The following is a 57,671-nucleotide window of genomic DNA, read 5'->3' on the forward strand; positions in this document are numbered from 1 at the left end:
ACGATGCCATTGCCACCGCCGAAGGGCTGGATCTCTCCAGCTTCCACGCCATGGAGGCCCAGCTGGCCCAAGTCTGCCGCCGCGACAAGAAGAGCGTGAAGGATTACCAGGAGAACTACTTCAAGGAGCTGGGTTTCTCCAACATCGTCATCGAACGGGACAATCTCGAAGACAAGCAGGAGTAAGCATGCGCACTCTGACTCTGATGGCCGCCTCCCTGCTGCTGGCGGCTTGCAGTACCCCGACCCAGCATATGGTCGGCAATGATCAGGATATCCACGGCTGTCGTGCCAGCGCCGGTTATCAATGGTCCGCGCTGACCAACCAGTGCGTGCGCCTGTTCGAGCAGGCGGTGAGACTGCAATCCCTCCAATCGGATGAGACCGGCAGCGCCTTCGTGCTGTTCAACGCCGACCAGAGCAAGGCCGAATTGACTCTGCCAAACGGTGAGCAGACCTTGCTGACCCGACAAGGGGATGAGGGCAACTGGTCCTGGCAGGGAGGTGCCTACCAGCTCTTCCCCTGGAAAGGCTATGTGCTCAAATCCGGCGAGCAGGCTCTCTTTCACGGTGACAGCGCCCTCTAGTCGCCAGCCAGTCGTGCTGACGCTCCGAACGCCCCCGGCCCCTGCCGGGGGCGTTTTTCTTTATGTCTGGCGGCAACACAGGGGCACCCGGGTGTCAGAACCTGAAATGCGCTGACGGCGGCATATACCCTCTATTCAGGGCATGCTGACCGCCCAAAAACAAACACCCCGCTGCAAGCAAGGGGGTGTTTGATGCTGGCCACCATACAAGCAGGCGGCTGACAGAGGCGGATCAGTTGCCCAGAGTGGCAAACAGACTCTGTTCCAGGCGCCCCTGGGAGACACAGACAGGCGTGATGGAGGGGGCCGCAACACGCTCGCCGGACGACTCAACGAAGTAGAGCTGGGTATTGCCCTTGACGTTGACGGTCGCCACGCTGTTGTTGCCGCTCTGGGTGATGATCAGATTGATCTGCAGATTGGGGTTGCCCAGCGCCACTTTGGAACCCATGGTGCCGCAATCCAGCCACTCCAGACCATCGGCGGAGTTTTCGACGTTGGCCGTCATCAGACCTGAGCCACGCTGGCTGTTCTCGATGTTGAGACCATGATCGGCAAACCACTTCTCGGCACGGGCCCACACCAGATCCACAGGGATCTGCATCTCCTGGGTGTTGTTGGTCGCCTTGGCAACCGGCGGGTTATAGCGGTACTGCTCACCACCATTGTTGTCGCTGGCACACCCGACCATCAGCAGGGCCAGGGCGATCCCCAATATCTTTTTCATGCTGCTTCTCTCATCCATATTATTCGGCCATCGGCCAACCGGCGGCTATTATGGCGTTGACGACACAGACTGTCAGCAGAGATCGGCAGAAATGCATCCTCGTTAACCCAAGCTTTACAAAACCCGTCTGCTATCATAGATTTGCTCGAAATTACCCCCGTGAGTGCCTGCGTGAATTCCTTGCTCACCCTGACGCTGTTACAGCAGATCATCGATCAGTTGCCCATGAATATCTTCTGTCGGGATACGGACGGGTGCTACCTGTTTGCCAACCGCACGTTTGTGGAGCAGGCCGGTCTGCAGCAAACAGAAGAGCTCATCGGCAAGACGGACATAGAGATGCCATGGGGCAACATCTTTCGGGAAGAGGATGATCGCCTGCTGGCAGAGGGCAATCCTCTGCTCTATCAGCAGCTGCACTGCAACAGTGGCGACAGCACCCGTTGGATGGAGATCCACAAGATCCCCCTCTATGACGAGCAGGGCAAGCCGGTGGCGCTGTTTGGCATGGTCAACGAGATTGGCCAGCGCAAGGAGCTGGAGCAGACCTTTCGCCAGCAGCAGCTGCTGCAGCGCCGGCTGCTTGACGCCATCCCGGATCCCATCCGGCTGGAAGACCATCAGGGACTGCTCATCGACTGCAACCAGGCCTTTCTCGACTTCATGGGCATGGCGGCGAGCGAGGCGCTCGGCCAGCGTGTCGCACACAGACTCTCAACCGAGTTGCCCATGGGGCGGGGCGAATACTGCCTGGTGGATGCCAACGGTCAGGGCCGCCACCTGGAGATAACCCGGGTCGATGTGCCGGACGACGAGGGCAACTCCCTCGGCATCCTGACCTTGAGCCGTGACATCACGGGACTGCGGACCACCCAGGCCCAGTTGCAGCAGGAGCAACACTACGACAGCCTGACCGGCCTGCTCAAACTCTCCCATTTTCTGCAGACCAGTCGCCACCTCGGGGCCCGCAAGGCCAGCCTGCTGCTGGTCGACCTGCAACACTTTCGCGAGATCAATGACCGCTTCGGCATCCGGGTCGCCGATCGCCTGCTGAGCCAGGTGGCCCGTCGTCTGCAACAGCTGGCGCCGCCCCAGTCACTGGTGTGCCGGGTCGCCGCCGACGACTTCGCCATGCTGCTGCCCGAGTTGAGTGAACCGCTGGCGGACTGGAGTCGCCGCCTGCAAAACGAGCTGATGGTGCCCTACCAGATCGAAGAACACAGGATCCAGATCCCTGTGTTCCTTGGCATTGCCCACGGCAGGGCCAACGACGCCGAACGGCTGTTGAGCCATGCCGAAGCCGCGCTGGCCCAGGGCAAGCGTCAGCAGCAGCACTGTACCCTTTTCGATCCCGAGCTAGACGCCAAACTCAAACGCCGTCAGCTGATCGCGGCCCAGCTGCCGCTGGCCATCAAGTCGGGGCAACTCACCGCCGTCTATCAGCCCATCATCAGCACCCGCAACAACCAGTTGCACGGGGCTGAACTGCTCTGCCGCTGGCCCCACCCCGAACTCGGCATGATCTCGCCAGATGAATTCATCCCGCTTGCAGAGGAGCTGGGGCTCATCGGCCAGCTCGGTCAGCGCATGCTGGAACAAGGCTGTGCCCAGCTGGCCCGCTGGCAGGGTGCGGCACCGGATCTGGTGCTCTCAATCAATCTGTCACCGCTGCAATTTCGTGACCCCGACCTCTGCCCGCAGATCTTCGCCTGCATAGAGCGTCACGGGCTCGCCCCCTGGCAACTGGAGCTGGAGATCACCGAAGGGGTGCTGATGGAGAACGCCGACGAGATTGAGAGCAACCTCGCCAACCTGATTGAGGCGGGTTTCCAGCTCGCCATCGATGACTTCGGCACAGGTTACTGCTCGCTCGCCTACCTGCCACGGCTGCAGGTGGCTACCCTCAAGCTGGACCGCAGCTTCACCCAGGGGCTGGCCACCAACCAGGCCACCACCGCCATAGTGCGCTCCGTCATCGGCTTGGGCCACGAGCTTGGGATCAGGATCACAGCCGAAGGGGTTGAAACCCCCGAGCAGCAAGCCTGGCTGGTACAAGCCGGTTGCGATCGGCTGCAAGGCTACCTGTTCAGCCGCCCACTGCCACCCGACGAATTTGCCCGCAACTATCAGTTGCCCGGCAGCTGATCGCAGACAACAAAAAGGCCACTCGAAAGTGGCCTTTTTGTTGTCCGGCACAGCGCAGACACCCGCGGTTGTCCTTACTCCTGGAAGTAAGTGCCCCAGCCGTCGTAATCCACGCCGTACTTTTTGAGGATCGGCAACATTTTCTCGATGTCGGCCACTATGGTCTCTATGTCCAGCTTGCGCTCTATGGTGGCATCGAAACAGAAGATGGGGGCGCCGTCATCCAGCTCCATCTCTTCCGCGTCAGTCACTTCAAAACCGGCCTTGAACAGGTCGACGGCCGCTTTCTCCAGCTGATCGAAATCCTGACAGGCGAAGTGGTGCTCAATGTCATATTCCAGATCCGGGTTGCTGCCATCGGCCAGCAACTCGTTGACGATGGCGGTGGTCTCTGCACGCCACTCTTGCAAATCAAGACTCATATTAACCCCAGCTACTACTTTGTTAGTGTCACATGCCGTCGGCAATCGGGTGCCTGCTTCGGCTCACATTCACCCGGAGCGGCATAGTTGCGGCAAAGCATACCCGCAGAGCGCATCCGGCTCAATGCGCAAGCCAAGATAGCGGCTCGCCCGGGGCCACCCCAAATGGGGTGCCATCATAAAAGGTTAATAAAGTGTAATCTGCCGCTTCTCGTGAAATGTCCCATACGGAACTTCACATCTGGATTGACGATACGCACAACCCCATCGAAAAGCACTGTGAAATCAGCACTATCAATCAGTTTTCGCTCAGTGACAAGGGTCACTCAAGGGGTGTATCAAGGGACGCGGGCGCAACAGGGTCCGTACGGAAAGAGGAGCCAGCAAGGCTCCCTTTTATCATGTGAAGGAGCACATAGAATGCCTAAAAAAACAATAATGAGCCTGATCATCGGCTCAACCCTTATGATTGGAAACCACGCCATGGCCGCCCCGGTACATGGCCCGTTCGATGCCCCCCTGGCCGACGAGGTGAAGGTGCTGGATATGCTGAAGAAAAGCGGTCGCATCCCCACCCTGGCCTCCCCCGAGATGGAGCAGGCCGCCCTCGCCCGTTTTTATCGCGAGAAGTCGCGAGCCTACCAGGGCCACAGCGGCACCCTGGCGGTGAAAGAGGGCAAGATGCGGGAGACCATCCTCAAGAAGATCCGCCTGAACGGCACGGCCCGTCCCGGCGACCGGGTGCCCACCCTGCTGCTCAAGTCCATCGAGAAGGAGCACTACAACGGCAAGATGCGCAAGGACAAGATCCTCGCCATCCTGGTGGACTTTCCCGACTACCCGAAGAACAGCGTCACCCCGGATCTCACCAAGATGTACTACCCGGACTACACACCCGAGCACTACAACGACCTGCTGTTCTCCGGCAAAGGCTACAAGGGCCCGAACGGTGAAACATTCATCTCCATGCGCCAGTTCTACGAGCAGCAATCCGGCAAGAGCTACAGCGTGCGCGGTCAGGTGGCGGGCTGGTATACCGCCGACAAGAATGCCGCCTACTACGGCGCCAATGCCACCCCCAACACCATTCGGGACCTGGTGAAGGAGGCGTTGATCCAGGTGGCCAATGACCCCTCCATCGATCTGGCCCAGTTTGACCAGGAGGATCGTTACGATCTCAACGGCAACGGCAACCGGAACGAGCCGGACGGTCTCATCGACCACCTGATGATCTTCCACTCCAGCGTGGGGGAAGAGGCCGGTGGTGGCGATCTTGGCGAGGATGCCATCTGGGCCCATCGCTGGAACCTGGGTGCCCCCTTCCCCATCCCCGGCACCAGCAGCCCGAACGGCAACTTCGGCGGCCAGTTTGCCGCCTACGACTACACCATCCAGCCCATCGATGCGGCGGCCGGGGTCTGTGCCCATGAATATGGCCACGATCTGGGACTGCCGGACGAGTACGACACCAAGTACACCGGCAAGGGTGAACCTGTGGCCACCTGGTCCATCATGTCATCCGGCTCCTGGGCCGGGGTGATAGGCGGCACAGAGCCGACCGGTTTCTCCGCCTGGGCCAAGGAGTTCCTGCAGGCCTCCCTCGGCGGCAACTGGTTGCACGGCAGCAATGTGCAGCTCGCCGACCTCAGCCCCCGCGGCAACGTCTACATGCTGGATCAAGCCAACGACAAGGGCCGCAACGACGACGTGGTACGCATCAATCTGCCCGCCAAGCAGATCCCGCTCAATCCGCCTTATGCCGGCCAATACGAATACCACGGTGGCAAGGCCAACAACCTCGACAACCGCATGAACCTGACCCTGGACTTGACCGGCAAGCAGAGCGCCAATCTGGCGTTCAAGGCCTGGTACCAGATTGAAGAGGGGTTTGACTATGGGCGGGTGCTGGTCAACGGTCAGCCCATCCCCGGCAACCTGACCACCAGCGACGATCCGAACGGGATCGGCTTTGGCGTCGGCATCACGGGCAACTCCAATGGCTGGACCGATGCCGAATTTGACCTGAGCCCCTGGGCCGGTCAGAAGATAACCCTGACCCTGCAATACCTGAGCGATGGCGGCGTGGCCGAGAACGGCCTGTTCGTGGATGAACTCCAGGTGGCCGCCGACGGCGAGGTACTGCTGAGCGACGGGGCCGAGGGCAGTTCTGCCTTTACCCTGGCAGGCTTCGTGAAGAGCAACGGCAACGAGGCAAAGGATCACTACTACCTGGCCGAGTGGCGTAACCACGCAGGGGTCGACAAGGGGCTGGCCCACATCAATGTGTCTGACCAGCTGATGCGCTACGAGCCGGGCATGTTGCTCTGGTACGTGGACAACAGCCAGGACAACAACTGGGTAGGCGTTCACCCGGGTGAGGGCTTCCTCGGCGTCGTTGATGCAGACCAACGCACTCTGAAGTGGAGTGACGGCGCCGTCGCCGGCACCCGCTACCAGATCCACGATGCCACCTTCAGCCTGGGCTTCCAGCAACCGCTCAACCTCAAGCACCCGAGCGGCTCCCTGCTGCGCGATTTCTGGGTCACCCCGAACCGGGTGTTCAAGGATTCCCGCAGCTACCAGAGCAAGGAGATCCCGGATGCGGGTCGCCTGCTGCCCGAGCATGGCCTCAAGATCAGCGTCACCGGTCAGGCCCGCGACATGAGCACGGGACGGATCATCGTCAGCCGTCACTGAGTCATCCAATGCACCCAGGGGGCTCTGGCCCCCTTTTTCATTGCCCACAACGAAAAAACAGCACAACAAGGCAGGATTGAGGGTAAAAACCGCTGACAGGAGGGGAAATTGCTCGGTTATCGAGCGAACGGTACCTCAATCTGCCCCCTGTGGTTGACACATCTGCGTATAAAGGGTTTAATGCGCGCCGTTGCCCAGATAGCTCAGTCGGTAGAGCAGGGGATTGAAAATCCCCGTGTCGGCGGTTCGATTCCGTCTCTGGGCACCAATAATTCCTCCTTAGTTCAGTCGGTAGAACGGCGGACTGTTAATCCGTATGTCGCTGGTTCAAGTCCAGCAGGAGGAGCCAAATTTGAAGAGCCCGCTCATCGAGCGGGCTTTTTTTATGCCTGTTTCAGCTGCCGTTACAGGCTGCCAACAGCAGGGTAGCCCCACAGGCGGCGCTAAACAGCAAGAGCCCTGTCTGCAGCACGCCTTCCGGGTTTACCCCTTTCTCTTTTTTCCGACGTCGTGTCCACTCAGGCTTCATCAAGCCCACCTCACCCTGTTCCAGCACTGATCCCTGCGCACATCGGCAGGCGAGCCATCTTTGTATCAGCCCCCCTTTATCGTCAATCTTCACCTCGCTAATAAATTCATCAATGATGCCTTCCTCACTCCGGCTCATGACACTGTTAACAATTTGGAAAACCGGCGTGACCGGGCCGGGGGCCATGGTTATGATATGGCTCCCACCAAAAAATCACCTCGTTCAGGGAGAACGTCAGATGAGCAGCCCCTTGCGTTACGTGCTGGACGGCATCCATTGCGAGCCACACTTCTTCACCGTGCCCCTTGATCACCAGCAGCCGGACGATGAGGAGACGCTCATCCTGTTTGGTCGCACCCTCTGCCGCCAGGACAGGCTGCACGAGGAGCTGCCCTGGCTGCTGTTCCTGCAAGGGGGCCCCGGTTTTGGTGCCCCGCGTCCGACCGCCAATAGCGGCTGGCTCAAGCGGGCCCTGCAGGAGTTTCGGGTATTGCTGCTCGATCAGCGCGGCACCGGCCACTCAACCCCCATCAGTGCCGATGCGCTGGCCCAACGCAGCGCCCAGGAGCAGGCCGACTACCTCAGCCTGTTTCGCGCCGACAGCATAGTGCGGGATGCGGAATATGTTCGCGCCATCCTGAGTCCTGCTCGCCCCTGGAGCCTGCTCGGCCAGAGTTTTGGTGGCTTTTGCAGCCTCACCTACCTTTCCCTGTTCCCGGACAGTCTGCACGAGGTCTACCTCACAGGCGGTGTGGCCCCCATAGGTCGCAGTGCAGACGAGGTCTATCGCGCCACCTATCAGCGGGTGGCGGACAAGAACCGCGCCTTCTTCGTCCGTTTCCCCCATGCCCAGGGCATCGCCAACCGGCTGGCAAACCACCTGCACAGCCACGAGGTGCGCCTGCCCAACGGCCAGCGCCTGACGGTGGAGCAGTTGCAGCAGCAGGGGCTGGATCTCGGCGCCAGCGGTGCCTTCGAGGAGCTCTACTACCTGCTGGAAGATGCCTTCATCGGCGAGCGGCTCAACCCCGCCTTCCTCTATCAGCTGCAAGCCATGCAGCCGTTCAACACCAACCCTGTGTTCGCCATACTGCATGAGTCCATCTACGCCGAAGGGGTCGCCAGCAACTGGGCGGCCGAGCGGGTCAGAGCCGAATATCCGGCCCTGGCCTGGGCACCCGGCAAGGATTTCGCCTTCACCGGCGAGATGATCTTCCCCTGGATGTTAGAGCAGTTCCGTGAGCTGATACCACTCAAGGAAGCGGCCCACCTGCTGGCCAAAAAGGCCGATTGGGGCCCCCTCTATGATCCCGCGCAGCTGGCCCGCAACACTGTGCCCGTGGCCTGCGCCGTCTATGCCGAAGACATGTATGTGGAATTTGACTACAGTCGCGAGACCCTCAAGGGCCTCGGCAACAGCCGCGCCTGGATCACCAATGAATATGAACACAACGGCTTGCGAGTCGATGGCGAGCTGATACTGGACCGCCTCATCCGACTGAACCGGGATCGCTGATCCCGGCCGGGCGACGAGCCCGTCGCGATACACATAATATCGAGGGCGACCCATGAGTCGCCCCACCCTTTGGAAGCAGCACAATAATAAGGACACCCATTGGATCACCCGGAAATCTCGGCCGGCTGGCTGAGCCGCCTCTTCTATCACTGGACGGGCCCGCTGCAACGCAAGGGGCTGACCGAACCCCAGGTCGGCCTCGACGATCTCTATCCCCTGCTGCCGGAAGACAGACGGGATGGCAGGGCCGATGCCTTCCTTCAGCTCACCGCCACCCAGCCGGTACGCCCTTGGCCCATCACCGCCTTTATCTGGCGCCATTACAAGGGGCGGATTGGCCTGCTCACCCTGTTGCAGCTGCTCGGCATGCTGGCGACCCTGGCCAGCCCCTGGCTGCTCAACCACAGCATGACCCAGCTCGGTGCGGGCGCTCCCACGGAGCAAAAATTGCTGCTGGCTTTCGCCCTGTTTGCCTCTGTGCTCGCCGCCGGCATGCTGGCGGAGCACTCGTTGCAGCTGGCGCTCAAGATGCACGTCCCCATTCGCCGCCTGCTGGCCGAAGCCCTGCTGGCCAAGGTGATGAAGCTGGGGGGCAAGAGCTTCGACGACAGGGCCGGCGGTCGGGTGCAGAACCTCATCAACCGGGATGTGTGGGACATTACCTGGATCCTGGCCGACCCCGCCATGCCGCTTACCATGGCACTGCAGCTGCTCGGCACCATAGCCCTGCTGGTGTGGCAGGTGGGCAGCGCCGGTCTGGTGGGTTTTGCGGTACTCACCCTGCTGCTGCTCATCTCCACCAGGGTGGTGCGGCGGATGAACCAGCAGGAGCAGCAGCTCAAGCGCCAGCAGGACGAGCGCAACGGCATACTGGCGGAATACATCAAGAAGCTGCGGCTGGTGCGCCAGAACGGGCTAGGCGCCTTCTTCACCCGGGCGGCCAACGCCAAGCGCCAGCAGGAGCTGGGGGTACTCGGTCGGGTGCTCAAGCTCGATGCCATCAACGACAGCCTGATGCTGAGCACGCCGCTGCTGGTGACCCTGGCCACCTTCACCACCTATCTGGTATCAGGCCAGAGCCTGACCCTGCCCCAGGTGTTCACCACCATAGCCCTGTTCGCCGTGCTGCGGATCCCCATGATGCGGCTGCCCTATCTCATCCGCACCCTGATCAACTTCAACACCGGCTTCAACCGGCTGTGCGAGTTCCTCAACAGCCCGGAGCAGCACAGGGACCTCACCGATGCCAGCCTGCCCGTCGGCAGCCTGCGGGTCGATGCGGTCACTGCCCTGCACCAGCAAAAACCGGTACTGCAAGGGGCCAGTCTCATCATACAGCCGGGGGAACTGGTGGGGATCACGGGCCCCACCGGCGCGGGCAAGAGCTGCCTGCTGCACCTCATCGCCGGCTTCGATGACAGCTTCGAGGGGGAGATCCGCCGTCACGGCCGGGTCGCCCACCTGGGCCACAAGCCCTGGTTGATGAACGACACCATTCGCAACAACATACTGTTCGGTCAGCCCTGGCACGGTGAACGCTATCGCTGGGTGCTGGGAGCCTGCGCCCTCGGCGCCGACCTCGGCCTGCTCAGCCACGGCGATCAGACCCTGGTGGGGGAGCTGGGTACCCGCCTCTCCGGCGGTCAGCAGCAGCGAGTCGCTCTGGCCCGCGCCCTCTATGCCCAGGCCGATATTCTGCTGCTGGACAACCCCCTCTCGGCGCTGGACCCCATCGTCTCGGCCCAGGTGCTCGAGCAAGGGCTCGCCTTCAAGCCGGGGCCGACCCGACTGCTGGTGAGCCACGACCCGGACGTGCTGGCCCACTGCGATCGGGTGATCCGCATCGAGCAGGGCCGATTGATTGAGCTCGACGCCCGCCAGCTGGCGGATCTCATCCAGCACCCGCTTCCCGCCCCCATGGTGGCACCGCAGGAGGCTGAACAGTTCAGCGAAGAGAAGGTGGTGGAAGGCAAGGTGGACTGGGGGCTGTTTGGCTTCATGTGGCAGCGTCTCGCCGCCCCGGGCGCTATCCTGATCGCCCTGCTGCTCACCCTGGGGCAGGAGGGGCTGCGCATCGCCTCGGATCTCTGGCTCGGCGGCAAGGCCGGCCTCACAGAGGTGAGTTCACTGCTCGGCATCTATGTGCTGCTGGGGGCAGGATCGCTGGTCTGCATCATGGTGGTGCGGGTCATCAACTACAAACTGGGGCTCAAGCTGGCCTGGACCCTGTTCGACGGCATGCTGAGTCGCATCAGCCGCGCCCCCATGGCCTTCTTCGACAAGGTGCCACAGGGGCGCATCCTCAACCGCTTCGACCGGGATCTGGGGGAGGCGCAGGAGATACTGCTGTCCATGCTGATGGGACTGTTCGGCATGCTCATTTCGGTGCTGCTGCAGGTGGTGGTGATAGGCGTCAACATGCCGCTGCTGCTGCTCATCGCCCCCCTGGTGGGCTGGGCGCTCTATGTGCTGCAACGGCGCTACCGGGCGGTGCAGCTCAAGCTGCGGCGTCAGGCATCCGTGCTGCGCTCGCCGCTCTACATCAGCATCAGCGAGACCATTCGCGGAGCCCCCGCCCTGCGTCTGGCCGGAGCCGAGCGCTTCGCGCTGGATCAGGTGCTGCTGCACTATGACAACAACCTGCGCAGCTGGTACACCACCACCTCCATCAACCGCTGGCTCGGCATGCACCAGACCCTGCTCTCCGCCGTGCTGGTAGGCGCCGTGGCGCTGATGGTGGCCTTTGGCAACAGCTCGCTGCTGGGGGCCGTCGCCATCACCTACGCCTTTACCGCCTCGGCCATGCTCAACTCCCTCATTCGCACCTTCGCCGAAGTGGAGCAGGTGATGAATGCGGTGGAGCGGGTGCGCGAATACAGCGAAATCGAGAGCGAGCGCCAGCAGGGGGAGGCGCTGGTGACGGCCCATCCCGGGGTGCGCTTCGACAACCTGGGATTGCGCTATCCGGAGGCTAGCCAGTGGGCCCTGCACAAGGTGAACTTCGAGTTGGCCCCCGGCGAGAAGGTGGGGGTCTGCGGTCGTACAGGTGCGGGCAAGAGCTCGCTGCTCGGTGTGCTGCAAGCCATGTACCCGGCCTCACAGGGAGAGATTTACTACGGCGATCAGCCTCTGTCCCGGCTTGCACCGGAGGCGGTACGGGATCTCTACGACACCGTCTCCCAGACGCCCCTCACCTTCTTCGGATCCTTGCGCGCCAACCTGGCGCCGCTCACCGAGCAGGATGACGAGGCGCTGGAGCAGGCGCTGGCCCGGGTCGGTCTAGCCGAGCGCTGCGCTGGCCGGCTGGACGAGGACCTCGACAAGCTGCAACTCTCGGCTGGCGAGACCCAACTGCTGGTGATCGCCCGCATACTGCTGTCACGTCGCCCGCTCATAGTGCTGGACGAGGCCACCTCGGATCTCGATCACGGCGGCATGCGCAAGATGGCGGAGCTGCTCTATCGCTATCGGCCGGAGGCCAGTTATCTGGTCATCGCCCACCATCTGGAGCCGCTGCTGTCGGTGGACAAGGTGGTGGTAATGGAAGCGGGAACCGTGGTGGAACAGGGCTCGCCAGTCAGCCTGCTGGCCAACTCCCACTCCCGCTTCCATCAGCTGTTTGTCGGTCAGGTCAACCGCCAGGTTGCCGAGATCAACTGACACGAGAAACAACAAGGGCTGCCCGCAGGCAGCCCTTGTTCTTTGGTGGAGCCTCAACGCTCCATGATTTGGGTGACATCATCCTGCTTGATCATCACCTCCCGCCCTTCGGCATCGTAATAGCGGTACATGCCGGTGCTCTCATCCAGCTTGGGCTTGCTGTCGGTGGTGATCATCTTCCCATCCTTGGTACTCATGATGTATTGGGAACTGCACGCCGCCAGCCCCAGTGCACATACCAGGATCATCATCAGTTGTTTCATCGCTGCTTGTATCCCCTCTTCATCCTCACCACGAGGACGCTGACTGAAGCCTAGCCCAACCTCACCGCCCCCACAGAGTGGATTGACAGAACGGGATCTACATCAAAAATCAGTGACTTGGCGTCGGCGTTGAACGTGATGCCAACAGCGCATATGAAAAAGGCCGGACATCTGTCCGGCCTCTTGTTACTGCCTGTTCATGACTTGGCGGGCTGACGCTCACCGGTCACTGTGGGGTTAGCAGGGTCTGCACTCCACTCGTACCAGCCACCGTCGTAGACGCTGATCCGCTTCCAGTCCATCAACCAGGCGTAGAAGAAGGCTTCGGAGGCGCGCCAGCCGGTACCGCAGTAGAAGGCGGCCTGCTGGGTCGGCTCGATATTCCACTCATCCCACATGGTGAGGATCTCGCGGGCCGGTTTCATGGTGCCGTCCGGGTTGTGGAAGTCGCTCATGCTGTTGGCATCCACGCCACCACGACCCCACTTGGCCCCCGGAATGTCGCCTTTCGGCTTGATGTAGCTGTAACCTGAGGTATTGCCGACAAACTCGTCCCAGGTGCGCACGCTGACCAGGGCACTGTCGGGCTGCTTGAGCAACGCCTTGGCCTGATCGAGTGTGGTGTAGTACTCGGGGTGGGCCGGAATGGCCACGCCAAACTCTTTCACCGGCTCGAACTTGTTGGGCAGGCCGGTTTCGGTGCGCAGGTGCTGCACGAACCAGGCATCGAGGCCGCCATCCAGCAGGCGCACATCGGCCACGCCGGCATACATCATCAGGTGCGCCGCGCGGGCTGCCGCCATTGTGTTGCGACCATAGAGGATGACGGTAGTGTCGTGACGGATGCCATTTTCCAGCAGCAGCGCCTTGAGCGCCTCGTCAGAGACCTTGTTCCACAACGGCTCCTCTTCCAGGCGGTTGGTATCGATATAGCCAGCCCCGGGTATGTGACTGATGAGATAGGCCTTGGGTGAACCCCAATCCACTTCGAACAGCTTCCACTCCCCTTTGGGGGCGGCAACCACGGGTTTGCCTTCCTGCAGGTCCGCCAGCCAGCGCGGATAGACCAGCTGCTGCCAGCGCGCCAGATACTCGCGTGGAGCGGCTTTCCACGCTTGCAGCTCGAACAGCTGCTTGATGCCCTGCTTGCGCAGCAGACGGGCCACCTCGGCCACTTCCCGCGGCTCGCCATAGAGCGCCACCGGACGATCGGCTTTCAAGCCCTTGATCTCCAGCGCCTTGGGCCATTCGTCATCACTGTATTTCCAGTCGGCCGAGAGATTTTCGGCGCCAGCAACGTGGCCACCCTGCTTCTCCCCTTCCATGGGCCAGCCCTGATAGAAGTGGCTGGCACGGGTATCCAGAATCACGGCCTGTTTGGCCTTGGCATCCGCCAGCGAGAGGGGTGGCAGTTCGGCTGCAAAGGCGGGCAGCGCGCACCAGAGCAACAGGGCCGTCAGACTGGTCCGCAACAGACCAATATATGCTTTCATGATGTTTTCTCGATTCATGGTAAACAAGGTTAAAAAATGGAGCGGCCCAGACGCTCGGCCAGCTGCTCCAGTGCCGCCGTGCCCGCCAGCGAGTTGCCAGCCTTGTTGAGCTCGGGCGACCAGACACACACACAGAGCTCACCGGGGATCAGCGCCATGATACCCCCTCCGACACCGGATTTGCCCGGCATACCGACCCGATAGGCAAAATCACCGGCCTCGTCGTAGAGACCACAGGTGGCGAGCAGGGCATTGACCTGCTTGGTGGTACGGGCCGGCAGCAGCGGCTCACCGGCCCCCAGCGGCACGCCGCGGTTGGCCAGATAGATGAATGCCCGCGCCAGATCGACACAGCTCATGCGGATGGCGCAGGCATTGAAGTAGCTTTGCAGCACCTTGTCCACTTCGTTTTCGAAGTTGCCATAAGCCTTCATCAGATAGGCGATGGCGGCGTTGCGGGCGGAGTGCTGATATTCGGAGCGGGCCACCACCTGATCCGCCATGATGGCCGGGTTGCCACTGAGGCGCCGCACCAGCTCCAGAGTACGTTGGCGCGGGGCCGTGAGCCGGGTCTCAAGCAGATCGCTCACCACCAGGGCACCGGCGTTGATAAAGGGGTTGCGAGGTATGCCCTGCTCGAACTCCAGCTGCACCAGCGAGTTGAACGGCTGGCCGGAGGGCTCCTTGCCCACCCGGGCCCAAATCTCCTCCTCCTGATAAAGGGTGAGCGCCAGCGTCAGGCTCAGGGCCTTGGAGATACTCTGGATGGAGAAGGGCTCGAAGGCGTCACCGGCGGTGAACAGCTCCCCCTCCACGGTACAGACCGCCATGCCGAGCCGATCGGCCGGCACCTGGGCCAGGGCCGGAATATAGTCGGCCACCTTGCCTTGCCCGAGCAGCGGGCGCACCTCGGCCAGAATGCTGGCCAGTAATTCGGATGACAACACCATAAGCGATTCCATAACTAGGGGCTGTGGAGATCCCATCCCCACTGACAAAAATCCCGCCAATGGCGGGATTTGTCTATGTACCCGACACAGGGTACCCGTAACAGGTCGCCCACAACAGGCAAGCGGTTATCAGGCCGGTTCACCGTACCAGAGGTCAAACAGTTCGGTGACCACCACGGCTTCCATCCCCTTGCCTTCCAGCCAGGATTTGAGAACGGCGCGGTCTTCTTCGGTACATTTGCCCAGTTGCTGAGTGCAGATCATCCCTTCCCAGGCCAGGTGGCCTGAACCGGCGAACGCCAGTCTACGGGGTTCAACAACCTCATCGATCATCGCATCGACTACCGCATCGATGGTCTCTTCGGCAGTGCCGACCGGGAAATTGAAACTGATGTCGAATCCCATTTCCTGGAATTCGTCGACTCGCAGTTTCTTACGCAGACGGCGGCTACGATTGGCCATGATAGCTCCTTAGGTTAGTTGACTCGTTAAATTAGTTAACGCGTTTGAAAATCAGATCCCAAACCCCGTGGCCCAGACGATGGCCCCGTTGTTCGAATTTGGTCAGCGGACGCCAGTCGGGACGAGGCACCCAGTTGCCGGTGGTGGAGGTATTCTCGTAACCCTCGGCGACGCTCATCACTTCCAGCATGTGTTCGGCATAGTTTTCCCAGTCAGTGGCCATGTGGAACACGCCACCTATGGCCAGCTTCTGGCGGATATCCTGGGCAAATGCCGGCTGCACGATACGGCGTTTGTGGTGACGGCTCTTGTGCCAGGGATCCGGGAAGAAGAGTTGCAGGCAGGCCAGCGAACCGTTCGGGATCATGTGCTCCAGCACTTCTACCGCATCGTGGCAGATGACCTTGAGATTGGTGACGCCCGCTTCCTGGGCGGTGCCGAGGCAGGCACCCACACCCGGCGAGTGTACCTCTATGCCGATGAAGTTTTTCTCGGGGGCATTCTTGGCCATCTCCACCAGGGAGGCGCCCATGCCAAAGCCGATTTCCAGCACCACAAGGGCCTCGCGGCCAAACAGGGCGACCAGATCGAGCGGTGCTGGCGCGAAATCGATACCCATGACCGGCCAGAGTTCTTCCAGGGCCTTCTCCTGCCCTTTGGTCAGGCGGCCTTCGCGACGGACAAAGCTGCGGATTTTGCGCATGAACTTGCCGTCTTCGTTAAATACATCTTGGGTCACAGACATAATCAAATTGCTCGTTATTGCATCGGTCTGGGTCACAGACGACATGAATGGATTACTCGTTATTTCATTGCCCGGAGTCACGGATCACATGGATGAATGGCGCGTTATTTCATCAATCCGCGAAACAGGGTAGCGAATTATCCCAAGATAGGCCCAAGGCGCAAGTGTTTCGCGAAACAAATCCCCCATCGCTGACCAATTCCGCCACCACGATTGACAAATGCCACCCCCTTCACAGAATCTGCGTGGGGTCGGGCGCATGCTTGCCTGCGAAAATAAAACCATACACAACAAAGGATTGCAGTATGAAACACACAGCATTGGCGTTTGCCATCGCAGCCCTGCTGGCCGGGTGCAACACCTCCAGCAATGATTCACAGGCGCCCAGCGCCGCCGAGCAAGCCTATGAGTATCTGGTGCAACTGAGCTCGAGCGCCGAGGGGATAGGGGCCAGACCCACGGGCACGGAGGCCGAGACCCGCGCCGCAGCCTGGATCCAGGATCATCTGACAGGCTGGGGTTACGATGTGCAGAAGCAGCCGTTCACCTACACCAAGAGTGGGGCCAGCAAGGCCTCCCAGAATCTTGTCGCCGAGCTGAAGGGCCAGAGCGACAAGGTGATCCTGATCGGCGCCCACTACGACAGCACGGGTGACAAGCATGGCTCTGAAGGCGCCACCGACAACGGCGCCGGTGTCGCGGCGCTGCTGGCGGTCGCCGAGGCACTCAAGGGGCAGACCCTGCCCTACACGGTACGCTTCGCCTTCTTCGGCGCGGAAGAGAACGGCCTCAACGGCTCCAAAGCCTATGTCGCCAGCCTCGACAGCGCCGCCATCGCCCAATTGGTGGCCATGGTGAACTACGACACCATAGCCGGCGGCGACATCGTCTATGTTCACTCTGCTCACTCGGATGTGGCCGAATACAACTGTGCCGAGCCAAGCCGCTACAGCTTCGATCCCAAGATCCGTGACCGTCTGCTGGCCATCTCCAAACAGACTGACACCCCGTTCGCCATCCACCCCAGCTACGCCGGCTATCCGGAAGGGGAGACAGGCAGCTGGTCGGATCACGCCCCCTTCGCCTGCCTGGGGGTGCCCATCGCCTACGTGGAGGCCACCAACTTCACCATCAACGGGGCGGATGGCTATGACGGCTACTCCCAGACCACCAATCCGGCGCTGTGGGACTGCTACGACGATGCCACCAAGAGCGCCTGCGACCGGGACAGCGAGACCCAGTGGGGCAAGATCTGGCATACCCAGTACGACCGTCTCGACAAGATGGCCGAGCTGTTCCCGGGCCGGGTGGAGCAGCAGCTCAGCGCCAACACGGACCTGATGATCCGCTTCCTCAAGGAGCCGGGTCTGTAACGCCAACAAGCCGTCAATGACGCGCGCTGGCCAGGGACCAATTCAGGGCTTTTTACGCTCAACGGCTGCCCCCGGCCGATAAAATTCGGGCAGGTGCCAAACCTGCCCTTTTTTATCGATTTTTGTTGCAGCCATTGCCTCATTTTTTAAATCTGATACAAACGGATAACTTGGCGGTCGAATGGAGCGACCGCTCACCATGCCAGAGAGAACCCTATGCAACCGTTTTTTGCCCAGCGCTTCGAGAAGGTAGAGCCTTCATTTATCCGCGAGATCCTCAAGGTCGCGGCCAATCCCGAGATCATCTCCTTTGCCGGTGGCCTGCCCAATCCGCACCTGTTTCCGGTCAAGGCCATCGATCAGGCCTGCCAGGACGTGCTGCGCGAGCAAGGCGCCGCCGCCCTGCAATATGCCGCCACCGAGGGCTTCGCCCCGCTGCGCCAGTACATTGCAGACCGCTATCTGGCGCGCCATGGCATGAGCGTCAACCCGGACAATATCCTCATCACCAGCGGCTCCCAGCAGGCGCTGGATCTGCTGGGCAAGGTGCTGATCGACGAGGGGCAGGATCTCATCATTGAAGAGCCGGGCTACCTTGGCGCCATTCAGGCATTCTCCGTCTATCAACCGGCATTCCAGCCCATTACGCTGGGGGAAGAGGGTCTGGACCTGGTGGCGCTGGATGCGCTGCTGGCCAGCGGCTCCAACGCAAAACTGCTCTACGGCGTGCCCAACTTCCAGAACCCGAGCGGTGTCTCCTACAGCCGCGCCAACCGTGAGGCACTGGCCGAGCGACTGGTCAGCCACGAGCTGCTGATGGTGGAAGACGACCCCTATGGCGAACTGCGCTTCGAAGGGGAGCACCTGCCACCCATCGCCAAGCTGGCTCCGAACAATACTGTGCTGCTCGGCTCCTTCTCCAAGACGGTGGTGCCCGCCTTCCGTCTGGGCTGGATGCTGGTGCCGGACTGGCTGCGCCAGAAGGTCACCATCGCCAAGCAGGCCACCGACCTGCACAGCAACGCCTTCAGCCAGCAGGTGCTGCACCGCTTCCTGATCGACAACTCGCTGGATGCCCATCTGGAGAAGATCAAGGAGGTCTATGGCCGCCAGCGCGCCGCCATGGAGGCCGCACTGGCTCGTCACTGCCCGCCAGGCGTCAGCTATACCAGACCGGAAGGGGGCATGTTCCTCTGGCTGACCCTGCCTGCCAGTGTAAGTGCCATGGCACTGTTCGACGAGGCCATCAAGGAGAAGGTCGCCTTCGTACCCGGTGCCCCCTTCTATGTGCGCCCCGAGATCAAGAACACCTTGCGGCTGAGCTTCTCCTGCGTGGATGAAGCCACCATAGAGGAAGGGGTCAAACGCTTGACCCGCGCCCTGGCCCGCATGCTCTGACAGCGCTGCCGTCTGAATAAAGAAAAACCAGCGATCTGTCCAGATCGCTGGTTTTTTTATTTCTCACGCAGGAGAAACCGGGCCTGTCAGGCTGCCAGCTGCTTGGCAAACTCCTTCATCGGCATGGGCCTGCCATAGAAATAGCCCTGCAGGAAGGTCACCTGACGCGCCCTCAGGTAGGCGGCCTGAACCTCGTTTTCCACCCCTTCGGCAACCAGCATCAGGCCGAGCCGGGTCGCCAGATCGATGACGTTCTCGACGATATGACTGGAGAGCGCATCCGAGCCGATCATGCCGACGAAGCTCTGATCAATCTTGAGAAAATCCACCTGGAACTGCTGCAAGTAGGTCAGGCTGGAGTGGCCGGTACCAAAATCGTCGATGGCGATGAAGACCCCGAGCTGGTGCAGCTCGGCGAACAAGCGGTCGGTTACCTCATCCGCCACTATCAGCTCCCGCTCGGTCAGCTCCAGCACCAGCTTGATGGGGTTGGCCTTGAACCCATCGATGAAGTCACGACAATCCTCCACCAGGCTCAGATCCTTGCAGTGGCTGGCACAGATGTTGAAGCCAAAGTGAAATCCCCTCGGCAGGGTATGGGCCTTGCCGGCAAACTGATCCCGCACCTGTGCCATCAGCAGACGGGTCATGGGGACTATGAGGCCGCTGTCTTCCGCCAGCGGAATGAAGCGATCCGGCGATATCATACCCTGACGGGGATGCTGCCAGCGCATCAGCACCTCGCAGCCACACCAGTGTCCATCGTCCCCCGTCACCACGGGTTGCAGATAGGGTATGAATTCCCGCTGGGCCAGCGCCCGCCGCAATTCTTGTGAAGGAGAGGTAGAGCGGCCGGTCAGCCAGAACACGCCAACCCCCACCAATATGCCCAGCAAGGGATAGATGATGAGGCTGGCCCTGGAGTAACTCCAGACATGGCTGCCGTACTCATTGTGGGACAGATCGGTGACCACCCTGAATGGATACTTCGAGGACACTTGTTCCAGATAGCCGCCCGTGCGGGATGGCACCGCCTCGCTGACCTGGCCGTTGGCCTGCATGGTCCGGCTGCCGATGACCAGCGCCAGCGGCGAGTTGCGGCTCAGCATGTCGAGAATGTTATGCAGATAGTAGCCGTCTACCCCGACCAGCACGCTGTTATCGCCCACCGCCTGCCGATAAACGACAAGGGGGCGATCCGGCGTCACAGGGTTGCCTCTCAGCAGGTCGAGCTGACCCTCTGCGTAATCGGCCAGAGAGAAGAGACCGCTGTAGGAACCGTAGAGGGAGGTGCAGTAAATATGCTCCCCCCTGGCCAGGTTGACGGTACGTATGTCCGGCACGGTCGCCACCTGGTCCCTCAGCCCCTGTACCACTTCGTCGCAAGGCCGATCCATGCTGCTGCGCACCATGGACGCCGCCTGCTGGGCATTGTCCAGGGTGCGATCAAACATGTGTCGTGCATGCAAGAGACGCTCCTCGGCATCCTGCTTCACCCCCGAAAACGTCTGCCATGAGATGATCAACACCCCCAGCAACACAGACAGAAAGCCTGCCAGCAGGGACACTCCCAGCCTCGTATAGAACTGGCGCAACCTCAAACGACGAAAAGGCATAATCATCCTCACGGCAACGACAAAAAAGCGGGCAAGTCTACTGGTGTCCGCTCACCTAGCAAGCCCTTCTGATACGATTGGCTGCAATCAGGTTTGGCCTGATTGACACCATACGCCATCAAAACAGGGCTCGCAGCCACATAGAGCAAGGCATCCGGGCCGGAACGAACCCAATCCCCCCAATCTGGCCCTGGCTCATATCGAGCCAGGTGATGCCTCGGCAACCAGAGCGGGTGTGACGATTATAATCTTTGCAAAAACAGTTGCTTGTTCATGTTGTGCTGGCCCACTAGAGTAGAGCCAACAGAGTCAGGGAGTATGGATATGAAAATATTGATCACGGGAGGAACCGGTTTTATCGGCCGCCGCCTGGTGGCACATCTCAAGGTGCAGCACGAGGTAGTGGTGTTGACCCGTCAGGGGAGCCGCGCCTACGACCTGCTCGGCCATGACATCAAGCTGCTCGACAATCTGGATCGGCTCGACGACCTCAACGACGTGGATGCGGTTATCAATCTGGCGGGGGAGCCCATCGCCGCCGGACGCTGGAGCGAGCAACGCAAACAGCTGCTGTGTGACAGCCGCTGGCTGCTGACCGAACAGCTGGTCGACCTCATCAAGCTCTCCAGCACGCCGCCCAAGGTGTTGATCAATGCCTCCGCCATCGGCTGGTATGGGCGGCAGGGGGAGACGCCGTTGGACGAAGAGTGCAAGACTCCCCACGACGAATTTACCCATCAACTCTGTCAGCAATGGGAAACCCTGGCGCAAGAGGCTCGCAGCGCCCATACCCGGGTCTGCATAGTGCGTATCGGCCTGGTGCTCGGCGCCGATGGTGGCGCCCTGCCCAAGATGCTGCCCCCCTATCAGCTCGGCCTCGGCGGCCCCATGGGATCAGGCCAGCAGATCATGAGCTGGATCCACATTCAGGATCTGGTGCGCGCCATGCTGTTCCTGCTGGAGCACGACGAGTATGACGGCATCTTCAACGGTACGGCCCCCCACCCCGTCAGCAATCGCGAGTTCAGCCAAACCCTTGCAACTACTCTGCACCGACCGCATCTTTTCTTCGTCCCCGCACTGGCGTTGCGACTGCTGATGGGAGAGGCGGCCGACCTGCTGCTCACCGGCCAGAAAGTGCTGCCGGCCCGCCTGCTAGAAGCCGGTTTTCACTTCACCTTTCCCGAACTGCCCCAGGCCCTCACCAACCTGCTGCACCGGCCACGCTGAACCTGTTCCGGCAAGATGATTGCCGAAAATAACAAGCCCGGCCATGTGGCCGGGCTTGTTGCATTTGCGCAAAGAGCAAGAGACTAGAGCAGCCCCTGACCGAGCCCGCGCAGACGATCGCTCAGGGTACCCGCCAGCAATTGACGCTGCATTCCCTGCCCCGCCAGCGTCACCAGCAGGGCGCCCAGCAAGGGCAAGCCGCCCCAGATGGCCCAGTGGAACTGCCACTGCCCCTCAAACCACCACCATTGCAGACCGAAGGAACATAGCTCGACCACCATGGCGGCGCACAGCCCCGCCAGCAGGCCACTGGCAACAAGCTCCCAGCGCAGCATCTTCTTGAGCAGGTCGCTGCTGGCCCCCAGGGTGCGCATCAGCAACAGCTCGCGACGGCGGTGGGCCATGCTGGCCTGGGTCTGGGTCAGCAACACCAGCAGGGCAGCCACCGTCACCAGACCCAGCATCAGACCGAGTGCCCGGCTCACCTGATCAGACACAGCCGTCAGCCGCACTATCAGATCGTCTACATCGATGAGACTCACGGTGGGATGACGACGGATGATCTCCACCTCTGCCGCTCGGCCCTGCTCCGGCAGGCGATAGCTGCCAAGCCAGGTCTGGGAGAAAGAGGCCAGCATGTCAGGGGAGAAGATCATGTAGAAATTGGGCCGCATGTTGTCCCACTTGATGGCCCGCAAACTGGTGACCTGCGCCTTGAAGCTGCGCCCCTCTATGGTGAAGCCCAGAGTATCGCCGAGCGCTATGTCGAGTCGCTTGGCCAGGTCCTGGTCCACCGACACCTGGCCGGGCCCATCCAGCCAGCGTCCATCGGTCAGACGATTGTCTGGCGGCAGGCTGGCCGTGGTGGTGAAGTTGAGTTCGCGGTTCACCCCTTCCCGCCCATCCTCGTCGTTGTCTCGCACCGCCTCGCTGGCGATGCTGACCAGCCGGCCCCGTACCATGGGATAGAAATCCGAGGTCAGGGCACCCGCCTGGCGCAACTCGGCGAGGATCCCCTCCCGCTCGTGATCGGCCACGTTGACCAGGAAGCGGTTGGGTGCATCCACCGGCAAGCGGGCGGAAAACTCGTCGAGCAGGTCAACCCGTGCCGCCCACAGCAGGCCAAACAGCATGAGCGCGAGCGCAAAGCCAGCCAGCTGGAACAAGCCGCTGCCACGCTCGCGGGAGAGGTGATTGATGGCAAGGCGCAGCGCATGGGGCCCCTTGACCCGACGACCAAGCCGCAGCAGCAGGGAAGCGATCAGCGCCAGCAGCCCCATCAGCAGGCCCATGCCACCGATCAGCCCCAACGCCAGGGTCGCATCCGCGGTAAAGCCCCACACCAGACCAAACAGCCCCAGCAAACCGACCGGCAACGCCAGCCAGGGTGGGATCCCAGCCTCCAGCTCACGACGCAGCACCCGCAGTGGCGGTACCTTCAGCAGACGCAGGAAGGGCACGAAGGCCAGCAGCAGTGTGATGAAGAAGGCGACCGCCAGACCGAGGGCAAAGGGTCGCCAGGACGGCGGTGGCAAATCGGCCGGCAACAGATTGCCCAGCAGATGCAGGGTCAGCCACTGCATGGCGCTGCCCGCCACAAGACCGAGCAGGGCACCGACCAGGGTCAGCGCCAGCAGCAGCGAGCCCATCAGTTGCCAGAGCGTACGACGGGACGCCCCCAGCGTCTTGAGCAGTGCCACCATATTGGTCTGCCGCTCGGCGAAGTGGCGCACCGCTATGCCCATGGCCAGCGCCCCAAGCAGCACGCCAGCCAGGGAGGCTAGCCGGAAAAAGCGCTCGGCATTGGCCAGCGAGCGACCCACCTGGGAACCCTGATCGTCCGGCTTGATCAGTTTCTGTCCCGCTTTTAGTTTGGGTTTGAGCCAGCGCTCATAGCTGGCTACGTCCTCGCGCGCCCCTTTGAACAGGTAACGCCACTGCTGGCGGCTGCCCGGCAGCAGGGCGCCGGTCGCCTCGATATCATCACTGTGGATCAGCGCCCTTGGCGCCAGCAGGAAGGGGCTGAAGCCCTGATCCGGCTCCTGACCCAGCACTCCTGCCACCTTGAGGAGGGTATTGCCCACCTCCAGCTCATCTCCAATTTTTGCCTCCAGCAATTGCATCACCCGGGCCGAGAGCCAGATCTCGCCCGGGGCCGGTGCACGCTGGGGAGTCAGCTCCAGCTTGCCATAGAAGGGAAACTCGCTCGGCACGGCGCGGATGGAGGCCAGCTGCAGCGCATCGCCATGAAACAGCATGCTGTTGAAGCTGACCGTCGTCTGCACGGAGAGGCCCGCTTTTTCTGCCTGCTTGAGCCAGTCAGCTGGCGCAGGTGTGGCCGAGCGCAGCGCCCGGTCGGCACCGATAAAGTCGCGCCCCGATGCCTTGAGTCCGGCATCCAGTCTGTCCGCCACCAGAGCCACGCTCAGCACGCAGGCCACACTCAGCGCCAGCGCCAGCACGAACCAGCGCAACTCGCCGTTGAAGCCTTCTCGCCGCAACAGGCGCAATCCCAATCGCCACTGCATCATGCGTCACCACTCCCGTTCAATCGGCCAACCTTGCAGTCATATCCAGGCATTCTCTTATGCACGCTGCACCTCATGTTGTTCGACCTCCAGTCGTCCTGCCGCCATCACCAGTTGCCGCTGGCAACGCTGGGCCAAGTCGTGATCATGGGTGACCACCACGAGGGTGGTGCCATATTCACGATTGAGCTGGAACAAGAGTTCGATCACTGTCTCGCCGGTCTTGCTGTCGAGATTGCCGGTCGGTTCATCAGCCAGCAGCAGGCTGGGACGGGTCATGAAGGCGCGCGCTATGGCAACCCGCTGCTGCTCACCGCCGGAAAGGCGCGGTGGCAGATGGTGGAGACGCTCGCTGAGCCCCACCGCCGCCAGCAGCTCGCGGGCTCTGGGCTCGCAGCGGGTCTCGCCACGCAGTTCGGCTGGCAACATCACATTCTCAAGCGCACTCAGGGTAGGCAACAACAGGAAGGACTGGAAGATGAAGCCGACCTGTTCGGCTCGCAGGCGGGCACGGCCCTCCTCGTCCAGTTGCACCAGCGACTGCCCGAGGATCTCGATATCCCCCTCGCTCGGCAGATCCAGTCCTGCCAGCAGCCCCAGCAGGGTAGACTTGCCCGAGCCTGAGGCGCCGACCAGCGCCAGTGTCTCGCCGGTATTGACTTGCAGGTCGATCCCTTCAAGGATGGTGAGGCTTTCCTGGCCCAGGCTAACGGTTTTGCCCAGGCCCTTGACGACAATAATGGGAGTTGAATTCATGACGCGTTTCCTGTTCGCCTTATGTTGCCTGGTTTCATCGGTACAGGCACAAACCCTGATGGTATTGGGTGACAGCCTGAGTGCAGGTTATCAGATGCCGGCGGAGCAGAGCTGGCCTGCCCTGCTCAACCAGAAATGGCAGCAGCAAGGGGGCGAGCATCAGCTTATCAATGCCAGCATCAGTGGTGAAACAACGCAAGGGGCCCTGGCCCGCCTGCCCGCTCTGCTCAAGGAGCATCAACCGGACTGGGTACTGATTGAGCTGGGTGGCAACGACGGTTTGCGAGGGTTCGCCCCCGCCATCACCCGTGACAATCTGGCCAGGATGGTGGCGTTGACCAGGGAGCTGAAGGTCAAGACAGTGCTGACCCAAATCCAGCTGCCCCGCAATTACGGGGCTCGCTACCTACGCCAGTTCGAGCAGATCTTTCCGGAGCTGGCCGCCGCCAATGCGCTGCCACTGATGCCCTTCTTCATGGATGATATTGCGTTGCGCCCTGAACTCATGATGAACGATGGCATCCACCCCACGGCGGCGGCGCAGCCGCTGATCCGCGACCGTGTGGCCAGCTTTATCGAGCCCCTCTTGACCCAATAATGCCCCCAGTATCCCCCTATACGCACTATCGGGCCCTGTCGGCCCAAAACAAAGATCCCGCCGAAGCGGGATCTTTGTTTCCATGACCATCAGCGTTCCAGTATCTGGCGCAGCCGCTCCTGTGCCACCCCGACCAGCAGGTCCGGCTGGAATTTGGAGATGAAGCGGTCACACCCCACCTTCTTGACCATGGCCTCGTTGAAGTTGCCGCTCAGGGAGGTATTGAGCGTGATGAAGAGGTCCGACATGCGGGCATCACTGCGGATCTCGTGGGTCAGGCGATAGCCATCCATCTCCGGCATCTCGGCATCCGTGATCATCAGCAAGATTTCGTCGGTCACCTTCTTGCCCGCATCGCACCAGCCCTTGAGCAGATTGAGCGCCTCCAGGCCATCCTGGCATTCGATTACCTCAAGGCCCAGCTGGGCCAAGGTTTCACGCACCAGATTGCGGGCCGTGCTGGAGTCATCGACGATGAGCACCTTGCGACCATTCATCTGCGGCAATATGGCCAGGTCCAGCACCTCTTCCGAGATTCGGATGTCGTAGGTGATGATCTCGGCCAGCACCTTCTCCACGTCGATGATCTCGACAATCTGGTCAACGCCATCTTCGGGAACCCGGGTAATGGCGGTCAGATAGTTCGCCCGCCCGGCGGAGCGGGGGGGGGGCAAAATATCCTTCCAGGTCATGTTGACGATGTGGGCTACCTGCCCCACCAGAAAGCCCTGAATGGTGCGGTTGTATTCGGTGATGATGAGGTTGGACTCGCTGTCGATGGGCATGGCGCGCATGCCAATGGCGCTGCGCAGGTTGATCACGGGGATAGAGGTGCCACGGATGTTGGCCACCCCGCTGATGTTGTGGTGCGCCCCCGGCATTTTGTTGAGATGGGGCAGCTTGACCACTTCCCTCACCTTGAAGACGTTGATAGCAAACAGTTGTCGGGATCCCAAACGGAACATCAACAACTCCAGACGGTTCTCCCCTACCAGCTGGGTACGTTGATCCACTGAATCCAATATGCTCGCCATATAAAGCCCTTACGTCCGTTGCCCGAGTCTCGCCATAGTATAGAAGGGTCAGAATCCCAACACGACCCGTATTCTTATCCTATGTCGGCCAGATGATGACGGAACTTGATGAAAAAAATCGAGAATCGGCTCAAAGCCGGTCTCTCCCCACACTTGTCAGCAGCCAAATGGCTGACCCCCAGCCCTTTCGGCCTCGGGTGTGGGCCAGACTTTTGCGATGCGCAGCCAAATCCCCTGCCATCACCGCCAGTGGATGCACTTTCCGTTGGCCAGACATAAAAAAAGCGGCAGATTGCTCTGCCGCTTTTTACTGACTTCAAACCGGATTACTTGTCGATATCCAGCATGTTGTTGCTCAGCATGTAGTCGATCACCTGGGAAGAGGTGGACGCCGCGCTGCCGGTGAGGCTGTCGAACGTGTGGTTCATCAGCACTATCTCCTGAGTCACTGACGCCGAACTGCTCTCCTTGACCTGCAAGTGAACCCCTTCGCTGTCCTGGAACACAGAGAGCAAGCCCTTCAGATCGTTCTGGTTGTGAGAACCATCGTGATCCAGCAGATCGCTCAGATCCAGCTTGTCACCTTCAGCCCTGGAGAAGTCGACCACATAATCCTTGGCAATGGTGCCGCCAGTGGTGTCGCCCTGCAGCCAGGTAAAGGTATCGGCCCCGGCATCCCCCTTGAGGATATCGTTGCCCAGGCCACCGACCAGAATGTCATTGCCCAGACCGCCGCTCAGGGTGTCGTTGCCGGCACCGCCATACAGGGTATCGTTGCCGCTACCGCCGTACAGGGTGTCGTTGCCGCTCTCGCCATACAGGGTATCGTTGCCACTCCCGCCGAACAGGATGTCGTTGCCGGCACCACCGAACAGGAAGTCGTCACCACCCTGACCGAACAGTATGTCGTTGCCTTCTCCGCCGATCAGCACATCGCCCTTGTCGTTGGCTGAGGATTGATCGAACTCGCTGGCATGACTGCTGATGTAGTCATGGACCTGGGCATCCGTCACCGAACCTGCACTCAACTTACCGGCTACATACTGCTTGACGGCCGCGTAGCCTTCCCCGTTGATACCGGCAAAGTGAACCGCATCGCCGAACAGAATATCGTCGCCGGCACCGCCATCAATCCGGTCACTGCCCGGCTTGTTGTTGATGGAGGTTCCCAGAATGGCGCCGGCCAGATCGTTGGCATTGACGCCCGTCATGATCACACCGTCAGAGTCATAGGACTTGAGATCGTTGTAGGAGATGTTGGATCCCAGGCCGATCGCCTCCACCTTCACGCCCATGCCGGTCAGCAAGGCAAAACCTGCCACCGCATTACTGATGGTTGTAGACGTGGAGTCCTGTCCGTTACCTGCCAAGGTGGAATAGGTATAACCACCCAGACCATCAGGACGCATGTAGCCAATCTTGGAGGAATCCCCCTTTGTATCAACTTTATAAACCGCACCCTGAGCATCGATAATGGTATATCCGCTGCTCTTGTAAACCTGACCAGGCACATAGCCGTTCTGCAACAGCTGATTGAGATAGACATCACGAGAATCGTTCGGATAGTCATCAATCAGTGGGTTGCTACCTTCACTGCCCAGATAGTAAGTCGGCTTACCATCAGTGATGAAGTAGGTCAGGTTCTGGGCATTGGTGTTGCCCTGAGCGGTCGAACCGTTGAACCAGTTGGCCGTGGTCTTGAACACGTCTTCGTAGTTGGTGCCGCCGCCGCTGTTCGAGCTGCCATCCATGCTGTCGAGAATCGCCTGCAACTGGCTAAGGGCATTGCTGTCTTTGAGGTTCACGCTGACCGACTTGTTGGCCAGGGTATCGAAGTCCACCAGGAAGACATTCACCTTGCCGGCTCCATCGGTGCCAGCGCTGGTCTTGAGGCTGTCAAAGACCTGTGCCAATTGGGCTTTGATGGTATTCATGGCCGTTGTACCGATACTGCCAGAGCTGTCGACCATAAAGGCAAGGTTATAGTTCTGGCCCGGCAATACCACGCTGCCGTCGAGATCGCCCACCACTATATTGTGCTCGCTGCCGTAGGTACGGTTCTGGTCGCCCGGCTCCCCTTCGGTGGAGAGGAAGTAGCTCATGCGGATCGAATCCTGATCCGATGCGCTACTGGTCTGGTCGGTCACCACCTCCTTGGCGATGGCCTCCACCTTGAGGTCGAACTGACCCGCATTGCTGCCCGGCACCCGCAGGGTCAGACCGGTCAGCTTGACGTCCAGCGCGCCCTGGTTCCAGAGACCACTGAGGGTCAGCTTGCCATCGGCACCTGCGGTTCCCAGCACTGTGCCGCCCTGATACAGGGTCGCACCACTCGGCATGCCGCTCAGCTCCAGGCTGTCGAGCTGTTCACTGCCATCCCTATCGGTAAGGGAGGCACTGATCTCGAGGGGGTAGTCCACCACACTGGGCTGTACCGCCGTCAAGGTTCCGTCAGTCTGATTGAACTGGTAGATGCCGTCATCAAACTGAACCAGTTCAATGTCATAGAGCGACTTGCTGATGGTGGTGCCGTTCTCCTTCACCAGGAAGTTGAAGCCGCCATCACTTCTGCGCTCGATGACATAGTTGGCGCGCGACCCCATCAGCACGGCAAGGTCTGTACCTGCGCCACCATACAGGGTGTCACCACCCAGTCCGGCAACCAGAATGTCGTTACCCACGCCGCCGTCGAGGGTATCGCCCGAGACAGAGTTGCCACCGACCAGTACGTCATTGCCCAGACCGCCGACGAAATAGTCGCCGCCGCCCTTCACGCTGACGATGTAGTCGTTGCCATTACCGCCCACCACAGAGTCCTGACTGTTAGTGCTATCGGTCAGGCTGTTGGTGATCCCGAAGCTGCCCTTGTTGAAGTTGCCGCTCTGGAACGCGCCGGTCGAAATGCCGGACGACGGGTACTGGGTATAAAGCGGTACGCCATTGCCGGTCAGGCTGATATCCACCACCGGCTTGTCAGCCACGGCAGCAATGTCGATCACCAGCTTGCCTGAGTTGCTCAGGTTGGCACCGTCGCTGATCTGGTAGCCGAAGCTGGCGTAGTCCCCTTGCTGGTTGCCCATGGACGTGCCGTTGCCATTGGCGGCACTGGTGCTGGACTCGTTGAGTCCTGGCACAAAGCGCAGATGGCCAGTATTGATGTCACCGTAAGAGACGAGGTCACCAACCTTGACGGCAATCCACTGACCCGCAGCATTGAGATACTCCAGCGTGCCATTTTGCGGCAATGTGCCGATCACGACGCCCAGATCAGACGCAGCCTGATCATCGCTGGCACCAAACTGGGACCACTTCAGTACCAGTGGCGTATCTTCCGTCCCGACACCGTGCCCCCCCGTGGTCACAGGCGCGCGGTCGTTGTCGATGATGGTGCCCGTGCCGTTCTGACCGCCCACTGTCACCGTCAGCGTCTCGGTAGTTTCAACCAGTCGATCGTTCACGGTCGGCAGCGTCACGGTAAAGCCGGATACCCCGGCCGGCACAGTGAGCTTGCCTGTGGCGCTGTTGTAGGTCACCCCATTGCTGAATTGTGCAATTCCCCAATCAGAGCTGGATGCCGGATTGGCACCGCTGCCCTGAATAGCGAAGTCATACTGGGTCGCCTCATGGGTCTGGTCAGACAGGGTCACCGTATGAGAGAGATTGCCGCCTTCCTCCGCGTTGCCGCTCGAGACAGATTGTACGACTGGCGTCACCAGTGGTTTGGTTGCAAAGGATCCCAGGCTGGAATCACCATCCCCATCCACTACCTTGATCTGGAAGTCGATATCACCGTCGCCAAGCGGTCTGGACATGTTCTGGTACTGGAAGAACTCCCACTTGCCGGTGGCCGGGGTAAATTCCAGACGGAACACCAGGGAGCCATCGCTGGCTTTACCTATCAAGGTATTGGCCGATTCCATGGAGGTGGTGATCAGCTTGCCGGTTGCCGTGGTCAGGCCGGTTTCGTTGGAGCCGAGCAGCTGCATATGGCCCTTGCCATCAGCCCCCCACTGCGGTGTTACCGTGCCTGAGCCGTAAGCGATAGCCTGGGCGGTAGAGGAGCCGATGAACTCTATGCTCTTCACCGTCAGGTCGCTGTTGTCCGAGGTATTGGTGTTGCCGTTATTGGTAGCCTTGATCACCATGGTGTCGAAGCCGCCTTGCTGTACCTGGAAGTTCTCGGCGTAATCGCCACTGGTCGCATTGGAGCTGAAGGTCTGGGTACCGATCAGCACGCCAGCACGGTAGAACTCGACCACGCCACTTTCCAGCTCACCACCGAACATCTGGCTGAACTTGATGTTGGCACCATAGGCAACCGTGCCCGGATCAAGCTTCACAATCAACTGCTCGGAGGCAGAGGTTCCGTTTGCGAAGTGACGGAAGTCTATCTCGTTGGCAATGTTGTGGTACGGCCCGGCCACGCTGGACACCCCCAGCCCTGCATTGGAACCATTGACACTGGCATCAATCAGAGTTGAGTTGGTTGCAGAGGTGAACCCCTTGGCAGTAATGGTAAAGCCAGCCAAATCCACCAGGGCCTTGTTGCCACTGACCTTGGTCAGATCAAATACCCCGGTCAACACATCTGGAATATTTGTCTTGGTAACGGAGACGGCAGCAGCATCACCCGCGACTGGCGCGTCATCCTCAACGGTGACATCCAGTTTGCCAGTGGTTGTGCTCTTGCCATCGGAGACCTTGACATCCAACTGGAACGACAGGGAATCCTCCTGGCCCTTGACCGGGTGGTCAAGCGGCGCCTTGAGGGTCAGATCATAGGCCCAATCACCTTTGCCGCTGGCGTTCGGTGCGGTCAGTTTGACCTCGACCACCGCCTTGTAGCCGTCGCTTCCCAGAGTGCCGGTATAACCAACCAGCGTCTTGCTGCCGGCATCCCAGCTCCACTGGACTGCGGACCCACCGGAGGTCAGGCCTGCCGGTCCACCCAGTGAAACAGCCACGCTGCTGCTGTCCACATCACCCACTGAAATGGTACCGGACATGCTCTTGGCATCCGTGGTATCCGGGTTGCCGTTGGTGTCGATGATCCCGTTGGGCAAGCCCTCTTCGGAAACAGTTGCGCCATTGGAGATAGACAGGGTTGGCAAGTCATTGGTGCCGTTGATCACCACTGTCACTGTGTGCGTGGTGCCATCCACCGACTGCACGGTGAAGTTCTCGACACGGGTCTCACCCAGGCCCAGGTACTGCACCTTGCTGTTGTCGACGTTGTAGCTCCAGGTGCCGTTTTCGGCGATGGACAGGTTGCCCAGCGCACCATTGCTGGCCACGCCCGCCCCGACCACAAACTTGGCCTGACCCTGATCTGCATCGCTCACGGTCAGCACGCCAGTGTCGGTCAGCTTGCCACTCACCACGTTCAGATCTTCGGTCACCGCACCCCGGTCATCGCCCGCCACCACGGCACCGTCATTGACGCCGGTGATGGTGATGGTCACTGTGTGCGTGGTGCCATCCACCGACTGCACGGTGAAGTTCTCGACACGGGTCTCACCCAGGCCCAGGTACTGCACCTTGCTGTTGTCGACGTTGTAGCTCCAGGTGCCGTTTTCGGCGATGGACAGGTTGCCCAGCGCACCATTGCTGGCCACGCCCGCCCCGACCACAAACTTGGCCTGACCCTGATCTGCATCGCTCACGGTCAGCACGCCAGTGTCGGTCAGCTTGCCGCTTACCACGTTCAGATCTTCGGTCACCGCCCCCCGGTCATCACCCGCCACCACGGCACCGTCATTGACGCCGGTGATGGTGATGGTCACGGTGTGCGTGGTGCCGTCCACCGACTGCACGGTGAAGTTCTCGACACGGGTTTCACCCAGGCCCAGGTACTGCACCTTGCTGTTGTCGACGTTGTAGCTCCAGGTGCCGTTTTCGGCGATGGACAGGTTGCCCAAGGCGCCCGCACTGGCCACGCCCGCCCCGACCACAAACTTGGCCTGACCCTGATCCGCATCGCTCACGGTCAGCACGCCAGTGTCGGTCAGCTTGCCACTCACCACGTTCAGATCTTCGGTCACCGCACCCCGGTCATCGCCCGCCACCACGGCACCGTCATTGACGCCGGTGATGGTGATGGTCACTGTGTGCGTGGTGCCATCCACCGACTGCACGGTGAAGTTCTCGACACGGGTCTCACCCAGGCCCAGGTACTGCACCTTGCTGTTGTCGACGTTGTAGCTCCAGGTGCCGTTTTCGGCGATGGACAGGTTGCCCAGCGCACCATTGCTGGCCACGCCCGCCCCGACCACAAACTTGGCCTGACCCTGATCTGCATCGCTCACGGTCAGCACGCCAGTGTCGGTCAGCTTGCCACTCACCACGTTCAGATCTTCGGTCACCGCACCCCGGTCATCGCCCGCCACCACGGCACCGTCATTGACGCCGGTGATGGTGATGGTCACTGTGTGCGTGGTGCCATCCACCGACTGCACGGTGAAGTTCTCGACACGGGTCTCACCCAGGCCCAGGTACTGCACCTTGCTGTTGTCGACGTTGTAGCTCCAGGTGCCGTTTTCGGCGATGGACAGGTTGCCCAGCGCACCATTGCTGGCCACGCCCGCCCCGACCACAAACTTGGCCTGACCCTGATCTGCATCGCTCACGGTCAGCACGCCAGTGTCGGTCAGCTTGCCACTCACCACGTTCAGATCTTCGGTCACTGCACCCCGGTCATCGCCCGCCACCACGGCACCGTCATTGACGCCGGTGATGGTGATGGTCACTGTGTGGCTGGTGCCATCCAGGCTCTCAACCACGAAGGTCTCGACCTTGGTCTCACCCTGGCCCAAGTACTGCACCTTGTCGTTGGCGACCTCATAGCTCCACTTGCCAGCCGCATCGATGGTCAGGCTGCCCAGGGCGCCATTGCTGGCCACGCCGTTGCCGGCCACGAACTTGGCCTCGTCGGCGCCGTCCACGTCGGTCACGGTCAGCACGCCGCTGTCAGTCAGCACATCCGGGCTGGCATCTTCGGTCACCGCGCCAGTGTCAGCACCGCTGATCTCGGCACCATCGTTGACGCCGGTGATGGTGATGGTGACGGTGTGCTCGGTGCCATCCAGGCTCTTGACCACAAAGGTCTCGACCTTGGTTTCACCCTTGCCCAGGTACTGCACGTCGCCGTTGGCCACGTTGTAAGTCCAGGCACCGCCTTCGGTGATGGTCAGGCTGCCCAGTGCATCGGCACTCGGGGTGCCTGCACCCGCCACGAACTTGGCTTCGTCGGCGCCGTCCACGTCGGTCACGGTCAGGCTGCCGGTCTCGGTCAGGGTCGGGGTGCTTTCATCTTCAGTGACACCGCCGGTGTCGTTGCCGCTGATCACGGCGCCATCGTTGACGCCGGTGATGGTGATGGTGACGGTGTGCTCGGTGCCGTCCAGGCTCTTGACCACGAAGGTCTCGACCTTGGTTTCACCCTTGCCCAGGTACTGCACGTCGCCGTTGGCCACGTTGTAAGTCCAGGCACCGCCTTCGGTGATGGTCAGGCTGCCCAAGGCATCGGCACTCGGGGTGCCAGCACCCGCCACGAACTTGGCCTCGTCGGCGCCGTCCACGTCGGTCACGGTCAGCACGCCGGTCTCGGTCAGGGTCGGGGTGGTTTCATCTTCCAGCACGGCTCCGGTGTCATTGCCGCTGATCTCGGCGCCATCGTTGACGCCGGTGATGGTGATGGTGACGGTGTGCTCGGTGCCGTCCAGGCTCTTGACCACGAAGGTCTCGACCTTGGTTTCACCCTTGCCCAGGTACTGCACGTCGCCGTTGGCCACGTTGTACGTCCAGGCACCGCCTTCGGTGATGGTCAGGCTGCCCAGTGCGCCATTGCTGGCCACGCCGTTGCCGGCAATAAACTGGGCCTCGTCGGCGCCGTCCACGTCGGTCACGGTCAGGCTGCCGGTCTCGGTCAGGGTCGGGGTGCTTTCGTCTTCAGTGACGCCGCCGGTGTCGTTGCCACTGATCACCGCGCCATCGTTGACGCCGGTGATGGTGATGGTGACCGTGTGCTCGGTGCCGTCCAGGCTCTTGACCACGAAGGTCTCGACCTTGGTTTCACCCTTGCCCAGGTACTGCACGTCGCCGTTGGCCACGTTGTACGTCCAGGCACCGCCTTCGGTGATGGTCAGGCTGCCCAGTGCATCGGCACTCGGGGTGCCTGCACCCGCCACGAACTTGGCTTCGTCGGCGCCGTCCACGTCGGTCACGGTCAGGCTGCCGGTCTCGGTCAGGGTCGGGGTGCTTTCATCTTCAGTGACACCGCCGGTGTCGTTGCCGCTGATCACGGCGCCATCGTTGACGCCGGTGATGGTGATGGTGACGGTGTGCTCGGTGCCATCCAGGCTCTTGACCACGAAGGTCTCGACCTTGGTTTCGCCCTTGCCCAGGTACTGCACGTCGCCGTTGGCCACGTTATACGTCCAGGCACCGCCTTCGGTGATGGTCAGGCTGCCCAGGGCATCGGCGCTCGGGGTACCGTTGCCGGCCACGAACTTGGCCTCGTCAGCCCCGTCCACGTCGGTCACGCTCAGCACGCCGCTGTCAGTCAGCACATCCGGGCTGGCATCTTCGGTCACCGCGCCAGTGTCAGCACCGCTGATCACCGCGCCATCGTTGACGCCGGTGATGGTGATGGTGACGGTGTGCTCGGTGCCATCCAGGCTCTTGACCACGAAGGTCTCGACCTTGGTTTCACCCTTGCCCAGGTACTGCACGTCGCCGTTGGCCACGTTGTAAGTCCAGGCACCGCCTTCGGTGATGGTCAGGCTGCCCAGTGCATCGGCACTCGGGGTGCCAGCACCCGCCACGAACTTGGCCTCGTCGGCCCCGTCCACGTCGGTCACGGTCAGCACGCCGCTGTCAGTCAGCACATCCGGGCTAGCATCTTCGGTCACCGCGCCAGTGTCAGCACCGCTGATCTCGGCACCATCGTTGACGCCGGTGATGGTGATGGTGACGGTGTGCTCGGTGCCATCCAGGCTCTTGACCACAAAGGTCTCGACCTTGGTTTCACCCTTGCCCAGGTACTGCACGTCGCCGTTGGCCACGTTGTAAGTCCAGGCACCGCCTTCGGTGATGGTCAGGCTGCCCAGTGCATCGGCACTCGGGGTGCCTGCACCCGCCACGAACTTGGCTTCGTCGGCGCCGTCCACGTCGGTCACGGTCAGGCTGCCGGTCTCGGTCAGGGTCGGGGTGCTTTCATCTTCAGTGACACCGCCGGTGTCGTTGCCGCTGATCACGGCCGCATCGTTCACGCCGGTGATGGTGATGGTGACGGTGTGCTCGGTGCCATCCAGGCTCTTGACCACGAAGGTCTCGACCTTGGTTTCGCCCTTGCCCAGGTACTGCACGTCGCCGTTGGCCACGTTGTAAGTCCAGGCACCGCCTTCGGTGATGGTCAGGCTGCCCAGTGCATCGGCACTCGGGGTACCGTTGCCAGCCACGAACTTGGCTTCGTCAGCCCCGTCCACGTCGGTCACGGTCAGAGTGCCCGTCTCGGTCAGCGTCGGGGTGCTTTCATCTTCAGTGACGCCGCCCTTGTCGTTGCCGCTGATCACGGCGCCATCGTTGACGCCGGTGATGGTGATGGTGACGGTGTGCTCGGTGCCGTCCAGGCTCTTGACCACGAAGGTCTCGACCTTGGTTTCACCCTTGCCCAGGTACTGCACGTCGCCGTTGGCCACGTTGTACGTCCAGGCACCGCCTTCGGTGATGGTCAGGCTGCCCAGTGCGCCATTGCTGGCCACGCCGTTGCCGGCAATAAACTGGGCCTCGTCGGCGCCGTCCACGTCGGTCACGGTCAGGCTGCCGGTCTCGGTCAGGGTCGGGGTGCTTTCGTCTTCAGTGACGCCGCCGGTGTCGTTGCCACTGATCACCGCGCCATCGTTGACGCCGGTGATGGTGATGGTGACCGTGTGCTCGGTGCCGTCCAGGCTCTTGACCACGAAGGTCTCGACCTTGGTTTCACCCTTGCCCAGGTACTGCACGTCGCCGTTGGCCACGTTGTACGTCCAGGCACCGCCTTCGGTGATGGTCAGGCTGCCCAGTGCATCGGCACTCGGGGTGCCTGCACCCGCCACGAACTTGGCTTCGTCGGCGCCGTCCACGTCGGTCACGGTCAGGCTGCCGGTCTCGGTCAGGGTCGGGGTGCTTTCATCTTCAGTGACACCGCCGGTGTCGTTGCCGCTGATCACGGCGCCATCGTTCACACCGGTGATGGTGATGGTGACGGTGTGCTCGGTGCCGTCCAGGCTCTTGACCACGAAGGTCTCGACCTTGGTTTCGCCCTTGCCCAGGTACTGCACGTCGCCGTTGGCCACGTTGTAAGTCCAGGCACCGCCTTCGGTGATGGTCAGGCTGCCCAAGGCATCGGCACTCGGGGTGCCAGCACCCGCCACGAACTTGGCCTCGTCGGCGCCGTCCACGTCGGTCACGGTCAGCACGCCGCTGTCAGTCAGCACATCCGGGCTGGCATCTTCGGTCACCGCGCCAGTGTCAGCACCGGAGATCTCGGCGCCATCGTTGACGCCGGTGATGGTGATGGTGACGGTGTGCTCGGTGCCGTCCAGGCTCTTGACCACGAAGGTCTCGACCTTGGTTTCACCCTTGCCCAGGTACTGCACGTCGCCGTTGGCCACGTTGTACGTCCAGGCACCACCTTCGGTGATGGTCAGGCTGCCCAGGGCGCCATTGCTGGCCACGCCGTTGCCGGCAATAAACTTGGCCTCGTCGGCGCCGTCCACGTCGGTCACGGTCAGCACGCCGCTGTCAGTCAGCACATCCGGGCTGGCATCTTCGGTCACCGCGCCAGTGTCAGCACCGGAGATCTCGGCGCCATCGTTGACGCCGGTGATGGTGATGGTGACGGTGTGCTCGGTGCCGTCCAAGCTCTTGACCACGAAGGTCTCGACCTTGGTTTCGCCCTTGCCCAGGTACTGCACGTCGCCGTTGGCCACGTTGTAAGTCCACTCACCACCTTCGGTGATGGTCAGGCTGCCCAGGGCATCGGCACTCGGGGTGCCTGCACCCGCCACGAACTTGGCTTCGTCAGCCCCGTCCACGTCGGTCACGGTCAGGCTGCCGGTCTCGGTCAGGGTCGGAGTGCTTTCATCTTCCAGCACGGCTCCGGTGTCATTGCCGCTGATCACGGCGCCATCGTTGACGCCGGTGATGGTGATGGTGACGGTGTGCTCGGTGCCATCCAGGCTCTTGACCACGAAGGTCTCGACCTTGGTTTCGCCCTTGCCCAGGTACTGCACGTCGCCGTTGGCCACGTTATACGTCCAGGCACCGCCTTCGGTGATGGTCAGGCTGCCCAGGGCATCGGCGCTCGGGGTACCGTTGCCGGCCACGAACTTGGCCTCGTCAGCCCCGTCCACGTCGGTCACGCTCAGCACGCCGCTGTCAGTCAGCACATCCGGGCTGGCATCTTCGGTCACCGCGCCAGTGTCAGCACCGCTGATCACCGCGCCATCGTTGACGCCGGTGATGGTGATGGTGACGGTGTGCTCGGTGCCATCCAGGCTCTTGACCACGAAGGTCTCGACCTTGGTTTCACCCTTGCCCAGGTACTGCACGTCGCCGTTGGCCACGTTGTAAGTCCAGGCACCGCCTTCGGTGATGGTCAGGCTGCCCAGTGCATCGGCACTCGGGGTGCCAGCACCCGCCACGAACTTGGCCTCGTCGGCCCCGTCCACGTCGGTCACGGTCAGCACGCCGCTGTCAGTCAGCACATCCGGGCTAGCATCTTCGGTCACCGCGCCAGTGTCAGCACCGCTGATCTCGGCACCATCGTTGACGCCGGTGATGGTGATGGTGACGGTGTGCTCGGTGCCATCCAGGCTCTTGACCACAAAGGTCTCGACCTTGGTTTCACCCTTGCCCAGGTACTGCACGTCGCCGTTGGCCACGTTGTAAGTCCAGGCACCGCCTTCGGTGATGGTCAGGCTGCCCAGTGCATCGGCACTCGGGGTGCCTGCACCCGCCACGAACTTGGCTTCGTCGGCGCCGTCCACGTCGGTCACGGTCAGGCTGCCGGTCTCGGTCAGGGTCGGGGTGCTTTCATCTTCAGTGACACCGCCGGTGTCGTTGCCGCTGATCACGGCGCCATCGTTGACGCCGGTGATGGTGATGGTGACGGTGTGCTCGGTGCCGTCCAGGCTCTTGACCACGAAGGTCTCGACCTTGGTTTCGCCCTTGCCCAGGTACTGCACGTCGCCGTTGGCCACGTTGTAAGTCCACTCACCACCTTCGGTGATGGTCAGGCTGCCCAGTGCATCGGCACTCGGGGTGCCTGCACCCGCCACGAACTTGGCTTCGTCGGCGCCGTCCACGTCGGTCACGGTCAGGCTGCCGGTCTCGGTCAGGGTCGGGGTGCTTTCATCTTCAGTGACACCGCCGGTGTCGTTGCCGCTGATCACGGCGCCATCGTTGACGCCGGTGATGGTGATGGTGACGGTGTGCTCGGTGCCGTCCAGGCTCTTGACCACGAAGGTCTCGACCTTGGTTTCACCCTTGCCCAGGTACTGCACGTCGCCGTTGGCCACGTTGTACGTCCAGGCACCGCCTTCGGTGATGGTCAGGCTGCCCAGTGCGCCATTGCTGGCCACGCCGTTGCCGGCAATAAACTGGGCCTCGTCGGCGCCGTCCACGTCGGTCACGGTCAGGCTGCCGGTCTCGGTCAGGGTCGGGGTGCTTTCGTCTTCAGTGACGCCGCCGGTGTCGTTGCCACTGATCACCGCGCCATCGTTGACGCCGGTGATGGTGATGGTGACCGTGTGCTCGGTGCCGTCCAGGCTCTTGACCACGAAGGTCTCGACCTTGGTTTCACCCTTGCCCAGGTACTGCACGTCGCCGTTGGCCACGTTGTACGTCCAGGCACCGCCTTCGGTGATGGTCAGGCTGCCCAGTGCATCGGCACTCGGGGTGCCTGCACCCGCCACGAACTTGGCTTCGTCGGCGCCGTCCACGTCGGTCACGGTCAGGCTGCCGGTCTCGGTCAGGGTCGGGGTGCTTTCATCTTCAGTGACACCGCCGGTGTCGTTGCCGCTGATCACGGCGCCATCGTTCACACCGGTGATGGTGATGGTGACGGTGTGCTCGGTGCCATCCAGGCTCTTGACCACGAAGGTCTCGACCTTGGTTTCACCCTTGCCCAGGTACTGCACGTCGCCGTTGGCCACGTTGTAAGTCCAGGCACCGCCTTCGGTGATGGTCAGGCTGCCCAGGGCATCGGCACTCGGGGTGCCTGCACCGGCCACGAACTTGGCCTCGTCGGCGCCGTCCACGTCGGTCACGGTCAGCACGCCGCTGTCAGTCAGCACATCCGGGCTGGCATCTTCGGTCACCGCGCCAGTGTCAGCACCGCTGATCACCGCGCCATCGTTCACGCCGGTGATGGTGATGGTCACGGTGTGCTCGGTGCCGTCCAGGCTCTTGACCACAAAGGTCTCGACCTTGGTTTCACCCTTGCCCAGGTACTGCACGTCGCCGTTGGCCACGTTGTAAGTCCAGGCACCGCCTTCGGTGATGGTCAGGCTGCCCAAGGCATCGGCACTCGGGGTGCCAGCACCCGCCACGAACTTGGCCTCGTCAGCCCCGTCCACGTCGGTCACGGTCAGAGTGCCAGTCTCGGTCAGGGTCGGGGTGCTTTCATCTTCAGTGACACCGCCGGTGTCGTTGCCGCTGATCACGGCGCCATCGTTCACACCGGTGATGGTGATGGTGACGGTGTGCTCGGTGCCGTCCAGGCTCTTGACCACGAAGGTCTCGACCTTGGTTTCGCCCTTGCCCAGGTACTGCACGTCGCCGTTGGCCACGTTGTACGTCCAGGCACCGCCTTCGGTGATGGTCAGGCTGCCCAGTGCATCGGCACTCGGGGTGCCGTTGCCGGCCACGAACTTGGCCTCGTCGGCGCCGTCCACGTCGGTCACGGTCAGGCTGCCAGTCTCGGTCAGGGTCGGGGTGCTTTCATCTTCCAGCACGGCGCCGGTGTCATTGCCGCTGATCACGGCGCCATCGTTGACGCCGGTGATGGTGATGGTGACCGTGTGCTCGGTGCCGTCCAGGCTCTTGACCACGAAGGTCTCGACCTTGGTTTCGCCCTTGCCCAGGTACTGCACGTCGCCGTTGGCCACGTTGTACGTCCAGGCACCACCTTCGGTGATGGTCAGGCTGCCCAGGGCATCGGCACTCGGGGTGCCAGCACCGGCCACGAACTTGGCTTCGTCAGCCCCGTCCACGTCGGTCACGGTCAGCACGCCGGTCTCGGTCAGGGTCGGGGTGGTTTCATCTTCCAGCACGGCTCCGGTGTCATTGCCGCTGATCTCGGCGCCATCGTTGACGCCGGTGATGGTGATGGTGACGGTGTGCTCGGTGCCGTCCAGGCTCTTGACCACGAAGGTCTCGACCTTGGTTTCACCCTTGCCCAGGTACTGCACGTCGCCGTTGGCCACGTTGTAAGTCCAGGCACCGCCTTCGGTGATGGTCAGGCTGCCCAGGGCATCGGCACTCGGGGTGCCTGCACCGGCCACGAACTTGGCCTCGTCGGCGCCGTCCACGTCGGTCACGGTCAGCACGCCGCTGTCAGTCAGCACATCCGGGCTGGCATCTTCGGTCACCGCGCCAGTGTCAGCACCGCTGATCACCGCGCCATCGTTCACGCCGGTGATGGTGATGGTCACGGTGTGCTCGGTGCCGTCCAGGCTCTTGACCACAAAGGTCTCGACCTTGGTTTCACCCTTGCCCAGGTACTGCACGTCGCCGTTGGCCACGTTGTAAGTCCAGGCACCGCCTTCGGTGATGGTCAGGCTGCCCAAGGCATCGGCACTCGGGGTGCCAGCACCCGCCACGAACTTGGCCTCGTCAGCCCCGTCCACGTCGGTCACGGTCAGAGTGCCAGTCTCGGTCAGGGTCGGGGTGCTTTCATCTTCAGTGACACCGCCGGTGTCATTGCCGCTGATCACGGCGCCATCGTTGACGCCGGTGATGGTGATGGTGACCGTGTGCTCGGTGCCGTCCAGGCTCTTGACCACGAAGGTCTCGACCTTGGTTTCGCCCTTGCCCAGGTACTGCACGTCGCCGTTGGCCACGTTGTACGTCCAGGCACCACCTTCGGTGATGGTCAGGCTGCCCAGGGCATCGGCACTCGGGGTGCCAGCACCGGCCACGAACTTGGCTTCGTCAGCCCCGTCCACGTCGGTCACGGTCAGCACGCCGCTGTCAGTCAGCACATCCGGGCTGGCATCTTCGGTCACCGCGCCAGTGTCAGCACCGGAGATCTCGGCGCCATCGTTGACGCCGGTGATGGTGATGGTGACGGTGTGCTCGGTGCCGTCCAGGCTCTTGACCACGAAGGTCTCGACCTTGGTTTCACCCTTGCCCAGGTACTGCACGTCGCCGTTGGCCACGTTGTAAGTCCAGGCACCGCCTTCGGTGATGGTCAGGCTGCCCAGTGCATCGGCACTCGGGGTGCCTGCACCCGCCACGAACTTGGCTTCGTCGGCGCCGTCCACGTCGGTCACGGTCAGGCTGCCGGTCTCGGTCAGGGTCGGGGTGCTTTCATCTTCAGTGACACCGCCGGTGTCGTTGCCGCTGATCACGGCGCCATCGTTGACGCCGGTGATGGTGATGGTGACGGTGTGCTCGGTGCCGTCCAGGCTCTTGACCACGAAGGTCTCGACCTTGGTTTCACCCTTGCCCAGGTACTGCACGTCGCCGTTGGCCACGTTGTAAGTCCAGGCACCGCCTTCGGTGATGGTCAGGCTGCCCAAGGCATCGGCACTCGGGGTGCCAGCACCCGCCACGAACTTGGCCTCGTCGGCGCCGTCCACGTCGGTCACGGTCAGCACGCCGGTCTCGGTCAGGGTCGGGGTGGTTTCATCTTCCAGCACGGCTCCGGTGTCATTGCCGCTGATCTCGGCGCCATCGTTGACGCCGGTGATGGTGATGGTGACGGTGTGCTCGGTGCCGTCCAGGCTCTTGACCACGAAGGTCTCGACCTTGGTTTCACCCTTGCCCAGGTACTGCACGTCGCCGTTGGCCACGTTGTACGTCCAGGCACCGCCTTCGGTGATGGTCAGGCTGCCCAGTGCGCCATTGCTGGCCACGCCGTTGCCGGCAATAAACTGGGCCTCGTCGGCGCCGTCCACGTCGGTCACGGTCAGGCTGCCGGTCTCGGTCAGGGTCGGGGTGCTTTCGTCTTCAGTGACGCCGCCGGTGTCGTTGCCACTGATCACCGCGCCATCGTTGACGCCGGTGATGGTGATGGTGACCGTGTGCTCGGTGCCGTCCAGGCTCTTGACCACGAAGGTCTCGACCTTGGTTTCACCCTTGCCCAGGTACTGCACGTCGCCGTTGGCCACGTTGTACGTCCAGGCACCGCCTTCGGTGATGGTCAGGCTGCCCAGTGCATCGGCACTCGGGGTGCCTGCACCCGCCACGAACTTGGCTTCGTCGGCGCCGTCCACGTCGGTCACGGTCAGGCTGCCGGTCTCGGTCAGGGTCGGGGTGCTTTCATCTTCAGTGACACCGCCGGTGTCGTTGCCGCTGATCACGGCGCCATCGTTGACGCCGGTGATGGTGATGGTGACGGTGTGCTCGGTGCCATCCAGGCTCTTGACCACGAAGGTCTCGACCTTGGTTTCGCCCTTGCCCAGGTACTGCACGTCGCCGTTGGCCACGTTATACGTCCAGGCACCGCCTTCGGTGATGGTCAGGCTGCCCAGGGCATCGGCGCTCGGGGTACCGTTGCCGGCCACGAACTTGGCCTCGTCAGCCCCGTCCACGTCGGTCACGCTCAGCACGCCGCTGTCAGTCAGCACATCCGGGCTGGCATCTTCGGTCACCGCGCCAGTGTCAGCACCGCTGATCACCGCGCCATCGTTGACGCCGGTGATGGTGATGGTGACGGTGTGCTCGGTGCCATCCAGGCTCTTGACCACGAAGGTCTCGACCTTGGTTTCACCCTTGCCCAGGTACTGCACGTCGCCGTTGGCCACGTTGTAAGTCCAGGCACCGCCTTCGGTGATGGTCAGGCTGCCCAGTGCATCGGCACTCGGGGTGCCAGCACCCGCCACGAACTTGGCCTCGTCGGCCCCGTCCACGTCGGTCACGGTCAGCACGCCGCTGTCAGTCAGCACATCCGGGCTAGCATCTTCGGTCACCGCGCCAGTGTCAGCACCGCTGATCTCGGCACCATCGTTGACGCCGGTGATGGTGATGGTGACGGTGTGCTCGGTGCCATCCAGGCTCTTGACCACAAAGGTCTCGACCTTGGTTTCACCCTTGCCCAGGTACTGCACGTCGCCGTTGGCCACGTTGTAAGTCCAGGCACCGCCTTCGGTGATGGTCAGGCTGCCCAGTGCATCGGCACTCGGGGTGCCTGCACCCGCCACGAACTTGGCTTCGTCGGCGCCGTCCACGTCGGTCACGGTCAGGCTGCCGGTCTCGGTCAGGGTCGGGGTGCTTTCATCTTCAGTGACACCGCCGGTGTCGTTGCCGCTGATCACGGCCGCATCGTTCACGCCGGTGATGGTGATGGTGACGGTGTGCTCGGTGCCATCCAGGCTCTTGACCACGAAGGTCTCGACCTTGGTTTCGCCCTTGCCCAGGTACTGCACGTCGCCGTTGGCCACGTTGTAAGTCCAGGCACCGCCTTCGGTGATGGTCAGGCTGCCCAGTGCATCGGCACTCGGGGTACCGTTGCCAGCCACGAACTTGGCTTCGTCAGCCCCGTCCACGTCGGTCACGGTCAGAGTGCCCGTCTCGGTCAGCGTCGGGGTGCTTTCATCTTCAGTGACGCCGCCCTTGTCGTTGCCGCTGATCACGGCGCCATCGTTGACGCCGGTGATGGTGATGGTGACGGTGTGCTCGGTGCCGTCCAGGCTCTTGACCACGAAGGTCTCGACCTTGGTTTCACCCTTGCCCAGGTACTGCACGTCGCCGTTGGCCACGTTGTACGTCCAGGCACCGCCTTCGGTGATGGTCAGGCTGCCCAGTGCGCCATTGCTGGCCACGCCGTTGCCGGCAATAAACTGGGCCTCGTCGGCGCCGTCCACGTCGGTCACGGTCAGGCTGCCGGTCTCGGTCAGGGTCGGGGTGCTTTCGTCTTCAGTGACGCCGCCGGTGTCGTTGCCACTGATCACCGCGCCATCGTTGACGCCGGTGATGGTGATGGTGACCGTGTGCTCGGTGCCGTCCAGGCTCTTGACCACGAAGGTCTCGACCTTGGTTTCACCCTTGCCCAGGTACTGCACGTCGCCGTTGGCCACGTTGTACGTCCAGGCACCGCCTTCGGTGATGGTCAGGCTGCCCAGTGCATCGGCACTCGGGGTGCCTGCACCCGCCACGAACTTGGCTTCGTCGGCGCCGTCCACGTCGGTCACGGTCAGGCTGCCGGTCTCGGTCAGGGTCGGGGTGCTTTCATCTTCAGTGACACCGCCGGTGTCGTTGCCGCTGATCACGGCGCCATCGTTCACACCGGTGATGGTGATGGTGACGGTGTGCTCGGTGCCGTCCAGGCTCTTGACCACGAAGGTCTCGACCTTGGTTTCGCCCTTGCCCAGGTACTGCACGTCGCCGTTGGCCACGTTGTAAGTCCAGGCACCGCCTTCGGTGATGGTCAGGCTGCCCAAGGCATCGGCACTCGGGGTGCCAGCACCCGCCACGAACTTGGCCTCGTCGGCGCCGTCCACGTCGGTCACGGTCAGCACGCCGCTGTCAGTCAGCACATCCGGGCTGGCATCTTCGGTCACCGCGCCAGTGTCAGCACCGGAGATCTCGGCGCCATCGTTGACGCCGGTGATGGTGATGGTGACGGTGTGCTCGGTGCCGTCCAGGCTCTTGACCACGAAGGTCTCGACCTTGGTTTCACCCTTGCCCAGGTACTGCACGTCGCCGTTGGCCACGTTGTACGTCCAGGCACCACCTTCGGTGATGGTCAGGCTGCCCAGGGCGCCATTGCTGGCCACGCCGTTGCCGGCAATAAACTTGGCCTCGTCGGCGCCGTCCACGTCGGTCACGGTCAGCACGCCGCTGTCAGTCAGCACATCCGGGCTGGCATCTTCGGTCACCGCGCCAGTGTCAGCACCGGAGATCTCGGCGCCATCGTTGACGCCGGTGATGGTGATGGTGACGGTGTGCTCGGTGCCGTCCAAGCTCTTGACCACGAAGGTCTCGACCTTGGTTTCGCCCTTGCCCAGGTACTGCACGTCGCCGTTGGCCACGTTGTAAGTCCACTCACCACCTTCGGTGATGGTCAGGCTGCCCAGGGCATCGGCACTCGGGGTGCCTGCACCCGCCACGAACTTGGCTTCGTCAGCCCCGTCCACGTCGGTCACGGTCAGGCTGCCGGTCTCGGTCAGGGTCGGAGTGCTTTCATCTTCCAGCACGGCTCCGGTGTCATTGCCGCTGATCACGGCGCCATCGTTGACGCCGGTGATGGTGATGGTGACGGTGTGCTCGGTGCCGTCCAGGCTCTTGACCACGAAGGTCTCGACCTTGGTTTCGCCCTTGCCCAGGTACTGCACGTCGCCGTTGGCCACGTTGTAAGTCCAGGCACCGCCTTCGGTGATGGTCAGGCTGCCCAGGGCATCGGCACTCGGGGTGCCTGCACCGGCCACGAACTTGGCCTCGTCGGCGCCGTCCACGTCGGTCACGGTCAGCACGCCGCTGTCAGTCAGCACATCCGGGCTGGCATCTTCGGTCACCGCGCCAGTGTCAGCACCGCTGATCACCGCGCCATCGTTCACGCCGGTGATGGTGATGGTCACGGTGTGCTCGGTGCCATCCAGGCTCTTGACCACAAAGGTCTCGACCTTGGTTTCACCCTTGCCCAGGTACTGCACGTCGCCGTTGGCCACGTTGTAAGTCCAGGCACCGCCTTCGGTGATGGTCAGGCTGCCCAAGGCATCGGCACTCGGGGTGCCAGCACCCGCCACGAACTTGGCCTCGTCAGCCCCGTCCACGTCGGTCACGGTCAGAGTGCCAGTCTCGGTCAGGGTCGGGGTGCTTTCGTCTTCCAGCACGGCACCGGTGTCGTTGCCGCTGATCACGGCCGCATCGTTCACGCCGGTGATGGTGATGGTGACGGTGTGCTCGGTGCCATCCAGGCTCTTGACCACGAAGGTCTCGACCTTGGTTTCGCCCTTGCCCAGGTACTGCACGTCGCCGTTGGCCACGTTGTAAGTCCAGGCACCGCCTTCGGTGATGGTCAGGCTGCCCAGTGCATCGGCACTCGGGGTACCGTTGCCAGCCACGAACTTGGCTTCGTCAGCCCCGTCCACGTCGGTCACGGTCAGAGTGCCCGTCTCGGTCAGCGTCGGGGTGCTTTCATCTTCAGTGACGCCGCCCTTGTCGTTGCCGCTGATCACGGCGCCATCGTTGACGCCGGTGATGGTGATGGTGACGGTGTGCTCGGTGCCGTCCAGGCTCTTGACCACGAAGGTCTCGACCTTGGTTTCACCCTTGCCCAGGTACTGCACGTCGCCGTTGGCCACGTTGTACGTCCAGGCACCGCCTTCGGTGATGGTCAGGCTGCCCAGTGCGCCATTGCTGGCCACGCCGTTGCCGGCAATAAACTGGGCCTCGTCGGCGCCGTCCACGTCGGTCACGGTCAGGCTGCCGGTCTCGGTCAGGGTCGGGGTGCTTTCGTCTTCAGTGACGCCGCCGGTGTCGTTGCCACTGATCACCGCGCCATCGTTGACGCCGGTGATGGTGATGGTGACGGTGTGCTCGGTGCCGTCCAGGCTCTTGACCACGAAGGTCTCGACCTTGGTTTCACCCTTGCCCAGATACTGCACGTCGCCGTTGGCCACGTTGTAAGTCCAGGCACCGCCTTCGGTGATGGTCAGGCTGCCCAGTGCGCCATTGCTGGCGACGCCGTTGCCGGCCACGAACTTGGCTTCGTCGGCGCCGTCCACGTCGGTCACGGTCAGGCTGCCGGTCTCGGTCAGGGTCGGGGTGCTTTCATCTTCCAGCACGGCGCCGGTGTCATTGCCGCTGATCACGGCGCCATCGTTGACGCCGGTGATGGTGATGGTGACGGTGTGCTCGGTGCCATCCAGGCTCTTGACCACGAAGGTCTCGACCTTGGTTTCGCCCTTGCCCAGGTACTGCACGTCGCCGTTGGCCACGTTATACGTCCAGGCACCGCCTTCGGTGATGGTCAGGCTGCCCAGGGCATCGGCGCTCGGGGTACCGTTGCCGGCCACGAACTTGGCTTCGTCGGCGCCGTCCACGTCGGTCACGGTCAGGCTGCCGGTCTCGGTCAGGGTCGGGGTGCTTTCATCTTCAGTGACGCCGCCGGTGTCATTGCCGCTGATCACGGCGCCATCGTTGACGCCGGTGATGGTGATGGTGACGGTGTGCTCGGTGCCATCCAGGCTCTTGACCACGAAGGTCTCGACCTTGGTTTCGCCCTTGCCCAGGTACTGCACGTCGCCGTTGGCCACGTTATACGTCCAGGCACCGCCTTCGGTGATGGTCAGGCTGCCCAGGGCATCGGCGCTCGGGGTACCGTTGCCGGCCACGAACTTGGCTTCGTCGGCGCCGTCCACGTCGGTCACGGTCAGGCTGCCGGTCTCGGTCAGGGTCGGGGTGCTTTCATCTTCAGTGACGCCGCCGGTGTCATTGCCGCTGATCACGGCGCCATCGTTGACGCCGGTGATGGTGATGGTGACGGTGTGCTCGGTGCCATCCAGGCTCTTGACCACGAAGGTCTCGACCTTGGTTTCGCCCTTGCCCAGGTACTGCACGTCGCCGTTGGCCACGTTATACGTCCAGGCACCGCCTTCGGTGATGGTCAGGCTGCCCAGGGCATCGGCGCTCGGGGTACCGTTGCCGGCCACGAACTTGGCCTCGTCAGCCCCGTCCACGTCGGTCACGCTCAGCACGCCGCTGTCAGTCAGCACATCCGGGCTGGCATCTTCGGTCACCGCGCCAGTGTCAGCACCGCTGATCACCGCGCCATCGTTGACGCCGGTGATGGTGATGGTGACGGTGTGCTCGGTGCCATCCAGGCTCTTGACCACGAAGGTCTCGACCTTGGTTTCACCCTTGCCCAGGTACTGCACGTCGCCGTTGGCCACGTTGTAAGTCCAGGCACCGCCTTCGGTGATGGTCAGGCTGCCCAGTGCATCGGCACTCGGGGTGCCAGCACCCGCCACGAACTTGGCCTCGTCGGCCCCGTCCACGTCGGTCACGGTCAGCACGCCGCTGTCAGTCAGCACATCCGGGCTAGCATCTTCGGTCACCGCGCCAGTGTCAGCACCGCTGATCTCGGCACCATCGTTGACGCCGGTGATGGTGATGGTGACGGTGTGCTCGGTGCCATCCAGGCTCTTGACCACAAAGGTCTCGACCTTGGTTTCACCCTTGCCCAGGTACTGCACGTCGCCGTTGGCCACGTTGTAAGTCCAGGCACCGCCTTCGGTGATGGTCAGGCTGCCCAGTGCATCGGCACTCGGGGTGCCTGCACCCGCCACGAACTTGGCTTCGTCGGCGCCGTCCACGTCGGTCACGGTCAGGCTGCCGGTCTCGGTCAGGGTCGGGGTGCTTTCATCTTCAGTGACACCGCCGGTGTCGTTGCCGCTGATCACGGCGCCATCGTTGACGCCGGTGATGGTGATGGTGACGGTGTGCTCGGTGCCGTCCAGGCTCTTGACCACGAAGGTCTCGACCTTGGTTTCGCCCTTGCCCAGGTACTGCACGTCGCCGTTGGCCACGTTGTAAGTCCACTCACCACCTTCGGTGATGGTCAGGCTGCCCAGTGCATCGGCACTCGGGGTGCCTGCACCCGCCACGAACTTGGCTTCGTCGGCGCCGTCCACGTCGGTCACGGTCAGGCTGCCGGTCTCGGTCAGGGTCGGGGTGCTTTCATCTTCAGTGACACCGCCGGTGTCGTTGCCGCTGATCACGGCGCCATCGTTGACGCCGGTGATGGTGATGGTGACGGTGTGCTCGGTGCCGTCCAGGCTCTTGACCACGAAGGTCTCGACCTTGGTTTCACCCTTGCCCAGGTACTGCACGTCGCCGTTGGCCACGTTGTACGTCCAGGCACCGCCTTCGGTGATGGTCAGGCTGCCCAGTGCGCCATTGCTGGCCACGCCGTTGCCGGCAATAAACTGGGCCTCGTCGGCGCCGTCCACGTCGGTCACGGTCAGGCTGCCGGTCTCGGTCAGGGTCGGGGTGCTTTCGTCTTCAGTGACGCCGCCGGTGTCGTTGCCACTGATCACCGCGCCATCGTTGACGCCGGTGATGGTGATGGTGACCGTGTGCTCGGTGCCGTCCAGGCTCTTGACCACGAAGGTCTCGACCTTGGTTTCACCCTTGCCCAGGTACTGCACGTCGCCGTTGGCCACGTTGTACGTCCAGGCACCGCCTTCGGTGATGGTCAGGCTGCCCAGTGCATCGGCACTCGGGGTGCCTGCACCCGCCACGAACTTGGCTTCGTCGGCGCCGTCCACGTCGGTCACGGTCAGGCTGCCGGTCTCGGTCAGGGTCGGGGTGCTTTCATCTTCAGTGACACCGCCGGTGTCGTTGCCGCTGATCACGGCGCCATCGTTCACACCGGTGATGGTGATGGTGACGGTGTGCTCGGTGCCATCCAGGCTCTTGACCACGAAGGTCTCGACCTTGGTTTCACCCTTGCCCAGGTACTGCACGTCGCCGTTGGCCACGTTGTAAGTCCAGGCACCGCCTTCGGTGATGGTCAGGCTGCCCAGGGCATCGGCACTCGGGGTGCCTGCACCGGCCACGAACTTGGCCTCGTCGGCGCCGTCCACGTCGGTCACGGTCAGCACGCCGCTGTCAGTCAGCACATCCGGGCTGGCATCTTCGGTCACCGCGCCAGTGTCAGCACCGCTGATCACCGCGCCATCGTTCACGCCGGTGATGGTGATGGTCACGGTGTGCTCGGTGCCGTCCAGGCTCTTGACCACAAAGGTCTCGACCTTGGTTTCACCCTTGCCCAGGTACTGCACGTCGCCGTTGGCCACGTTGTAAGTCCAGGCACCGCCTTCGGTGATGGTCAGGCTGCCCAAGGCATCGGCACTCGGGGTGCCAGCACCCGCCACGAACTTGGCCTCGTCAGCCCCGTCCACGTCGGTCACGGTCAGAGTGCCAGTCTCGGTCAGGGTCGGGGTGCTTTCATCTTCAGTGACACCGCCGGTGTCGTTGCCGCTGATCACGGCGCCATCGTTCACACCGGTGATGGTGATGGTGACGGTGTGCTCGGTGCCGTCCAGGCTCTTGACCACGAAGGTCTCGACCTTGGTTTCGCCCTTGCCCAGGTACTGCACGTCGCCGTTGGCCACGTTGTACGTCCAGGCACCGCCTTCGGTGATGGTCAGGCTGCCCAGTGCATCGGCACTCGGGGTGCCGTTGCCGGCCACGAACTTGGCCTCGTCGGCGCCGTCCACGTCGGTCACGGTCAGGCTGCCAGTCTCGGTCAGGGTCGGGGTGCTTTCATCTTCCAGCACGGCGCCGGTGTCATTGCCGCTGATCACGGCGCCATCGTTGACGCCGGTGATGGTGATGGTGACCGTGTGCTCGGTGCCGTCCAGGCTCTTGACCACGAAGGTCTCGACCTTGGTTTCGCCCTTGCCCAGGTACTGCACGTCGCCGTTGGCCACGTTGTACGTCCAGGCACCACCTTCGGTGATGGTCAGGCTGCCCAGGGCATCGGCACTCGGGGTGCCAGCACCGGCCACGAACTTGGCTTCGTCAGCCCCGTCCACGTCGGTCACGGTCAGCACGCCGGTCTCGGTCAGGGTCGGGGTGGTTTCATCTTCCAGCACGGCTCCGGTGTCATTGCCGCTGATCTCGGCGCCATCGTTGACGCCGGTGATGGTGATGGTGACGGTGTGCTCGGTGCCGTCCAGGCTCTTGACCACGAAGGTCTCGACCTTGGTTTCACCCTTGCCCAGGTACTGCACGTCGCCGTTGGCCACGTTGTAAGTCCAGGCACCGCCTTCGGTGATGGTCAGGCTGCCCAGGGCATCGGCACTCGGGGTGCCTGCACCGGCCACGAACTTGGCCTCGTCGGCGCCGTCCACGTCGGTCACGGTCAGCACGCCGCTGTCAGTCAGCACATCCGGGCTGGCATCTTCGGTCACCGCGCCAGTGTCAGCACCGCTGATCACCGCGCCATCGTTCACGCCGGTGATGGTGATGGTCACGGTGTGCTCGGTGCCGTCCAGGCTCTTGACCACAAAGGTCTCGACCTTGGTTTCACCCTTGCCCAGGTACTGCACGTCGCCGTTGGCCACGTTGTAAGTCCAGGCACCGCCTTCGGTGATGGTCAGGCTGCCCAAGGCATCGGCACTCGGGGTGCCAGCACCCGCCACGAACTTGGCCTCGTCAGCCCCGTCCACGTCGGTCACGGTCAGAGTGCCAGTCTCGGTCAGGGTCGGGGTGCTTTCATCTTCAGTGACACCGCCGGTGTCATTGCCGCTGATCACGGCGCCATCGTTGACGCCGGTGATGGTGATGGTGACCGTGTGCTCGGTGCCGTCCAGGCTCTTGACCACGAAGGTCTCGACCTTGGTTTCGCCCTTGCCCAGGTACTGCACGTCGCCGTTGGCCACGTTGTACGTCCAGGCACCACCTTCGGTGATGGTCAGGCTGCCCAGGGCATCGGCACTCGGGGTGCCAGCACCGGCCACGAACTTGGCTTCGTCAGCCCCGTCCACGTCGGTCACGGTCAGCACGCCGCTGTCAGTCAGCACATCCGGGCTGGCATCTTCGGTCACCGCGCCAGTGTCAGCACCGGAGATCTCGGCGCCATCGTTGACGCCGGTGATGGTGATGGTGACGGTGTGCTCGGTGCCGTCCAGGCTCTTGACCACGAAGGTCTCGACCTTGGTTTCACCCTTGCCCAGGTACTGCACGTCGCCGTTGGCCACGTTGTAAGTCCAGGCACCGCCTTCGGTGATGGTCAGGCTGCCCAGGGCGCCATTGCTGGCCACGCCGTTGCCGGCAATAAACTGGGCCTCGTCGGCGCCGTCCACGTCGGTCACGGTCAGCACGCCGCTGTCAGTCAGCACATCCGGGCTGGCATCTTCGGTCACCGCGCCAGTGTCAGCACCGGAGATCTCGGCGCCATCGTTGACGCCGGTGATGGTGATGGTGACGGTGTGCTCGGTGCCGTCCAGGCTCTTGACCACGAAGGTCTCGACCTTGGTTTCACCCTTGCCCAGGTACTGCACGTCGCCGTTGGCCACGTTGTACGTCCAGGCACCACCTTCGGTGATGGTCAGGCTGCCCAGGGCGCCATTGCTGGCCACGCCGTTGCCGGCAATAAACTGGGCCTCGTCGGCGCCGTCCACGTCGGTCACGGTCAGCACGCCGCTGTCAGTCAGCACATCCGGGCTGGCATCTTCGGTCACCGCGCCAGTGTCAGCACCGGAGATCTCGGCGCCATCGTTGACGCCGGTGATGGTGATGGTGACGGTGTGCTCGGTGCCATCCAGGCTCTTGACCACGAAGGTCTCGACCTTGGTTTCACCCTTGCCCAGGTACTGCACGTCGCCGTTGGCCACGTTGTACGTCCAGGCACCGCCTTCGGTGATGGTCAGGCTGCCCAGGGCGCCATTGCTGGCCACGCCGTTGCCGGCAATAAACCGGGCCTCGTCGGCGCCGTCCACGTCGGTCACGGTCAGCACGCCGCTGTCAGTCAGCACATCCGGGCTGGCATCTTCGGTCACCGCGCCAGTGTCAGCACCGGAGATCTCGGCGCCATCGTTGACGCCGGTGATGGTGATGGTGACGGTGTGCTCGGTGCCGTCCAGGCTCTTGACCACGAAGGTCTCGACCTTGGTTTCGCCCTTGCCCAGGTACTGCACGTCGCCGTTGGCCACGTTGTACGTCCAGGCACCACCTTCGGTGATGGTCAGGCTGCCCAGGGCGCCATTGCTGGCCACGCCGTTGCCGGCAATAAACTTGGCCTCGTCGGCGCCGTCCACGTCGGTCACGGTCAGCACGCCGCTGTCAGTCAGCACATCCGGGCTGGCATCTTCGGTCACCGCGCCAGTGTCAGCACCGGAGATCTCGGCGCCATCGTTGACGCCGGTGATGGTGATGGTGACGGTGTGCTCGGTGCCATCCAGGCTCTTGACCACGAAGGTCTCGACCTTGGTTTCACCCTTGCCCAGGTACTGCACGTCGCCGTTGGCCACGTTGTACGTCCAGGCACCGCCTTCGGTGATGGTCAGGCTGCCCAGGGCGCCATTGCTGGCCACGCCGTTGCCGGCAATAAACTTGGCCTCGTCAGCCCCGTCCACGTCGGTCACGGTCAGGCTGCCAGTCTCGGTCAGCATCGGGGTGCTTTCGTCTTCCACCACGGCTCCAGTGTCGGCACCGGCAATAATGGCGGCATCATTGATCGGGGTGACAGTACCGGTAACACCGCCAGTCGAGCTATGCAAACCATCTGTGATTGTGTATTCGAACGAAATATTGCCATTGAAATCAGGGGATGGCGTAAAGACCAGCTGACCGTTGGTCAGGGTGACGGAACCATTGCCAATAGCCACTGAGCCACCTTCGGCAATGGCCTGGCCATTGATGGCGGTGATGCTGAGGCTATCGCCATCCAGGTCGGTGTCGTTGTCGAGCACCTTGATGGTGACCGTCCCGTCTTCTTCCACGGTGAACTGGTCGTTCCCTGGCACAGGCGCGGCATTCACAACGCTGTTGTCAGTACCCTTGGGAGAGGTATTGCCCACTGGATCGGTCAGAGTGGCATCCACAATGACGGAGCCATTGACCGGCAGATCCGTAGTGGGAATAGTCAGAGTAACCTGTGTATTGCTAATGTCATCGGCAGTCAGGATGGAGCTGGAGTCAGGCACACCATCACCATTCCAGTCCACATCGAGGCGATCACCGACTTTGGCATCGGCTGGCAAACGGATAATCACATCCACGCCATTTTCACGTTCATTGGCGGAAATGACATTGTCCGCACCATCCTGTATTTCCACCAGGGGAGCAGAGGGAGCCGTGCTGTCCACACTGCCATCATCGGTGGCTGAGGCTGTGTTGCCGGCAGGATCGGTGACATTGGCGGTGACCGTATAGGATCCATCTGCCAGCGGAGTGACGACGTCCACACTGAAGGTTCCGTCCGGGTTGACGGTTGTGGTCAGGGTCTGTTGATTGCCATTGGCATCAGTGACCAGCAGGGTCACAGTGCTGCCTGCCGGCGCATCCGTGGTGCCAGTCAGGGTCGGGGTGGTGTCATTGGTATTGTCTGGTGCAGAGACGGTGATCACCGGCGGCACCAAGTCGAAGGGATCATCTTCACCCGCGACCGCATCGCCTGTCACACCGGTATCCGCCTGGTTGGCGGTATCAAATCCCGCCGCCGCTATGGTGGCATCGCCGGTACGATCTATGGTGACGAAGCCGCCATTGCCACTGGCACCGGCCACACCACCTATGTTGCCACCGCCTGCGGCAGGAGCACCGCCGGCTGCAGCCGCTTCAAACGCCTGGGTCGGGTCGGCCCCGCCCAAAATGGCTTGTTGCAAAGCCGATATCTCATCAGGAGTGCCAGTGGCCACATCCTGATTCTGGGCCAGCAAAGGTGCCTGAGACGTTTCATCCTCAGCCTGCTGCTCGTTGGTCGGGCTCAGGGTGAAAGTCTGGTTGCCGCCGTTGAAACTGGCGCCCTCAGGAGTGATAAGCACCGCATCCCTGGGCAGGATATCGCCTTCGGCAAGCTGCTTCTGGCTGCCATCTGCGGCGACCAGGTAAATGTTGCCTTTCAACTGGGTAACAACGACGTCCTGTTCCAATGCGATTTTATGGCTGCTCATGTTCTCTCCTGAATCTCTATTGGCATGCAATATTCCACCGTCTAATGTGCCCGTGAATGACGCCAGAAACCAGTTAGAAAATTCGAATGGATAGACTGATTTGAGGCTAAACCAGCCGGTTAAACAGAAGGGTCAATGACGGAGGAGGTAAAAATAAAATCAAGATGATCAATGTGTTACGTTTTGATGACGGGAGCACATGGTTGTGCCCCCGTCCGGGTCATGATCAGACACCCGCCCACAGCAGGATGGCGAGCAATTGGGGGGAAATGATCCGCAGAAACATCACCAGGGGATAGACGGTGGCATATGACAGGGCACTGGCACCACTGGTAGGGTGCATACCGTTGGCAAATGCCAGGGCGGGAGGATCCGTCATGGAACCCGCCAGCAAGCCGCACAGGGTGAGGTAGTTCATCTTGCCATACAAACGGGCCAGCACACCGACCACCAGCAGCGGGATCAGGGTGATCGCCATGCCGTACATCATCCAGGCTGGACCATCACCGTTGATCAGGGTATCGACAAAGCCGGCACCGGACTTGAAGCCCACCACCGCCAGAAACAATACTATGCCAATCTCCCGCAGCGCCAGGTTGGCACTCGGCGGCATAAACCAGTAGAGCTTGCCGATGCTGCCAATCCGCGACAGGATCAGCGCCACCACCAGCGGACCACCCGCCAGACCCAGCTTGAGCGCCGCCGGGAACCCGGGCAGATAGAAGGGGATGGAGCCGAGCAGCACGCCAAGGCCGATGCCGATGAACACCGGCAGCATCTGCACCTGCTGCAGCTTCTGCTGCACGTTGCCCACCACATTGGTCACCGCTTCTATGGCGTCAAGTCGACCCACCAGGTTGAGGATGTCACCAAACTGCAGGCTGGTCTGACTGGTCGGCACCAGCTCGATACCGGCCCGGTTGAGGCGCGAGATGACAACGTCGTATTTCTGCTTGATGTCGAGATCGCGGATCTTCTTGCCAAGTACCTGCTCGTTGGTGACCACCACCCGCTCTACCCGCAGATCGGTACCGCGAGTCGATAACGAGGTCTCCACCTCCTCCCCCAACACCAGCAACACCTTGTGCAGTGCGTGGCGTTCACCCACCAGGTGCAGCAAATCACCTAGCTCGATGCGTGAATCCGACCGAGGTACCATCAGTTCCTCACCGCGTTTGAGGCGGGAACAGATCACATCAGACTCGTCGAGACTCGGGATCTCGCAGAGCATCAGGCCATGCATATTGGGGTTGCGCACCGCAATATTGATGGTCTGCAGGCTCTCCTTGGTCTTGCCTGCATGTTGTTCGAACAGGTCGGCTTCTTCGTCGATTTTGATGCGAAAAAACAGGCGAACCAGCCACATGGTCAGCAGGATGCCGCAGATGCCGAACGGATAGGCAACGGCATAGCCCATACCCATCAAGCCGGTCGAGCCGGGATCGGCCCCCAGCTCGGCCAGGATCTGCTGACCCGCACCGAGGGAGGGAGTGTTGGTCACGGCGCCGGAGAAGACCCCGAGGATCACAGGCAAGGGTACATCGAACAGTTGATGCAGCCCTGCCGCGACCACACAGCCAAGGATCACCAGCAAGGCGGCGAATCCGTTCAGCTTGAGGCCGGAGCTGCGCAGGGAGGAGAAGAAGCCGGGACCGACCTGGATGCCGATGGTGTAGACAAACAGGATGAGACCAAACTCCTGAATGAAGTGCAGGGTTTGCTCATCGAGCGCCAGATCCGACACTCCCGCGAAGTGGCCCACTATGATGCCCCCGAACAGCACACCTCCTATTCCCAAGCCAACGCCATAGACCCGCCAGTTTCCCAGCCAGAGCCCCAGCACCGCCACCAGCGACAACATGCTGATGGAAAGCGCGATATCACTCATCGTGTGCATCCTTTCCGAATTGAACTGTCCCTAGCTTGTCAGCAAACGCTGATGCCAACTGTGTGATACCGCACGATTTTATCCTTCTGAACGGCAAAAATACCAATTAAGGGCTAGTCAAGCGATGTAACCATAAATGGCCATAAAGTGACAAACACTGCCACCCAGCACGAACAGATGCCAGATGGCGTGGTTGTAAGGAATGCGCTTGGCCACGTAGAAG

Annotated in this window: 25 protein-coding genes and 2 tRNA genes (2 of these 27 running past the window's edge); 12 read left to right on the forward strand and 15 right to left on the reverse strand. The window is 62.0% G+C overall.

Features of this window, described 5'->3' with window-relative positions; genetic code table 11:
• Together AC1P02_RS00570 and AC1P02_RS00575 are read left to right on the forward strand one after the other, a co-directional pair.
• A protein-coding gene (locus tag AC1P02_RS00570; protein ID WP_408112924.1) for a DUF2960 domain-containing protein crosses the window boundary here: on the forward strand, positions 1–185 show its 3' portion. Its footprint begins 79 nt before the window's first position; the window shows 185 of its 264 coding nt (coding positions 80–264); its start codon lies beyond the left edge, outside the window; it ends in the stop codon at positions 183–185.
• A gap of 2 nt (positions 186–187) precedes the next feature.
• Positions 188–586, forward strand: a complete 399-nt coding sequence (locus AC1P02_RS00575) for a hypothetical protein (RefSeq protein WP_485183569.1) — start codon at positions 188–190, stop codon at positions 584–586.
• Positions 587–818: 232 nt separating this feature from the next.
• Here the strand turns inward: AC1P02_RS00575 and AC1P02_RS00580 are convergent, their stop codons facing one another.
• Positions 819–1,313, reverse strand: coding sequence for a substrate-binding domain-containing protein (locus AC1P02_RS00580; protein WP_059113161.1), 495 nt, complete (start codon positions 1,311–1,313; stop codon positions 819–821).
• Positions 1,314–1,484: 171 nt separating this feature from the next.
• Between AC1P02_RS00580 and AC1P02_RS00585 the strand changes: the two genes are divergently transcribed.
• Positions 1,485–3,458 carry a sensor domain-containing protein gene (locus AC1P02_RS00585; protein ID WP_485183572.1) on the forward strand — a complete coding sequence of 658 codons (1,974 nt, stop codon included), beginning with the start codon at positions 1,485–1,487 and terminating at the stop codon, positions 3,456–3,458.
• 74 nt (positions 3,459–3,532) lie between these two features.
• On the opposite strand, the gene rraB is transcribed toward AC1P02_RS00585, so the two are convergent.
• On the reverse strand, positions 3,533–3,880 hold the full coding sequence (gene rraB, locus AC1P02_RS00590) for a ribonuclease E inhibitor RraB (RefSeq protein ID WP_485183574.1): 348 nt from the start codon (positions 3,878–3,880) through the stop codon (positions 3,533–3,535).
• A gap of 420 nt (positions 3,881–4,300) precedes the next feature.
• Here rraB and AC1P02_RS00595 point away from each other — a divergent pair, with 420 nt between their 5' ends.
• The 3 genes from AC1P02_RS00595 to AC1P02_RS00605 all read left to right on the forward strand — a co-directional run bounded on the left by AC1P02_RS00595 (position 4,301) and on the right by AC1P02_RS00605 (position 6,926).
• On the forward strand, positions 4,301–6,577 hold the full coding sequence (locus AC1P02_RS00595) for an immune inhibitor A domain-containing protein (RefSeq protein WP_485183576.1): 2,277 nt from the start codon (positions 4,301–4,303) through the stop codon (positions 6,575–6,577).
• Between the two features lie 192 nt (positions 6,578–6,769).
• A tRNA-Phe gene (locus tag AC1P02_RS00600) sits at positions 6,770–6,845 on the forward strand.
• A gap of 5 nt (positions 6,846–6,850) precedes the next feature.
• Positions 6,851–6,926 (forward strand) — tRNA-Asn (locus AC1P02_RS00605).
• Positions 6,927–6,971: 45 nt separating this feature from the next.
• Here AC1P02_RS00605 and AC1P02_RS00610 read toward each other — a convergent pair.
• A complete protein-coding gene (locus AC1P02_RS00610; RefSeq protein ID WP_485183578.1) occupies positions 6,972–7,244 on the reverse strand; it encodes a hypothetical protein in 273 nt (90 codons plus the stop codon).
• Between the two features lie 100 nt (positions 7,245–7,344).
• Here AC1P02_RS00610 and AC1P02_RS00615 point away from each other — a divergent pair, with 100 nt between their 5' ends.
• Both AC1P02_RS00615 and AC1P02_RS00620 read left to right on the forward strand, forming a co-directional pair.
• Positions 7,345–8,622 (forward strand): alpha/beta hydrolase, encoded by a 1,278-nt coding sequence (locus AC1P02_RS00615; RefSeq protein WP_485183581.1) that lies wholly within the window; start codon positions 7,345–7,347, stop codon positions 8,620–8,622.
• A gap of 99 nt (positions 8,623–8,721) precedes the next feature.
• The gene (locus AC1P02_RS00620) at positions 8,722–12,282 is read left to right on the forward strand and encodes an ATP-binding cassette domain-containing protein (protein WP_485183583.1); all 3,561 of its coding nucleotides are present in this window, start codon (positions 8,722–8,724) and stop codon (positions 12,280–12,282) included.
• A gap of 53 nt (positions 12,283–12,335) precedes the next feature.
• On the opposite strand, the gene AC1P02_RS00625 is transcribed toward AC1P02_RS00620, so the two are convergent.
• From AC1P02_RS00625 to trmB, 5 genes are all read right to left on the reverse strand, one after another.
• The gene (locus AC1P02_RS00625; protein WP_096120040.1) at positions 12,336–12,545 is read right to left on the reverse strand and encodes a YgdI/YgdR family lipoprotein; all 210 of its coding nucleotides are present in this window, start codon (positions 12,543–12,545) and stop codon (positions 12,336–12,338) included.
• Between the two features lie 197 nt (positions 12,546–12,742).
• The gene (locus AC1P02_RS00630; RefSeq protein WP_096120039.1) at positions 12,743–14,038 is read right to left on the reverse strand and encodes a sulfurtransferase; all 1,296 of its coding nucleotides are present in this window, start codon (positions 14,036–14,038) and stop codon (positions 12,743–12,745) included.
• A 29-nt stretch (positions 14,039–14,067) separates the two neighbouring features.
• Positions 14,068–14,988 (reverse strand): glutaminase B, encoded by a 921-nt coding sequence (gene glsB / locus AC1P02_RS00635; protein WP_170946660.1) that lies wholly within the window; start codon positions 14,986–14,988, stop codon positions 14,068–14,070.
• 129 nt (positions 14,989–15,117) lie between these two features.
• The gene (locus AC1P02_RS00640; protein WP_005317987.1) at positions 15,118–15,450 is read right to left on the reverse strand and encodes a YggL family protein; all 333 of its coding nucleotides are present in this window, start codon (positions 15,448–15,450) and stop codon (positions 15,118–15,120) included.
• 31 nt (positions 15,451–15,481) lie between these two features.
• On the reverse strand, positions 15,482–16,195 hold the full coding sequence (gene trmB, locus AC1P02_RS00645; RefSeq protein WP_485183587.1) for a tRNA (guanosine(46)-N7)-methyltransferase TrmB: 714 nt from the start codon (positions 16,193–16,195) through the stop codon (positions 15,482–15,484).
• 305 nt (positions 16,196–16,500) lie between these two features.
• Between trmB and AC1P02_RS00650 the strand changes: the two genes are divergently transcribed.
• Together AC1P02_RS00650 and AC1P02_RS00655 are read left to right on the forward strand one after the other, a co-directional pair.
• A complete protein-coding gene (locus AC1P02_RS00650; RefSeq protein ID WP_485183589.1) occupies positions 16,501–17,568 on the forward strand; it encodes a M28 family metallopeptidase in 1,068 nt (355 codons plus the stop codon).
• A gap of 216 nt (positions 17,569–17,784) precedes the next feature.
• Entirely contained in the window at positions 17,785–18,966 is a 1,182-nt protein-coding gene (locus AC1P02_RS00655) for an aminotransferase-like domain-containing protein (protein ID WP_059113151.1), read from the forward strand.
• Between the two features lie 86 nt (positions 18,967–19,052).
• Here the strand turns inward: AC1P02_RS00655 and AC1P02_RS00660 are convergent, their stop codons facing one another.
• Positions 19,053–20,582 (reverse strand): EAL domain-containing protein, encoded by a 1,530-nt coding sequence (locus tag AC1P02_RS00660; RefSeq protein WP_485183591.1) that lies wholly within the window; start codon positions 20,580–20,582, stop codon positions 19,053–19,055.
• A gap of 324 nt (positions 20,583–20,906) precedes the next feature.
• On the opposite strand from AC1P02_RS00660, the gene AC1P02_RS00665 reads away from it, so the two are divergent.
• Complete coding sequence (locus AC1P02_RS00665) at positions 20,907–21,812, forward strand: TIGR01777 family oxidoreductase (protein ID WP_005317998.1); 906 nt, start codon at positions 20,907–20,909, stop codon at positions 21,810–21,812.
• A gap of 83 nt (positions 21,813–21,895) precedes the next feature.
• Here AC1P02_RS00665 and AC1P02_RS00670 read toward each other — a convergent pair whose 3' ends face one another.
• Positions 21,896–24,343, reverse strand: a complete 2,448-nt coding sequence (locus tag AC1P02_RS00670) for an ABC transporter permease (RefSeq protein WP_087754970.1) — start codon at positions 24,341–24,343, stop codon at positions 21,896–21,898.
• A gap of 54 nt (positions 24,344–24,397) precedes the next feature.
• Positions 24,398–25,096: an ABC transporter ATP-binding protein gene (locus AC1P02_RS00675; protein WP_005318003.1), complete on the reverse strand. Its 699-nt coding sequence runs from the start codon at positions 25,094–25,096 to the stop codon at positions 24,398–24,400.
• On the opposite strand from AC1P02_RS00675, the gene AC1P02_RS00680 reads away from it, so the two are divergent.
• Positions 25,095–25,694, forward strand: coding sequence for an arylesterase (locus AC1P02_RS00680; RefSeq protein ID WP_485183594.1), 600 nt, complete (start codon positions 25,095–25,097; stop codon positions 25,692–25,694). The two genes, AC1P02_RS00675 and AC1P02_RS00680, sit on opposite strands and share 2 nt — an antisense overlap.
• A gap of 89 nt (positions 25,695–25,783) precedes the next feature.
• On the opposite strand, the gene AC1P02_RS00685 is transcribed toward AC1P02_RS00680, so the two are convergent.
• The 4 genes from AC1P02_RS00685 to trhA form a co-directional block, all read right to left on the reverse strand.
• Entirely contained in the window at positions 25,784–26,728 is a 945-nt protein-coding gene (locus tag AC1P02_RS00685) for a chemotaxis protein CheV (protein WP_021139650.1), read from the reverse strand.
• A 326-nt stretch (positions 26,729–27,054) separates the two neighbouring features.
• Positions 27,055–55,560 (reverse strand): VCBS domain-containing protein, encoded by a 28,506-nt coding sequence (locus AC1P02_RS00690; RefSeq protein ID WP_485183596.1) that lies wholly within the window; start codon positions 55,558–55,560, stop codon positions 27,055–27,057.
• Positions 55,561–55,786: 226 nt separating this feature from the next.
• The gene (locus AC1P02_RS00695; protein ID WP_058395958.1) at positions 55,787–57,448 is read right to left on the reverse strand and encodes a putative transporter; all 1,662 of its coding nucleotides are present in this window, start codon (positions 57,446–57,448) and stop codon (positions 55,787–55,789) included.
• A gap of 117 nt (positions 57,449–57,565) precedes the next feature.
• Positions 57,566–57,671 carry the 3' portion of a PAQR family membrane homeostasis protein TrhA gene (gene trhA, locus AC1P02_RS00700; protein WP_021140622.1) on the reverse strand. The gene runs 530 nt beyond the window's last position, so only the last 106 of its 636 coding nucleotides appear in the window; its start codon lies beyond the right edge, outside the window; the stop codon is at positions 57,566–57,568.

Source organism: Aeromonas sp. TS_SC_11 (genome assembly GCF_057318915.1).

What these genes read in the sequence shown, in the direction of transcription:
- AC1P02_RS00665 (WP_005317998.1), top strand. Translation starts at nt 20,907, where the DNA reads ATGAAAATATTGATCACGGGAGGAACCGGTTTTATCGGCCGCCGCCTG.
- AC1P02_RS00650 (WP_485183589.1), top strand. Translation starts at nt 16,501, where the DNA reads ATGAAACACACAGCATTGGCGTTTGCCATCGCAGCCCTGCTGGCCGGG.
- AC1P02_RS00640 (WP_005317987.1), bottom strand. Translation starts at nt 15,450, where the DNA reads ATGGCCAATCGTAGCCGCCGTCTGCGTAAGAAACTGCGAGTCGACGAA.
- AC1P02_RS00660 (WP_485183591.1), bottom strand. Translation starts at nt 20,582, where the DNA reads ATGCCTTTTCGTCGTTTGAGGTTGCGCCAGTTCTATACGAGGCTGGGA.
- AC1P02_RS00580 (WP_059113161.1), bottom strand. Translation starts at nt 1,313, where the DNA reads ATGAAAAAGATATTGGGGATCGCCCTGGCCCTGCTGATGGTCGGGTGT.
- AC1P02_RS00685 (WP_021139650.1), bottom strand. Translation starts at nt 26,728, where the DNA reads ATGGCGAGCATATTGGATTCAGTGGATCAACGTACCCAGCTGGTAGGG.
- AC1P02_RS00695 (WP_058395958.1), bottom strand. Translation starts at nt 57,448, where the DNA reads ATGAGTGATATCGCGCTTTCCATCAGCATGTTGTCGCTGGTGGCGGTG.
- trmB (WP_485183587.1), bottom strand. Translation starts at nt 16,195, where the DNA reads ATGTCTGTGACCCAAGATGTATTTAACGAAGACGGCAAGTTCATGCGC.
- AC1P02_RS00655 (WP_059113151.1), top strand. Translation starts at nt 17,785, where the DNA reads ATGCAACCGTTTTTTGCCCAGCGCTTCGAGAAGGTAGAGCCTTCATTT.
- AC1P02_RS00680 (WP_485183594.1), top strand. Translation starts at nt 25,095, where the DNA reads ATGACGCGTTTCCTGTTCGCCTTATGTTGCCTGGTTTCATCGGTACAG.
- AC1P02_RS00675 (WP_005318003.1), bottom strand. Translation starts at nt 25,096, where the DNA reads ATGAATTCAACTCCCATTATTGTCGTCAAGGGCCTGGGCAAAACCGTT.
- rraB (WP_485183574.1), bottom strand. Translation starts at nt 3,880, where the DNA reads ATGAGTCTTGATTTGCAAGAGTGGCGTGCAGAGACCACCGCCATCGTC.
- AC1P02_RS00630 (WP_096120039.1), bottom strand. Translation starts at nt 14,038, where the DNA reads ATGAAAGCATATATTGGTCTGTTGCGGACCAGTCTGACGGCCCTGTTG.
- AC1P02_RS00670 (WP_087754970.1), bottom strand. Translation starts at nt 24,343, where the DNA reads ATGATGCAGTGGCGATTGGGATTGCGCCTGTTGCGGCGAGAAGGCTTC.
- glsB (WP_170946660.1), bottom strand. Translation starts at nt 14,988, where the DNA reads ATGGTGTTGTCATCCGAATTACTGGCCAGCATTCTGGCCGAGGTGCGC.
- AC1P02_RS00595 (WP_485183576.1), top strand. Translation starts at nt 4,301, where the DNA reads ATGCCTAAAAAAACAATAATGAGCCTGATCATCGGCTCAACCCTTATG.
- AC1P02_RS00575 (WP_485183569.1), top strand. Translation starts at nt 188, where the DNA reads ATGCGCACTCTGACTCTGATGGCCGCCTCCCTGCTGCTGGCGGCTTGC.
- AC1P02_RS00610 (WP_485183578.1), bottom strand. Translation starts at nt 7,244, where the DNA reads ATGAGCCGGAGTGAGGAAGGCATCATTGATGAATTTATTAGCGAGGTG.
- AC1P02_RS00615 (WP_485183581.1), top strand. Translation starts at nt 7,345, where the DNA reads ATGAGCAGCCCCTTGCGTTACGTGCTGGACGGCATCCATTGCGAGCCA.
- AC1P02_RS00690 (WP_485183596.1), bottom strand. Translation starts at nt 55,560, where the DNA reads ATGAGCAGCCATAAAATCGCATTGGAACAGGACGTCGTTGTTACCCAG.
- AC1P02_RS00625 (WP_096120040.1), bottom strand. Translation starts at nt 12,545, where the DNA reads ATGAAACAACTGATGATGATCCTGGTATGTGCACTGGGGCTGGCGGCG.